This window comes from Fontibacter flavus, from assembly GCF_042432905.1.
GTDB lineage: Bacteria > Bacteroidota > Bacteroidia > Cytophagales > Cyclobacteriaceae > Fontibacter > Fontibacter flavus.
The window spans coordinates 1-57,671 of sequence record NZ_JBHLWI010000033.1; the positions used below are offsets into that span (position 1 = coordinate 1).

Consider the following 57,671-nt stretch of genomic DNA (forward strand, 5'->3'; position numbering starts at 1 on the left):
GACAATTGCCAGTCTGATTTTTAAAAACTACCTTAGACATTGTTGTATTTTGTTCAACTCTAAAATAATAATTTTAGAGAAGATCAACAATAAAAAAAGGGTGTCTCGACTTTTCGGACACCCCCTCTTAGATTATGCTTTTTCTTCTTCAGAACTGTTTTCTGATTCCTGCTCCTGCAATACCTCAGGCACATATTTTTTGATGATGGCATACCAGCTGACCAATTTTTTGATATCAGAAGGATAAACTTTTTCTTCATCATAATCTGGCAGGACATGCTTCAGGAAGGCCCTGAGCTCGTCTGCATCGGCATCTGCTTCGAGTCCAAGATCTCCATTGAATTCCTTATCAATGTTTTTCATGATTTCTTCCAAAGGTGAAGCACCTTCTTCAGTCATGGTATACATGGAGATTTCACCCAAGATGGACACACGGTGATTCGCACCTACTACCAATTTGGCTTTTTTCTCATCCAAAGATTCCAAGATTACCCCGCCTCTTGTCGGTTTTAACACTTTATACAATCCTGGTTTTCCTGAAATTGTTGCTATGTCGTTGAATTTCATTTTCTGATTTTGTTATTGCGCCTGCAAATATAGAACATCCATTAAAAAGCCCAAGGTTTACTTCAGGCTATCATAATATTCCTGAACCTCTGCTTCTATAAAATTGATCAATTCTTCCTTACCATCAGTAGTTTGTGCAGATGTAATGAAGTATTGGGGATCTTCGCCAAATATTTCCCTTGCGGCTTCTAAAAACTTCGCCACATTGGCAAATGTTTTTGATTTGCCCTGTTTGTCTGATTTTGTGAAAACCAAAATAAAAGGGATTTCATGCTGACCGCACCAAGTGATGAATTCCAGGTCGATTTTCTGAGGATCAAGACGGCTATCGATGAGCACACAGAGCGCCACCAAATTGTCCCTGTTGGTCAGGTAGTCGCTGATCATCTTCTCCCAAGTGTTTTTGATACTCTTACTTACTTTGGCAAAGCCATAACCCGGCAGATCGACCATGAACCAATTGTCATCGATCATGAAATGGTTGATCAACTGTGTTTTACCTGGTTTGCCTGATGTTTTGGCCAGGTTCTTATTTCCAGTCAGCATATTGACCAAGGAGCTTTTCCCCACATTGGACCTTCCGATAAAGGCAAATTCGGGCTTGGTCGGGGCAGGACATTTTTTATAATCCGTGTTGCTGATTAAAAAACTGGCTTTCTTGATCATGTTCTCTTTTTTTTTGCAAAGGTAATTCTTTTAGGCTAAATCTGCCTTTTGTCTTTGGATATGTGCCTCAATAAAATTTTATGATTCAGGCATTAATGCCCAACATTTTTCATATGCTCGGGTTTACTTAGTAATATTGCACAAAATTAACGTCCATGTCAGTAGTACCATACAAAGAAAAACAGGAAGGTAAGAAGGAGCAGGTTGCGGAAATGTTCAACAACATCAGTAAGAAATATGATTTTTTGAACCACCTGTTGAGTTTAGGAATTGATATCACCTGGAGAAAAAAGGCAGTCAAATTATTAAAAAAAGATCAGCCTAAGCTTATCCTGGATATTGCTACTGGTACGGGAGATTTTGCCATTGAAGCATTGGCGCTTAATCCGGACAAGATCATTGGTGTGGATATTTCCGAAGGGATGCTGGAGGAAGGCCGCAAAAAAATGAAAAAACGCAAATTGGACCATATAATCGATTTGCAATTGGGCGATTCTGAGAAGTTGCTTTTTGAAGATAATAAGTTCGATGCTGTCATCGTTTCTTTTGGTGTAAGAAACTTCGAAAATCTGGAAAAAGGTTTGGCGGATATGTACAGGGTATTGAAACCGGGAGGGAAAACTGTCATTGTGGAGTTTTCCAAACCTAAAAAATTCCCTATGAAACAAGGATATAATTTTTATTTCAAATATATTTTACCTCAAATCGGTAAAATAGTATCCAAAGACAATTCTGCATACACCTATTTACCGGAATCTGTACAGGCATTTCCTGATGGGGAAAACTTTCTTGCGATTTTGGAAAAAGTAGGTTTTAAAAAGACACAATGCAATCCTTTAACATTTGGTATCAGCTCCATATACATTGGCGAAAAATAAGTCTCGTCTTTTTGTGCTTTATATTATGTCAGACTTCCGTTTTTTCACAAGCGAGGTTTAACGAAATCAGCAAGGCAGGCCAGGATGACAAATTGTTGTCCTATGGATTTTTCCTGGCAGCGCATACCAATTATTTTAGGCTGAAGTATTCAGATGCTTTTATGGATAATACCGGCAATGCTGCCAATGTGGAAAGTATTGTGCCAGTGTATACACCAGGTTTTTCCTTGGGATTTTTGGGAATTCTCAGGCTTCATGATCAGCTGAACCTGATGTTTACGCCCAAAATCGGTTTTTATGAATTTAAAACTGATGTGAACTACTTCAATACACCGACCTCCAATTCGGGAGAAATTAACTCCGCAGTACGAACAGAGACTTATATTTCTGAGGCTACCATGGTGGAATTCCCACTCTTGTTCAAATATAAGGCCCAGAGATTCAATAACAGCAGGATGTTTTTTACCGCTGGGGGCAGCATGATGTTCAGGACCAAAGAACAGGAAGAAGCAGATATCGAAGCATTGGTCACTACAGGAAGGGACTTTACCTTGGATGTAGGGATTGGCTTTGATATGTATTTCAAATATTTCAAGTTTTCACCGGAAGTCCGTTTTTCTCACGGGATGATGAACCTGTATAGGCCTGAGACAAGCAATGCTGGTTTCAGGGACCTGATCTCTGACATCAGAAGAAAGTCTATTACCTTGTATCTTCACTTCCAGTAATCATAAAAAAGCCAATCCTTTAGGACTGGCTTTTCTAATTTTTGCAGGGTAGCTCCTTAAGGTTTTACCCATGATCATGATTATTTGTAAATCAGGTCGAATCTGTCAAGATTCATCACTTTGACCCATGCTGCTGCAAAGTCCTTTACAAACTTTTCATTGTTATCTTCCTGAGCATATACTTCAGCCAAAGCTCTCAGTTCAGACTGTGAACCAAAGATCAGATCTGCACGGGTAGCGGTATATTTCACTGCACCGGTTTTTCTGTCTCTTCCTTCGAATTTCTCCTTGGTGTCGTCAGCAGCTTTCCATTCAGTGCTCATGTCCAATAAGTTCTTGAAGAAATCATTGGTCAACATGTCTTTTTTGTCTGTGAATACTCCATGCTTAGAACCATCGTAGTTGGTGTTCAACACTCTCATACCACCTACCAATACGGTCATTTCAGGAGCAGTCAAGGTCAGCAACTGTGCTTTGTCCACCAACAATTCTTCTGTAGAAACCGTGTATCTTGTTTTCAGGTAGTTACGGAAGCCGTCTGCCATTGGCTCAAGCAAGGCGAAAGATTCCACATCTGTTTGTTCCTGAAGGGCATCCATACGGCCTGGAGTGAAAGGTACAGTGATGTTCACCCCGGCATTGTTAGCCGCTTTTTCAACTGCGGCAGTACCGCCTAAGACAATCAGGTCAGCCATGGATACTTTTTTGGTGTTGGATTTGGCATTGAAATCCTTTTGGATTTTTTCGTAAACCGCCAATACCTTGTTCAATTGTGCAGGATTGTTCACCTCCCAGTTTCTTTGAGGAGCCAACATGATTCTGGCACCATTGGCACCACCTCTTCTGTCAGAACCTCTGTAAGTAGAGGCAGAAGCCCAAGCTGTAGATACCATTTCAGAAAGAGAAAGACCGGAATTCAAAATTTGCGTTGTCAAAGCTGCAATATCCTGCGCATTCACCAAGGCATGGTTCACTGCAGGAATAGGATCCTGCCAGATCAGATCTTCTGTTGGTGCCTCAGGACCGATATAAGTAGATCTTGGTCCCATATCCCTGTGCGTCAACTTGAACCAAGCTTTCGCAAAGGCCTTGTTGAATTCTTCAGGGTTTTCGTAGAATCTCCTGGAGATTTTTTCATAAACAGGATCCATTCTCATAGAAAGGTCTGTTGTCAACATGGTAGGCTTATGCTTCACGTTTGGATCAAAAGCATCAGGATACAATACCTTTGGATCTTTGGCTACCCACTGATGGGCACCTGCAGGGCTCTTGGTCAGTTCCCACTCGTTTTCAAACAAGCTTTTGAAATAGCCTTGGCTCCACTCATTTGGGGTCAAGGTCCAAATTACTTCAAGTCCAGAAGTGATGGCATCAGCGCCTTTTCCGGATTTGTAGGAGCTTTTCCAACCGAAACCTTGCTCTTCAATCGGTGCAGCTTCAGGCTCTGGGCCTACATGGCTGGCAGGACCGGCACCGTGGGTTTTACCCAATGTGTGGCCACCAGCGATCAAAGCGACAGTTTCTTCGTCATTCATACCCATTCTTCCGAATGTTTCTCTGATATCTTTAGCTGCCAAAAGTGGATCAGGGTTACCGTTAGGTCCTTCCGGATTCACATAGATCAAGCCCATCTGCACAGCAGCAAGCGGGTTTTCCAAGTCTCTGTCACCGGAATAACGCTTGGCATCACTCAGCCATTCTCCTTCAGAACCCCAGTACACGTCAATTTCTGGCTCCCATACATCTTCTCTGCCTCCGGCAAAACCGTAAGTTTCGAATCCAGCAGCTTCCAAAGCTACGTTACCTGCCAAGATCATCAAGTCAGCCCAAGAGATTTTGTTGCCATACTTCTGCTTGATCGGCCATAGCAACCTTCTCGCTTTGTCCAGGTTGGCATTGTCAGGCCAGCTGTTCAATGGTGCAAAACGCTGCTGTCCTGCACGGGAACCTCCACGGCCATCACCTGTACGGTAAGTACCGGCACTGTGCCATGCCATACGGATCATCAGACCACCGTAATAACCGTGGTCAGCAGGCCACCAGTCCTGGGAATCGGACATCAAAGTCTTTAGGTCTTCTTTCAGGGCATTGTAGTCCAGGCTGTTGAATTCCTTGATGTAGTCGAAATCAGCAGCCATTGGGTTGGACAGGTTGGAGTTTTGTCTCAGGATGCCGAGGTTTAGCTGATTAGGCCACCATTCCGTGTTGCTGGAAGTCTTGGCTGCGCTTGGGCTTTTCATTGTCGCACCGGAGTAGCCATCTACCGGTTTGCCCTCGTAGTTTTTCTCCTGTGCAGTGGCCATTAAGGTACTTGCGGTCAAAAGCCAGGATAAGAGGATTATTTTTTTCATATAGTAAAAGATTATGTTAATTGATTGAAGCGTACATTTTAGAAAACAAAATTACGGCTTAAGGTTTGATAAATAAAATTGATGATGTCAATATCCTCATTGAAAAAATCAATGACTATTACAAAGTATTCTACAAGATGGCTGTAAGAATCAGTAAGTCATGTGTTTGTTAATTTTGGTAAAAATCATGTTGTCACACATTCCTGATGAAAATCATCTAAGAATGGGCAATAAGTATGGAAAAATAGGGTGTGATGCCATCCAAATTAGACAGGGCTGTTTGCAGGTTTTTCCAATTTTTCACCTTATTCTGTCAATACCCAAAATTCATTTTCATCCAATACAAATGCAAGGATACCTTTTTTCTTATTGTAGAAAATACTCCTGTTATCTCCCGATGTGCCTATGTAAACATCCTCAAATTTTCTTCCGAAAAGTGTAGTATCGCCAAGGGCAACACTTTGGTTCCAAAATTGATTTTTATGAAAATCAGAAACCCTATTTTGTCTTTCTGATGTGATGATTTCTATTCTGCCATTGAAATTACCTTTCAAAGAACTGTCCACCAGCAAAAAATCGTAAACAGCGATGTCATCTAAATCAGCTGCATCTTCAAACTGGGTTACCAAGTCAATATAAAAGATTTGAATTCCCGAAGAATCAAAAAAAGCAATCTGTTCTCTTTGTGTATCATAATAGAGATGTTGTTTATCGAAAAAACCTTCATCACAAGGTGTTCTCACAATCATTTTGGATTGGAGTAATTCTCTTCCTTTCATGGATGTCAGCCTATGTTGGACTCCATGATTATCTTCAAAAACCAAAATTTCTGTACCTGAGTAGGGGATGGATTGTCTTGAGGCTTCCGCTAATTGAATTTCCCCTAAAAGCACGTCTTTGTCACATTTCCCGCATGAATAGAGGAGCAGCATGGATAAAAAAATGGTCGCTTTGAGTTTCATGGGTTTGGATTTTATGTGGTGGAGGACCTAACTTTACTCCTAATATTATGTTTTTTTGATGTCATCAAATCTACACTTTTCAATTTAACTAAAAAAGCCATGCTGTTTCCAACATGGCCTCTTCCTTTATCCATTCTTTTTAATCAGCTGCCCTGAGGAACCAGCTTGATTAGCAGTCCGGTAGCTTCGGTAACTGCATAAATGTAGCCATCAGGACTTTGGGAAACCTGACGAACTCTGCCGATATCTTTCAGTAAAGTCTCTTCGCCTACTGCGGTAGTGCCATCCATTTCCACTCTTGCCACTTGCTGTCCAGCCAAGCCTGCTACCAAAATATTGCCCTTCCAAGCAGGATACCTGTCAGAAGTCACCAAGGTCATGCCGCAGGTAGCGATAGAAGGTACCCAGTAGGTTACCGGCTGCTCCATGCCTTCTTTTTCTGTCAGTTCGGTCAGGATCGTGCCATCATAGTTGATGCCGTAAGAGATTACCGGCCAACCGTAGTTTTTGCCTTTCTCGATCAGGTTGAGCTCATCTCCTCCCTTAGGACCATGTTCCACGGCCCATAGCCTGTTGTTTGCCTTGTCATAGATCATGCCCTGAGGGTTTCTGTTGCCATAAGTCCAAATAGAAGGATTGGCACCTGGCGTATTTACAAACGGATTGTCCTCAGGAATGCTGCCATCATCTTTGATTCTGTGGATTTTGCCATGGTCATTATCAAGTTCCTGGGCATTATCAGGTCTGGAACCTTTGTCTCCATTGGAGAAATACAGGTAACCGTCATTGTCAAATACGATTCTTGAACCGAAGTGTCTGCCGCCTTTCCACTCAGGACCACATACGAAGATTTCTTCTACACTGTGCATATTGTTGCCATCCAGTTTGGCTCTGGAAATGACCAGCACATCACCTTCTCCTTCAGGTCTGGCATAAGAAAGGTAAATCCAGCCATTGCTGGCGTAATTGGGATGGATTGTGATATCCAATAGGCCGGCCTGATTGATTTCATGTACTTCAGGTACGCCTGTGAGTTTTTCACCGGTGAATTTGTCATCCTTGAAGACAAGAATCTCACCTTTTCTTTCGGTCACTAGCATGCGGCCATCCGGTAGCCAGGTCATGCCCCAAGGACTTTCAAAATCAGTAAAAAGGGTGTCGATTTTAAAGGTCATTTTATCAGAAACCGTAGCAAAAGGACTTGGCTCTGAATATGTTTCATTGACTTCTTTTTCTGCACAGGAAGCCAAACCAAGGGCAATACTTCCTGTCAAAATAAAAGATAGTTTTTTCAGATTTTTCATATGGTTTGAATTGGTTTTCCTGCAAATTTAATCATTTCAACGAGTAATTGTTTTGGGCTTTTGACAAAAGGTCTTTTTTTGAAGTAAAAAGCCTTTTAAAACCCCATAGTGCTGTATATCTTTAGAAAATTCAAAAAATAAGAAGATGAACCAGATTTGGATAATGACTTCGGCCTTTGACCAGTTGGACCTGGATCAGACCATCGAAAAAGCACAAGAAGCAGGGGTACAGGGATTGGATGTTTGTGTGTTTAGAAAAGATGGAACAAGGGATGATTTTGTGGCTACCCATATGGATTATGAGCATTTTACACCTGATACTGCCAAAGCGATATTAGATAAATTCAACGCAGCCCATTTGCGCCTGTCTATTGGGGCTTTTGAAAATCTAATTGGTGGAGATCCTGTTCATAGGGTGAAAAACCAAAACCATCTACTTAAATTGATCAGAATGGCCCATCTCCTGGGAGGGGATGAAAATGATGTGAAGGTGGGGACATTTGTGGGCTATAACCATGAGTTGGGCAACCAGGAAAACGGATTTGAGAAAAATCTAGAGGAGTACCAGAGGATATTTACACCCATTATCAAATATGCGGAAGACCTCGGTGTCTCTGTGCTCTATGAAAATTGCCCCATGGAGGGTTGGCGCTCTTCTGGTTATGGCACTACCTTTAATAACCTGACGGGGGTGTTGGCGGCAAGGAAGATCATGTACGAACTGATTCCGAGCCCCAACCATGGAGAAATCTATGATCCTTCCCATGATATCTGGCAGAATACCGATCCTGTTTCGGTGATCGAGCACACAGATATGAGCAGGTTGAAAAGGATACATGTGAAGTCTACGCGCAATTTACCGGATCCTTTTTGGGGCAATATGTACCCGATGCAGCGGGTGAAGCCAGAATGGGCAGCTAAGGCGGGTATTCCTTACAGCACCAATGAATGGGACAGGCATCATTATGAAGCGACATTGCCGGGTTTTGGGTTGGGAGACAGCATGGATTGGAGGAAATTTGTGGAAGTTTTGCATCAAAAGGGATTCACCGGGCCTTTTGAAATTGAAAATGAGGCCAAACTATCCAAGCAAACTGGTAAAATGGGGGCAATCATGCAGGGTATCAAGGCGGCAGTGCAGAACCTTGCGCCGATGTTGTATCCGCTTACAGAGGAAGGTTTTGTTTATCCCGAAGCGGAAGTTCAGCCACTCAAGGACCTCAACCGAAAGGATATCCCGGTGGTGACGATGGAGGAGTTGGGGGGAAGTGGGAAGTGAAAAGTTAGGAAAAAGATCCAAGGCAATATTAAAATGAGCCAAGGGAAATGGAGAATGAAGAGTGAGAAATTGGACTTCCCTTTAAGGCCTGAAGGGCCGTTCCGTATCAGCCTGGGGTGAAACCCCGGGTTAAAGATCGGGTATCCACCATGCGAGGTCTGAAGGACCGATCGGTAATTGAATAAAAACAAAAATAAAATAAACGTAACGTGCGCAATAAAAACCGTATTAAAGGAAGTATGAAACAACTGGTAACTGTTTCCATATTATAGCATGATGACCATTGCCCTTATTTTCTAAAGGCCTTAACCAAATAAACAACAATTGTCCCAAAGAGGGCAATCAAAAAGATAGGCATGAAGGCCTTTCCCAAACCAACCTGAATCCCCATTGCATTTTGTATAGTGCCATAGGAAGTATACAGGAAAGTATACACAATGATCACATTCAAAGTCCTGATCATCCGGGTGGCTATTCGGTACTGCCTTTCTGCATTTTCAGTCGTGATTTCAGTAGGATAGTTGAAAATGTGCGGGACTTTATTGATAAAAAACAGCCCCGTATAGGTGATTAATCCTATTATAGGCATCATCCAAAGCATACCTTTTCCTCCATATGCCGTGACTTGTCCAGTTGCATCATAATGCTTTGGGATACGGTCCGGGAGTTCCGGGTAATAGTAGATAGGAATTACCAATAGGAGGACCATTGCCAAAAAGCCCAGGCCCTCCAAAATCTTATCCCAAGCGGTCCATTCCAGTTTGATGATAGGTCTTGCTGCCATTTTTCTCTTACATTTCCCAACCCGATCTTACAGGTTCCTTGATAAATTGGTCTGCCTCAGGGAGACCTTTGGCTTTCATGTTGTCATAATCCCACTCTATCAATTTGCCTCCCAATCTCAAAGAAAGCACTCCCAATAATGTAATTTCTGTTAATCTTGACCCGTATTCAAAATTGGAGGAAGCCTGGTCATTGTTTCGGATGGCATCGATCCACTCCTGAAAATGGCCTGGTGATCTTTTTATTGTTGGTTTTGGTGGTTTTACACTGTTTCTGAAGGACTCGGGGAAAACCTGAGGTTTACGGTTGCCCCCATCATTGATGATGACTCCTTTTGATCCTACAAACATGGAGGCTCTTGAAGGATACACAAAGCCCTGAGGCAGGTCAGGGTGGAGGTCTGGTTTCAGGCCACCGGAATACCAGGTGATTTTCATGGGCTTTTGTTGTCCTTTTGCAGAAAAGTTGAAATAGCCTATTTCTCCATAAGGTGCAATTTTACTGTCAGAATAACCTGCAGGTAACACCTGAACCGTATCCGGGCTTTTGAGGTCAAAAGCCCAAGTGACGGAATCCATATCATGGCAGCCAAAATCGCCCAATGCCCCACAGCCATAATCCCAAAAATCTCTCCAGGTGACAGGAACATAGTCCTTGTGGAAAGGTACCATTTCCCTTGGACCGATCCACTGATCCCAGTCAAAGCCAATTGGCATGGTACTCTGTCCTTGGGGCAAACCCTTCAGGCCAGGTAGCCAACGCCCTGCCGGAACCCAGGCATGGTATTCCTTTACTTCTCCTATTACGCCGGCCCTGAGGTATTCTACCGTTTCTCTGATGCCGTCAGCAGCATGCCCGGAGTTGCCCATCTGGGTAATCAAGCCGGTTTCTTTGGAGACTTTGGCCACCTCACGGGCTTCCCAGATATTGTGTGTCAGGGGTTTTTCACAATACACATGCTTGCCCATTTTCAGGGCCATCAAGGCTATGTAGGCATGTGTATGATCCGGGGTGGAAATTACAATACCGTCCAGATCAGCAGCATTTTCCATCATTTTTCGGAAGTCGTCGTATTGGGCGACCCGTTTAGTATCTCCTTTGGCGGCATTATGGGTGTCAATCATGGCCGATGTCGGCCCTCTTCCAGCTTCCGAGCGGTAATAAAAATCTGCCAGGTTCCAGTAATAAGCAGGATCTGCCACTGCGGTGATATTGACATTTTCCACCCTTAAAAAGGCTTCTGCATTTTGCTTTCCTTTTCCTCCCGCACCGATAATACCTAAGTTGACCTTGTCACTGGGGGCTGTATATCCGGGACCGCCGATGACATGTCTAGGTACTATCATCATCCCTGCGCCGCTAAGGGCAGCAGCTTTGACAAAATCTCTTCTGGAAAGGGGTGATTTTTTGTTCTTCATGGTCAATAGGGTTTAAGGTTGGTGATTGGATAAGTTATTGATTTTGCATTTATCTAAAATCATTATTTTGATAAAAGCGACCTCAATCAATATCCATGGTTTTTAGGCCATTTTAGCAATCAATTCCTTCATCAATTTAAAGGCTACCATTGCTGTCATGCCATGATGGTCCCGTAATGGATTGTATTCTACCAAATCAGCTCCTATTATTGGCAATTTGATAGCAATCAGGATATCAAGTAATTGTCTGGTACTCATCCCACCAGGTTCATAATGGGAAATTCCAGGAGCAAAGGCGGGATCCAAGACATCTATATCCAAAGAAATATAAAGAGGACCCTCCAAAACAGAAATAAAATCCATGGTGAAATCTTTCATTTCGACGATATTGACTTTGTACCTAGCCGCCTGTTCCCGCTGATGTTGGGTCAGGGTTCGGATACCCACCTGAGTTAATGATTTCAGCAAGCCCTTTTCCAACAACCGAGCAAAAGGAGAAGCATGGGAATAGGGATTGTCTTCGAAATTCTCATACAAATCCCCGTGGGCATCGAGCTGCAAGACATGCAAAGGCCCATGTTTCAGTGCATGGGCTTCAATTACCGGATAAGCGATGGAATGGTCACCTCCCAGGCTCAACAGTTTGCTGCCATCGGCTATGGCTTTGCTAACGGCTGCTTTGATCTGTTCATAGGCCTTTTGGGAATTTTGACTGCCAAAAGAAAGATCACCCAGATCCAGATAATCCCTTCCAGCTATAATTTCTACACCCTCTTCCGTGTAGTTATTGGCAGAGCCTTCGGTTGCCATCAGACGGATTCTGGGAGGAGCTAAATACGGTCCTCTAAGGAAGGAACCGTTAGCATCAAAGGGGATTCCTAAGACTTTGATCATGGATTGATTTTTACGGGTTTCAATTCCTCAAAGAAAATATCGTCGTTGGGTACATTAAAGTCCATTCCGACAACCTGCAATTTATTGTTGAGTAGGAATTGGAGTGTTCCGAAGTTAAACCAGGCATGCTTCTCGTCCCAGATGATTTCATAGGTGTCATAATGCCAATGTTTCAAGCTGGCAGAAAGTCTTGGAGCGTCTTCAAAGTAAAGTCGCAAAGTTCCTTTTTCTTCTTTGACTTCGATTTTGCCATAGATGTCTGAGCGATAAGTACCTGCAAATTGGGAAGGAGAGAGGGATGTCTTGGTGTTGAGGACTCTGGCCTTTTTGATGTTTGCGATACGGGTGTCATTGGCTTGGTTGGCCAAACTCCTTTTGAGCATATCTCCAGACCAATCTTTACTTCCTGTTCCTAAAAATTGGTCAAAAGCATAATAGGTAGCCGCCATGATGGGGCTTTGGTGGCCGTTGGTCAGCACCACTACGCCCAACTTTTCTTCAGGAATCATGGTCACTGCGGTAATCATGCCATCGTAGCCTCCTGTATGGCCTACCATCAACTTCCCATGGAAATCTCCCAGATTCCAACCCAGTCCATAACCACTGAAATGCCTGCCCGGATCGTTTGGCTGGGTATGGTCCACCACATTGACATTATGCATGGTCCACATCAGGTTGCGGTTGCCTCTGGAGATCAGCGTGTCCTTTCCGATGATGCCATGGTTCATATTGAAAATCATCCATTTGGCTACATCGCTCACGGAAGAAATCAACCCGCCAGTAGCACCAATGGTGTCCCAATCCTCAAAAGCAATAGGGAAGTTTTTTCCTTCTTCGCGTCCATGGGCAGTGACATAATTCCCCTTTTTATCCAGGTCTTTGGCAGTGGTGATGGTCCTGTCCATACCTAAAGGGTTGAGGATGCGCTCCTTTACATTTTCTCCCCATGTTTTGCCCGTAATTTTCCTGATGATTTCCCCAGCAGTCACATACATCAGGTTGGAATAACCATAACCTCCCCTGAAGTCGAAAGCTTGTGGAACTTTCCCTGTCCTTTTGATAAAATCCTCGGCGGAACCTTCATTTTTGTACCAGATAACGTCTCCACTAAAGGTTCCCAGGCCCACCCTATGACTGAGCAGGTCGCGGATGGTGACATGCGCACTGATCCAAGGATCATCGAAAAGTGAAAAATATGGTAGATAATCTTTTACCCGATCATTCCAATGGAGTTTTCCCTCCTGTACCAGCATAGCAAGGACCGCAGATGTAAAAGCCTTAGAATTGGAAGCAATGGCGTAGAGGGTATGTTCATCGGGTTTTTCATTTTTACCAACCGTCTTGTTGCCGTAGTTGCCGATGAAAACCAATTGTCCATCCTTAACAATGCCTATACTGGCTCCCGGAACATCCCAGTCTTTGACCATCTGTTCAAAATAAGTATCAAGTTTTTGGAAATCGGGGTTGGTTTGGGCCTGAAGGGAGTGGCTTGCCAACAGGAAAAAGATCCAAATGAAGTGGATATGTTTTTTCATTGATTGAGCGGGGATAGTTGCTGGCTCAATTTAGAAAGGACTTGGGACTGAGGCAATAGGTATTTAAACTTATTCCATGGATTGGAATTTTGATTTTAAATCCATTCTCTCGTGCAGAATTCTAACGATCAGAATATTATTGTCTTCAATAATCTTAATCCCGCTCTAATCATCTCGCTGGCAGCATGTTTCTGATTCCTGCGATTTTCCAGTTTTCCTCCTCCTTGACGACCAAAAAAGTACTCCACATCCTTCTTGTTGGAGCCTCATTGTCACCAATAATTTCATAGCGGGCATCTACAATAGCGCAAGTTTCATTTAATAAGCGAGCTTTCTCTACCTTAAGTTGGCGTTGCCCAGGATTATTGGTGGAGCTTCTTTGCATGCCGGACATGGCTTCCTTGATCCCGATTCTCCATTCCCCTGATGAAACCAATTGATCAACCTCTTTTGTCAAAATTGATTTGAGCAATAAAGTGTCCTGGTTTTCTCTAGCTTTGGAATAATCGGCAATCAGAGCTAAGATTTTTTCTTGGTCATGAGCTGAAGGTTTGTGTTGGGCAAATAAAATGGAGGTATTTAGAATTAAGAAAAGGAAAATTAGGGCAGGGACTTTTTTCATGGCGTGGTGTATTTGGACAAAAGAATTTGCAGACTGTCACATCTTTTTTTATGGAATAGTTTTATTCCAATATGAATAAATATAATCAATTCTTTGAATTCACAGAACTGACTTCAAAAACATGAAAAAAGCACATGATCTGAAATAATAGTTCATGCAAAGACGCTAAGCCACAAAGTCTGTAAAGTAATTGGGATAAGCTGTGCCTTTGCGGCGCTGTACCTCTGCGAGAAAAAAATCACTCCACGTCCACAAAGAAAAACCTATTTTTACCGTTACTAGCATTCAAAAGCGTCAAAACCTAAACTTAAAAGCAAGGCTAGGACTCAGCATTTGAAAGGCTGCATTTCGGGTATTGAGGGTGACTGTCCCTTGATTGTCATAGCTCGCATCCCGGCTGGTAAGGAAATCCATGGTGCCTGTTTGCATATAATTCACCCTCAATTCCAGGAATGTATCTCCTCCTTTTTCCAAGGGTATCATCAAGCCGCCTCCCAATTGATACATATGAGCCCAATCATATACCTCAGTTCCTGACACAAATGGTTCTGTCAGTCTGTTTTCCCTGACCTTAGATCGGGTGTAGGTATGAATGGCCCCCAATTGTCCTTCAACAAAAGGTCGAACGCCTATCCCGAAATCCGGCATGACACGTACTACTCCTGACAGATGAATGGCATTGTTATTTCTTCGGATTCTGAATCGCTGATCGGTACCGTTGATCACTTCTCTACTCCTATGAACTGCTGTGCCATAAAGCATGTATCCGAATTCCCCTCCTACGTAAATGGGAGTATTTGCAAGCTGATGGAGAACTCCAAGGTTGAGAGAGGGAAACCATTGATTGTCCACTTCCGAGCGGAAATCAGCGGTAGGCAGGCCAGCATTGACTCGTATTCCCCCTAGCGTTTCCTGCGCTTGGACTGAAAAAGAAAGACTAAGCAAAAGCAAGAAGAAAGAAAGTATTGTCTTCATAAGCGCAAATTTTCAGAATAAGTTATTGTCTTTTTGAACGAAAAATTAAGAACGGGGTTACGGTTTTGGGGATAGTTCACGCAGACCTGCCTGGCGGAAGACAGGGGCGCAAAGACACTAAGAAAAATTTAGGTTGATGAATTCAAAACTTACAAATTGGGTTAGTTCCCTTAGGTGAGACTCGCAAAAAAAGGCTACACCAGTGGTCAAAACATTTTTTCAAAATTAAGAGAAGCTACCGACCATCTGCGCCTTCGCTCCTTTGCGAGAAACCATAAACCTAAGCCTTCTCCTTCTCCACCAGCATTCCCGTGATTTCGTTCATAGCCTTTACCTTGCACTCAAAATCACCTTTGAGGGTAGCACGATAGGCATTCAGGTTTTCCAAAAGCTCATCAATTTCCTCTGGAAGGATTTCTTCAAAAAGCTCCCTCAAACGCTTGGCGGTAGTTGGGGATTTGCCATTGGTGCTGATTGCGATCTTTAGATTTCCCTTGGTCACTATGCCTCCCAAATAAAAATCACATAAAGCAGGGGTATCGGCTACATTGACCAGAATGAAGCGCTCCTTGGCCTCATCATGGATCTGCTTATTGACTTCTGGAAAATTGGTGGCAGCGATAACAATATGTTTTCCTCCAAGATACTTCTCATGGTAAGCATCTTCAATTAAAGTGACATGGGCCGCCGAATTGGCAAGCTCCAAAAACTTTTCATTGAATTCCTTGGATACTACGGTAACATGAGCCTCAGGGCTACTTTTGAGTAAAAAGGAGAGTTTCTCCGTACCCACAAAACCACCTCCGACCAGGAGGACGTTGAGTTGGTGGACTTTGAGGAAGATGGGATATAAGTGGTTCATGGTTTTAGATGGTTAGAGGCGAGAAATGAGAGGCGAGAAGCGAGAGTTTAGACGCTAGATTTAAGACTTGATGGAGATTATAAAGACAATCCGTTTATTATTGAAATAATGTGGAAATAAGGTTGAAATAAAATTGAAATAATTTTTTTTAGGACAAATGCTTCCTATTGCTGGGAATAATTCTTATTTCTAGATTATTTCACGAAGGTTATTTCAATCTTATTTCACGAAGTATATTTCGCGAAGCTTATTTCAAATTTATTTCCACTTGTTCATAAACCTCCTTCAATCGATAACTCTCCTTCACCACTTCACCTACAATAATTATCGCCGGGGCGGCAATACCTGCCTGATGGGATTTGGAGGTAATGTCTAGGATGGTGCCTGCGACAAACTGCTCCTCCTTGGTGGTGCCATTTTGGATAATGGCTACGGGAATATCAGATTTGCCTGCTGCTTTATAAGCTTTTACAATCTCGGGCAGTTTTTTGGTCCCCATCAAGATGACGATGGTAGCGGTGGATTGAGCAGCTATGGCGATATCTCGAGAGAGTTCCCCATAACTTGTGGTCGCTGTGATGACCCAGAAACTTTCGGAAACACCTCGCTTGGTCACAGGAATTCCTATGGAAGCTGGAACTGCCACCGCGGAAGTAATGCCCGCTACTACTTCGGTGGGAATACCGAAGGCCTCGATATAGTCAATCTCCTCCGAACCCCGGCCGAATACAAAAGGATCACCTCCCTTGAGACGGACTACATGCCCATGCTTCAGTGCATACTCTACGCAAAGTCTATTGGTCTCATCCTGAGGACAGGAGTGTTTGCCTACCCGCTTGCCGACAAAGATCTTGATGGCCTTTTCCGGGGCATGTTTGAGTAGGGATTTGTCAATTAAAGCGTCGTACAAGACCACATCGGCTTTGTTCAAGGCCAAGACTGCTTTCAAGGTAATCAATTCGGGATCGCCTGGACCTGCTCCTACGAGTGTAACTTTTGGTTTGATAAGCTGATTCATGCGAGTACCTCCTTTTCTCTGTATGAACTGATGGCTTCAAAAACTTTTCCTGCATCCTCAAAATAGGATCGGGCAAAAGCTTCCGAAGGTTCGTGTTGATTGATTTGATAAATGATGTCCTTGAGCGTCCCTTCGATGGCTATCTTTCCTGTTTCCACAAAGGTCTCATCAAACAAATTCACAATATTCGCATAGGAATTGGTGCTTTTGCTTTCGGACAATAAGATGGCTTTGGCGGCATTGACCAGGGCGGCATAAGTATGGTAAATGCTGTCAGACCAACGTTTTTCCACAAAGGCTTCTTTGGATAAATCCAACTTCTCCCGAGCTTCTAACAACAAGGTAGCAACCAAGTCGATTACCACTCCCGCACACTCTCCTACACCCACAGCCACTTTGTAAGCATCTTCATTGCCCCAATCCACCTGATCTTCTTCGGTAAGGGTATCCGTATCGGTCAAGCTTTTGAGGATATCGTAGAAGTACATTTGTCCTTTGCGGTCATAGTAGTGAAGAAAATCCTCACCTTCCTCTTGATGTTGTGCAAAGTCATCCAATAAAATCCTCAAGGCCTGAGGTCCTCTTTTGCTTGGAATCTTGATCACTTTATCTGCAAAGCGTCCATTGCCATCTCCCAAATTTCCTCCGCCCAACAAAACCTGTAGGGCAGGAAATACGGTTTTTCCAGCTTTTAAAGACATGCCCTGGAAACCGATATGCGCCATGTTGTGCTGCCCACAAGCATTCATACAACCGGAAATCTTGATGGTCAAATCCTGGGACCTCATGTATTGCGGATATTCTTGCGCAATGACTTTCTCCAATTCCCTGGCGATCCCTGTACTGCTGGCAATTCCCAGATTGCAGGTATCTGTTCCCGGACAAGCGGTGATATCTCCCAAAGAATTGTAGCCATAATCTGCTAATCCTATTTTTTTCAGCTCCTGATAGAAGTAAGGAACTAGCTCCTCCTTTACATCCCGAATCAGGAAATTTTGTCTGAGTGTAAAACGGATTTCATTATTGGCATACTGCTGTGCTAGATCTGCTATAAACCTCGCCTGCGCAGTTGTAAAATCCCCTAATAACACTTTCACTCCAATAGCCACATATCCAGCTTGTTTTTGAGGGATTACATTGGTCAATTTCCATTGCTCGTATGCCAAATCCAGGGGTTCGGTAAGCGCTACAAATTCCGGGTTGGGAAGGCTTTTACTTGCCTCGTAATCATCGACATCAATGGGACAGGTTTTATAAGGCAAGGCTTTTTTCTCTTCCTCTACCAATTGCAGAAAAGCTTCTATTCCGATCTCATTGATCAAGAATTTCATCCTTGCCTTCAAACGTCTGGAACGTTCCCCGTGCCGGTCAAAAATTCTCAACACTCCTTCAATAAATGGAATCAGTTCATCAATAGCGAGGAAATCCGTAATCAGGTCTGCATGCCGAGGCTGAGAACCGAGACCACCCCCAAGTAATACTTTAAAACCCCTGATTTCTTTTCCATCTACCACTTTCACTTTTGGAATAAAGCCCAGGTCATGCAGGTAGGAAAGTGAAGTATCTTCATCGGAGGAAGAGAAAGACATCTTAAACTTCCTGCCCATTTCCTGACAGATGGGATTTCTGAGAAAATATCGGAATACTTCATCTGCATAGGGCGTCACATCAAAAGGTTCGTTAGGGTCGATTCCCGCCACTTCTGAAGCGGTCACGTTTCGGACTGTATTGCCGCAAGCTTCCCTTAAGGTCACATCATCTTTTTCCAGTTCGGCCCAGAGTTGGGGAGTTTCGTCCAAACTCACATAATGGATCTGAATGTCCTGACGGGTAGTAATATGGAGTTTACCGGTAGAGTACTTATCCGACACCTCACAGATGCGTTTTAGCTGATTGCCCGTAACACGGCCATAGGGCAGTTTGATACGAATCATCTGCACTCCAGGTTGTCGCTGTCCATACACCCCGCGGGCCAATCGTAGGCTGCGGAATTTTTCCTCATCTATTTTCCCCTCCCGAAACAGCCGGATCTTCCGTTCCAGTTCTACGATGTCTTTTTCGACAAAGGGGTTTTCAATCTCGGTTCTAAAGCTTTCCATTGTTAGGTTTGTCTATAGGTTTAGTAGAGTATTATGTTGTACCAAGTACCAAGTACGAAGTACCAAGATTAGTTCTATTCACGATTTTGGTAAATATGTAGTATTTATGGGTTTGAATTTTATTGTTTATGAGGTTCAAATACTTAGTACATGGTACTTTGTACTTGGTACACTAGACAATAAACCCCACACTCACCGTATCATGAGTGCCTTCATCAATCAAGATAAAGCTGCCATTGGAACGGTTGACTTGGTAGGGATCAAAATGAATCGCTTTGCTGAGTTTGAAACTCACCTTGCCAATATCATTTAATTTCAAGGCCTCAGCCCTTTCCTCCCCGCTGAAATCGGTCTGGATTTTGGATTGGATAGACTCCACTCTGGCCAATACCCGATTGACACCATGCTGTAAGGTATATTTCTCACCAATTCTCAATGGCTTGTGATTTACCTGACAGATGGTGGCGGTAATGCTTTTCTCAGAGCTGGGCAATTCAGACGATTTGACGATCATGTCCCCTCGACTGATATCTACCTCATCTTCCAAAGTGAGGGTAATGGAAGCTCCAGGAACAGCCAGGTCCAACTCCTGATCGAAGAATTGAATTGATTTGATTTTGGACTCGGTAAAGGAAGGAAGGATTGTCACCTTATCCCCAACCTGAAGGCTGCTTCCATACAACTTTCCAGAGAAGCCTCTGAAGTCATGGAAAGCATCAGTTTTGGGACGGATCACATACTGTACCGGGAATCTTGCAAAAGCCTGCTCCTGCAAATCTTCCGGCTCCAGAACTTCCAAATGGTCCAACAAGGTGTTCCCCAAATACCAAGGCATTTCGGCGGACTTCTTGGCAATGTTTTCCCCTTTGAGGGCAGAAATGGGGATGAAGGTAATCTGCTCGGTTTTAAAGTTGCTTTTCTCAACCAAAGCATCGAAATCAGCTTTGATTTTCAGAAATACATCTTCATCATAACCCACCAAATCCATCTTGTTGATGGCAACCACTACGTGGCTCAAGCGGAGTAAATTACTGATGAAGAAATGTCTATAGGTTTGCTCTATGACTCCTTTTCTGGCATCAATCAAGATGATGGCCACTTGGGAAGTGGAGGCGCCTGTAACCATGTTGCGGGTGTATTCCACGTGTCCGGGCGTATCTGCCACGATAAAGTTGGTCTTATCTGTATTGAAATAGATATGAGCCACATCAATCGTGATGCCTTGTTCCCTTTCGGCTACCAATCCATCTGTGGCCAAAGAAAAGTCAAGGTAATCAAAGCCTCTTTGACGGCTGGTCTTTTCGATTGCCTCCAATTTGTCGGTGGTCAAGGAACCCGTATCGTACAATAATCTTCCGATCAAGGTACTTTTTCCATCATCCACGGATCCTGCGGTAGCTATTTTTATAAGTTTTCTATTTTCCATGCTCGTTGTTTTTTTCTCGAAAAGGCGCAAAGGCGCTAGGGTTTGAATTTTGTAGAAATACGATTATTTTCGAAGTGAAATAAAGTGGAAATAATTAGAAACAAGGTTGAAATAAAGGGTATGAAATTCTATGGATTCGTTAGTATTTAGAGAACTGATTCGTTTTTTTTTGGAAAACCTTTTTGTTAATCAAACCCATATTATTTCGCCGAAGGCATATTTCATTAGTATTTCGCGAAGCATATTTCTCTAGCTATCACTTATAATCTTCTCTCCATGCCTTACACTCTCGCTTCTAGAAATACCCGACCTTCTTTCGCTTTTCCATCGCTGCTTCTGATCTTTTATCATCTATCCTGGCGCCGCGTTCTGACAGGGTAGACTGACGGATTTCTTCTACAACGGTTTCCAGCGTGTCGGCTTCGGAGAGCACTGCTGCTGTACATGTCATGTCTCCAACAGTACGGAAGCGTACCATTTTCTCTACTACCTCCTCATGAGGTTCCCTGTATACATGTTCATTTGCAGTCCAGATCAGGCCATCACGAAAGAACACTTCGCGCTTGTGTGCGAAGTAGATGGATGGGATTTTGATGTTCTCGGTTTTGATGTATTCCCAAACATCCAATTCAGTCCAATTGGAAATAGGGAAAACCCTCACATTTTGTCCCTGCTCTATGCGTCCATTCAGCATATCAAAGAGTTCGGGGCGTTGGTTTTTTTCATCCCATTGTCCAAAATCATCCCGGACAGAGAATACCCGCTCTTTTGCTCTTGCTTTTTCTTCATCCCTCCTGGCACCTCCTATGCAGGCATCGAACTTGAATTCTTCGATAGCATCCAAAAGGGTGGTAGTCTGCAAGGTATTACGGCTGGCATAGCGTCCTTTTTCCTCACGTACCTTTCCTTGATCGATAGAGTCCTGTACATTCCTAACGATCAGCTCCAATCCCAATTCTTTCACCAATTCATCCCTAAACTGTATCGTCTCAGGAAAATTGTGGCCTGTATCTATATGCAACAATGGAAAAGGAATCCTGGCAGGATAAAAAGCCTTTTGGGCCAAGCGTACCAAGGTGATGGAATCCTTCCCTCCAGAGAAAAGCAATACCGGTCGCTCAAACTGCGCCGCTACTTCCCGAAGGATGTGAATGGATTCGGATTCTTTAGGATTGAAATATATGGTTGACATGCGTATGTTTTATTTTAGTTTTTAATTTATAAAGAGAAACAAGAATCAAGAGGCAAGACATGGATTGATGTAGAAATTCGATTGCTCTATTATTGATAAATAGCGAAATATGTGAGTTTATCTGTCAATCCTATATAAGCCTTCCGAAATCCGGAATACTCTTGGTTCTTGTTTCTAGCTACTTGTCTCTAAATTCTCATTTCCCATGCAATCCACATTCCTTCTTCGATTCCTCCCACCACCAACGGCCCGCTCTTGGGTCTTCTCCTGGAGAAATTGCTCTGGTGCATGGTGCACACCCAATACTGATAAAACTTTTGTCGTGAAGAGGATTGTAAGGGATTTTATTTTCTTGGATAAAGCCAAGCATCTGCTCATAAGTCCAGTCCAAAAGTGGATTGTATTTGATGATTTGATTGGCTTGATCCCATTCTATTTTGCGCATCTGAGAGCGGTTGGGGCTTTGTTCGGCACGCAAGCCGGTAACCCAAATGCTGTTTCCCGCCAAGGCACGCTTCAAGGGTTCAACCTTTCTGACAAAGCAGCATTGTTTCCTATTTTCAACTGACTCATAAAAACCATTGATCCCAGTCTTGTGGACCAGGTTTTCTAATGATGGCCTTTCTGGATAAAAAACTTTGATCTTTAACCCGTATTTGTTTTCAGTTCTGGCCAATAAATCCAATGTTTCAGGGAAAAGCCTTCCCGTGTCCAAGGAGAAAATCTGGATAGGCAAATTCTTTTCTGCTATGAAATGCGTGATGACCTGGTCTTCCTGTCCCAAAGAAGAAGAAAAGACTACTTTTCCCTGAAAAAGATCGGACAATAAAGCAAGTCCATCAACTGGACTGAGCTGATCGATCTTATCACTTAAATTATGCAAATTCCTTTTTAGGCTCATCTTTATCAATTTTTGTGGCTGACTCCCAAGCACGTTCGTGGAGGTAATACAGGGCAATTTTGGTCACTACTTCTATGGATCCTATTGAAACAGCCATGACGAGTTGGCCGGTAACCAAAAATGAGATCACCATTGTGTCCAGGGTTCCGACAACTCTCCATGAGATGGATTTCATCAGACTTTTTACATTGCTGTCTTTACCTTGTTTGGTAATAAACCATCGCTTGATTGGCTGGTCTAGGATCATAGATTATAATTTAAACTTAAAAGCAAAACTATACAAAACCTATTAAAATAATAGGGTAAATAGGGAAAAAATTTTACTCTTGATCTAAAATATCTGATAATGTCTTGTTTTCCAACACTTTAAGCATTTCGTCTCTAACTTGGATCATGACTTTGTTCAAGCCACATTTTGTTTCATCCTTGCATTCCACGCAGGGTTCGTAATAGTTTAAACTCACACAGGGGAGTAGGGCAATAGGGCCTTCCAACAAGCGAATAACCTTGCTAAGTGGTACATCTTTGGGGTCTTTGATGAGGTAGTAACCGCCACCTTTGCCCTTTTTGCTGCCCAGAATGCCTGCCTTTTTCAGTTCCAGAAGGATATTTTCCAAGAATTTATGAGAGATGCCATATTCTTCAGAGATATCCTGAATCAGGACAGTTTTTTGATCGCGGTGTTTGCCGAGATAGGTCAGCGCATGCAGGGCATATTTGGTTTTTTTGGATAGCATATATGCAAAAATAGGTTTTTTATTTATTCTTCAAAGGGGCGGAATTTTCCATTATCCAATTTTAATTTACCCTATCTTTGCGGCATGAATTACCTATCAGTAGAAAATCTAAGCAAGTCTTTTGGCGAGCGTAAACTTTTTCAGAACATCTCTTTCGGCATAGATCAGGGGCAGAAGATAGCCTTGGTCGGCATTAATGGAGCGGGAAAATCCACATTGATGAAGATCATCATGGGGATTGAAGTGGCAGATTCCGGCAATATTGCCATCAATCAGCAGATCAAAGTTTCTTATGTCCACCAAAATCCTGTTTTTGCTGGGGATTTAACCATTTTTCAGACCATTTTTGAAGGGAGTAAAAATGAAACGCTTCAGGTGATCGAGGATTACCACAAAGCCATGCTGGATTCTGAAATGGGAAAAGATAATGGAGATGTGCTGCAAAAGCTTTTCGAAAAAATGGACGCATTGCAGGCTTGGGATTATGAGTTTCAGATTAAGGAAGTCTTGGGCAAATTAGGACTTAACGATACGGAGCTGCCGGTAGGTAACCTGAGCGGTGGACAGAGAAAAAGGGTAGCATTGGCAAAAGCCATCTTGGAGAAACCGGATCTGTTGTTGCTGGATGAGCCTACCAACCATCTGGATCTAGAGACCATCGAATGGTTGGAAGATTACCTTTCGAAGGCTAACCTTGCCCTGTTTATGGTGACCCACGACCGGTATTTTTTGGAGAAAGTGACCAATCAGATTCTGGAACTTGACAATGGCAATATTTACCGTTACATGGGTAATTATGGTTATTTCCTAGAGAAGAAGGCTGAAAGAAGAGAAATTGAAGCTACTGAGCAGGAGAAAGCCAAAAGCCTTTATAAAAAAGAACTGGAATGGATTCGCAGGCAGCCCAAAGCAAGGGGTACAAAGGCCAAGTACAGGGTAGATGCTTTTGAGGAAACCAAGGAAAAAGCCTTTCAAAAAAGAGAAGAGCGTGAGATTGAGCTGACTGTAACCACACAAAGGTTGGGCAATAAAATCATCGAGATTGAAAAGATCAACAAGTCTTTTGATGATAAAAAAATAGTCAAAGACTTCAGCTATACCTTCAAGAAAGGGGATAAAATAGGTATCGTTGGCCCCAACGGCGCTGGAAAGACCACTTTCCTCAATATGATCACTGGACTCATTGAGCCTGACAATGGGAAAATCAATATGGGTCAGACCACTGCCATCGGTTATTACAGGCAGGAAGAAGACAGGTTTGACGAAGAAAAAAGACTGATCGACATTGTCAAGGAGGTGGCCGAGGTGGTGACTGTGGCCGGAGGAAGTACCATTACCGTGTCCCAATTTTTGAATAAATTTGGTTTTCCCCCAAAACAGCAGCATACACCAATAGCGAAGTTGAGTGGAGGAGAGAGGCGAAGGCTACAGCTGTTGATGGTGCTGATCAAAAGTCCCAACTTCCTGATTTTGGATGAGCCTACCAATGACCTGGATATTGTGACCCTGAATACCCTGGAAGAATTTCTGGATACCTTCCCTGGCTGTTTGATCATTGTATCCCATGACAGGTATTTTATGGACAGGTTGGTGGAGCATCTATTTGTTTTTGAAGGAGAGGGGATTATCAAGGATTTCCCTGGCAACTATACTGATTTTAGAGAGTGGGAAAAGGAGCAGAGATCCATTGAAAAGGAGAGCAAGCAGGAAAAGCCTGCGAAAGTGGAAAAAGAGAAAAGTGCAGGAAATGGACCTGCCAAAGTAAAAGCCAGCTTTAAAGAGAAAAAGGAATTTGAGGAGATCAATGCTACAATCGAAAAGCTCACCGTGGAAAAAGAGGAGTTGGTAGCTAGGATTTCAGAAGGAACCGAGGATCATCAGGCACTTTTGGATTGGTCCATTAGGATACAGGAGCTAGATGGTTTATTGGAAGAGCTGGAAATGCGCTGGTTGGAGCTGAGCGAACTGGATGGGATTGAATAATTGGTTTCTGTAAAGGAGAATATTTTTTATGTCACACAGAGATGCACGGAGAAGACACAGAGGTTCACGGAGTATGGTATAGTGGCTAAAGTTCATGGGGTTAAGTAAGGAGCTTAGGAAGTCCTGGTTAAATGGTTCCCTTTAAAAATCCATGTCTTCATCATATTCCTCTCTGTCTCCATTGCGGCCATTTCGGTCTTTGAAACCGCCGAAACGGTAAGTAAAAGCTATCGTTCCGATTCTAGTTTCCCTATTAAATGCCCGGTTGAAAACAAACCTGCTGTCCTCTGTTTTGATTCGGAATACCTGTGTATTGAATATATCGGATACGTTCAGGCTTACCGTTCCCCTTTTGTTCATGACGTCTTTTTTGACACCGATGTTCAATCCCCAAATTGGTTCAATTTCCCCCTGAGGCAAGACAATAGGCCCACGGTAATTTCCCTGAAGCTGCACACTGAACAGGTTTGGAATAGCCATACTGGAAAGCAGGTTAAGCGTCCAGCTGAAGTTTGAATTGTTGAATCCTTCTCCCAGGTTATCACCGAAAATCTCTGAATAGAAAAGATTCCCGGTCAGGGCCAGGTCCATCCAATCTGTGACCTGGAATTGATTGACCAATTCGAGTCCTGTACTTTTTCTGATGTTGGCATTTTCCCTGCTCTGAATCGTTACATTATTGTCCAGAAGTGTGATGATTCTTGTTTGGACATTGGTGGAATAGCGATGATAGAGTGTTGCATTGAGGAGATAGCTGGACCATCCTTTCATGTAGCCCACTTCATAACTGTCGGTGAATTCCGGTTGCAGCAAGGGGTTTCCTCTTGAAAAATTCAACTGATCCCTAAGGTTAAGAATTGGGGAAAGGGACCATATTCCAGGCCTTGAGATCCTTCTACTGTAATTTGCGGATAATTCTTCTTCCTGACCTAGGGAATAAGTAGTGTAAACGCTCGGGAATAGGTTGAAATAGTTATTTACAAACCTTTCATTGGTGCTTTCCAGTATCCCTAAGGTTTCAGTGTATTCGGCTCTTAACCCGAGCTGATATCCGAAATTGTTGACTTTGTTCTTGAATGTCACATAAGAAGCATAGACATCTTCATTAAATGAGTAAGCGTCATTGAGGCTGTCTACAGCTGTGGGAATAAAATTGGAATTTTGGTCACCTTGAGCAAAAATCTGTGCCCTGTCCCAATACCCAAAGGTGCCTTTAAGGCCCGCTTCAAGCTTGCCGTTATTTCCGAATGGCTTTTCATAATCTAACTGGAAGATAGAGAAATTACTGGTTCTCGGTGCTTCATTCAATTGTGTCAGTCCTTTTTCAGGAACAAATTCATCGTTGGCATTGAAAAATGATTGGCTGGTTTCCTCGATCTGATCTCTGGTATCATAGGCATAGGAGATGGAGGTATAAAGTCTTTGACCAAGAGAATCCAGGTTCCAGGTAAGGTTGACTCCAGTTTCATAATTGGCCCTTTTACTTTTTTCAACTCTGTCTCTGACAAAAAGAGAATCAGTTGAATTAGGAAGGTTGAAATTCAGCTGATTGGTAATTTCATCCTCTGTTGACTTGCCTAAATTGGCCTGTCCATAAAAACCCAAAACCATATTGTCCTTGATGTTGTAATCAAAGCCACCTCTGATCAAAGAGGATTGTCTTCTGTCAATTTCATAATCATCCTGTTCCAGGAACCTTGATATACCTGGTATAAAGTTTTCCCTAAAGCCTTCACCTTCCCTGAATCTGCGTCTGTCCTGATAATTATAAGAGAAGAAATAATTGATTTTTTCAGTGGCATAATTGAGGTTAAGACCTGCCTGGTATTTATCCCTTGTCCCTACGGATACATTTGCCTGCCCGTTGAATCCCAGGTTTTGATTTTTCTTCAAAATGATGTTGATGATACCGCCCACACCTGCAGCATCATAACGGGAAGAAGGATTGGTGATCAATTCTACGGATTTGATGCTATTGGCAGGAAACTGTGCCAGAATATTGTCTGTGTCTGTAGAAGAAAGGTTGGAAGGTCTACCGTTGATATAGATCAATACCTCGCCGCTCCCTCTCATGGAGATACCTCCTTCTTCATCTACTTGGATGGAGGGTAATGTGGCCAATAGTTCTGAAGCTGTAGCTCCTTCCGCAACGATGCTGTTTTCAACATTGTATGTCCTTTTGTCTATATCACTTTCAAAAATGGATGAAACACCCTCTACAACTACCTCCTGCAGGTTTGTGGCATCTGTACTTATTCTGATATTTCCTACATTGAGAACTTCTTTGTCTCCAACATTTATTTTTCTGAAATAGCTGTCATATCCGATAAATCCAACCCGTAAAAGATACTCGCCCTTCTCTGATTCAAATGAAAAAGTACCATCCAAATCACTCATGCCACCTGCTATGAGCGCAGAATCAGAAGGTGTCAGCAAGGCAATATTGGCAAACTCCATCGGTTGATTATTGTCTCGATCTGTCACTCGTCCTTTGATGGTGTAAGTTTGGGCCATTGTAGAACTTGCCCAAATTAAACTCAATGACAATAATAAATTAGATAAAACAGATTTCATTTTGGTGTTTTTTTGATAGTTGGTGTAAATGATGTTGACAATAATTAATTTTGAAAACATCTCATATTTTATGATTTAGGTAATTGTTAATTTTAAAACATACCCATATGGTTGTTGTTTTATTTTGTTTTAACTAAAAAATGAGATTAAACTCCTAAAGGTTAAATTTTATTTTGTATTGGATAAATACTAATTACCTATATTAATAACGCACCTCAGGCAAACAAGTTTTCAAAAATCGTGTATATACATAAGATGCGTATATTCGGTATAGTCTGTAGATGGCTTGGATAAACGGGGAAAAATGAAGTCAAAAAAAAATGTATTGAAAAGCTTTTGGTGATGGGTAAAAAAAAAGTGGGGTGTTTTACCCCACTAAGTTTTCTAAGGTTTGTTGGATCAGCCTGTCGACTATACCATAGGCATTTTCGGTAAACTCATGCGTAATCCTATTGGCAATGATGGCATTAAGGCTCATGACTTCATGGCCCAATAACCTACCCATCGCATAGTATCCTGATGTTTCCATTTCAAAATTCGTGAGTTGGAAGCCATCAATATCCATGCTGCCCAATTTCTCAATGATATCAGGAATGGCTGGTTTCAGTCTTACTTCCCTTCCCTGAGGACCAAAAAATCCCGGGCAGGTCACGGTATTGCCATGCAACATGCCTTTACCTACTTGCTCAAGAAGTTTTTTAGAACCTTCAATACAATAAGGCTGGAAACTTAATCCGAGATTTTTCTGAATTTCCAAACCGATTTTTTCTTCTATTGCAGAATAATCGGTTTTGTAAAATGCCATCAAGGTATCCAGTCCAATTCCATAGGCAGAGGCCAGTAATGACCCGGCGGGGATTTCTTTACGCATACTGCCTGAAGTCCCTATTCGGATAATATTCAGGCTGGTATGCTCTTCTTTTGGAAGTCGGGTTTTGAGGTCTATATTGACCAAGGCATCGAGTTCGGTCATAAAAATCTCGATATTGTCTGTACCCATTCCTGTACTGATGGCCGTAATCCTTTTTCCCTTATAGGTACCTGTATGGGTAACAAACTCTCTCTTGGATAGGGTGAATTCAATCGTGTCAAAATACTGGGACACTTTCTTTACCCGGTCAGGGTCTCCCACCGCAATAACAGTTGAAGCCAGGTGTTCTGGCTTCAAGTTGAGATGATAAATACTTCCGTCAGGATTAATGATCAGCTCCGACTCTGGAATCCTTTTGCTCATGAATCGTTTGTTTAATTTTTTCTTTATCCTGTCTTCTGAAAAGTCCTTTGTACGGATTGTAACCATTGGTGTTTTTCTGGTAATATCCCGTGCCGTCATATGGGCGTTTTTCAGGGTTTTCCTTGCATTCCACTGAACATGCACCTTCCATCTCCCAGCCACATTTTTCACAGATCGGAAGATGGGCGTTGCAGGTTGGGTTGGCACAATTGACCATTCTGTCGCATTCAGTGCCACAGACATGACAGGTAGAGATGACGGTAGGATTGACTTTGTTGACATCCACCGCTATTCTGTTGTCAAAAACGTAACATTTTCCCTCGAAGTCTTCACCACCGGCTTCCATGCCATATTTGATGATGCCCCCATGGAGTTGGTACACATCCTGGAATCCCTGTTCTAAAAGAAAGGCAGATGCTTTTTCACACTTGATACCACCTGTGCAATAGGTCAGAACTTTCTTGCCTTTCAGATGCTCCAGTTCTTTGACTTTTTCCGGAAAGTCCCTGAAGTTGTCTATGTCCAAAGTGATGGCATTCTTAAACCTGCCCAATTCATGCTCGTAATTGGACCTCACATCCAAGATGACCACATCTTCCTCATCTTTGAGTTTTCTGAAATCTTCAGGTTCGAGGTGTTTTCCAGTTTTGACATTTGGGTCGATATGCCTCAGGCTGCTGTGGACGATTTCCGATTTGACCCTAACATGGATTTTTGCAAAAGTATGCTGATCATGCGCATCAACCTTGAATTCAGTTTTGGCAAATCTAGGGTCAGCATGCACATAAGCCATGTACTTTTCGCAATCTTCCTTAAGACCCGAAACTGTCCCATTGAGACCTTCTGGGGAGATGATGATTCTTCCCCTGATCTTGTTTTCAATACAGAATAGATGGTGTTCTTCTCTGTAAGCCTCAGGATCATCAATCTGGGCATAGCAATAATAAAGCAGTACGTTGTAATCTTTGTTTTCCATAACTTAGGCCCTGTTTCCGACAGGGTGTTTTGGTTTATTAATTGAATTGATTTTTTTATTTCTTGATAGGCGCCGCAGGGTTGCCAAAAACGGTTTCCCCGTCTTTCACATCCGAGATCACGATCGAGCCTGCACCTACCCTGGCATTTTTTCCGATAGTAACACCAGAAACAATGACCACGCCGGATCCGATGAAGGCGCCTTCTTTCACAACCACACCCGCATTGATAATAGAGCCAGCTCCGACCTGTACAAAGTCCCCTATCTCTGCTAGGTGATCAATGATCGCTGCGCTGTGCAGGATACAATGATTTCCAAGTTTTGCACCTGCGCCAATGTTTGCCTGGGCATTGATAAAATTTCCATGTCCTAAGGTCGCATCGGTGGAAATGTATGAAGTTTTGTGTATGGCATTGATCGGCTGTACCTTTCTTTTTTCATTCAGCATTTGGACTAAAAACTGACGGTATTTATTGTCATCAACTGCCACAAATGCTTCGCATTTTTTACCGATAAGTTTGAGAAAGCCATCATCTTCCGGATTGCCCAGCACTGGGACCACGTTGATTTCTGTTCCATGCAGCTTTTCATCCTCGTCCAAAAAGCCATACACGATAACCTGATTGCTATTGAAGATCTCCAACGCGGGGTGGGCTATCCCCTTTGCTCCCAAAATAATGACTGGTTTGTCCATGTTTTTGTAATAATTGGATGGCAAAAGTACAGCAATTCAGCCTTTAAAGCAAAAATCATTTCTTTTGAGGCTTGAGCATGTTCTGTCCAATTTTACAATCCAGACACTTTTTCTCCTTACAATATTGGTGGTAAAGTCCCAACATCCCCTGACTGTCAAACGCAGTGAGAGCATTCCAGTCATGGCATGCAAACTTCCGTATGATGAAGTTGTCCTCTGCGGGGACTTCCTGGAGTAAATCCAGACATTTCTCCTTCCAGTCAGCATCTTGAATATATTGACCATAACCATACCATAGTGGTGTGACAAAATTGATCATCAATAAATTCAGGGTGTTTTTACTCAATTTTTTAGGTAAAGGCTTAGAAGTTGGTACTCCCAGTTTGTAATGGTTTTGCCAATATTGCCCGGTGCTGATTCCAAAAACTTTCTCAAAATTCCCCAGTTTATGGGTAGACGAAACGGTGGAAGCAAAAAGATTGGGATGCTGATTGAGCACTGCACAGAGCTGTGCTATCCTGAGAAAAGGAAAGTTATGTGGTCTCACCCCCATCATCTTCCAGTCCTGGTTCTGTACTTTGGGGCTGAGTTGGTATTTTTTTCGGTAGAATAAATATTCGTTTCTCAGCAAGTTACTGTATTCATCCACAGGGTCTTCTGGAATCAATCCAGCCTGCCCGAACAAAATAGCCTCAATGGCCAGTGGTTGGTTGCTGTGTTTTTGGAGTAATCGGTAAGGGACACTCTCTGCCAATCGGAGCATTGGCTCAGCATTGGTTTTGAATCCGAAACACTTGAAAAGCCAACGGAAAGTTGTTTCTTCCCAGTCATTTTTGGTGTCAGCCAGGATCTCCAAAAAGGCAGCAGATTTTGTTTCCAGCCTTTCCAACAGAGCTTTTTCAAGCATGGAAAATTTGATGATAGGGGCTATTTCCTTCAGGTTTGGTCCACATAGGATTTCTTCCCGGCTATTGGCCAGCCGTTCATAATTTCTGATGACATCCAGCCAGATTTTTCCTTTGAGTTCCAAGGTCGGAATAGGGCTGCCATCCTCATGAAGAATAGGCAGGTCTGCATCATAGACCACATGGAGGATGACGGAATTATAGCGCTCATCCTTGCTGTGTTCGTGCTGAATCCAATCGGAGGCTTTGCGGTGAACTTCTACATGACCAATGTAGTCTAACATGCCGATTTTGACTTGGGCTTCAATAAAGTCAGGACCCTCGTAGAAATTGTGATATCCTATTTTCTTGATTTCTAGACCAAGTCCGTCGGTGGTCTGTAAATTGTTTTTATCAAAATACTGGTATTTCCATACCGACTGAAGAAAATTTTCCTGAAAATCCATATCCAAAAATGTGTTTAAAAATTAAGTCAACAGTTTTCTAAATAATCATTTAATTTAACGTGAAAATTTAGATTCATGAAATACTTATACCTTATTTTCTTCTTTTTTGTTGGTGTTTCGCATGGCCAACAGTCCACGGTAGACAGTTTACTTTTAGAATCAAAAAACAATCACCCTGATTCTATCCTATCCAGGGTATTTAATAATCTTTTTTTGGAGTATGCTTTTAAGGACAATGGTCTTGCATTTGAATATTTGGATACCGCAATATTTTATGCCAAGAATTCTATGGATCAAAGGAGTTTGGGCAGATATTACAATAACAGGGGAGTCATTCTGCAGCATACCGGTAGACCTAATGTAGCCATGCAAAGTTATTTGGAAGCCTTGCCTTTTGCGGAGTCTGCCCAAGATAGTTCTACCTTGCTCAGAATCTACGGTAATATGGCGGGAATCTACATGGGAAGGCAGGAGAACAACAAGGCCAAAAATTATTTTCAAAAGATAATCGATTTGGTAGACCAAGAGAAAGATCCCCATACTTATCTGAAAACCCTCAATAATTTGGGGCTTATTTTCAAAAGAGATGGAGAAATAGAAGAGGCTTTGAATTCCCTTGATCAGGGATTGAAGATTGCCAGATCATTGGAAAGCGAGGCTGATATTGCTAATATCCAGAATAATTTTGGGCTAATATATCTTGATATGGGTGATTACCCTAATGCAAAAATCTGCTTTGATGAAGCGCTGACTCTTAACCGGAAAATTGGGAATACCTATCAGGAAATCATGAACAGACTCAATTTGGGCAATTTGTATTTTGGTCAAAAAGATTACCCCAAAGTAATTCGGGAGAGTGAGGTGGCACTTGGTCTTGCCACGGATCATAATTATGTGGAAGAACAGGCCTTGGCCAATAAGCTTTTGTATGAGGTCTATAAAGAGTTAGGCCAAATTCCAAAAGCGTTCTCTTTTTTAGAGGCATATGCCCAGCTCAATGAAGAATACCTCAAGGATACTTACAGTAAGGAAGTAGCGGAACTGCAGGAAGAATTCGAGTCGGTAAAAAATGAACAGGAGATTGTGGAGTTAAAACAAAGGGAGGAAACTCAGGCAGCAATCCTGGCGAAAAAAAATGTTCAGGTGACACTTGGGGCAGTACTATTTTTGGTCATGTCGGCCTTGTTGGCTTTGGTGTATTACTTATTTACACTGAAAAAGAAATCCGCTCGTGAATTGGAAGCAAAGAACCAGCGTATTGAAACCCTGATCAGGGAGTTGCATCATCGTGTCAAGAACAACCTACAGATTGTCACAAGTTTGTTAAATCTGCAGTATAATAGGATAGAAGATGAGGAAACCAAGCAGGCTATTAGAGAAGGACAAAGTAGACTAGAGGCCATGTCCCTCATTCATAAAAACCTGTATCTGGAAGAAGATTTATCTGGACTGGACATCAAAGAATACATGGATTTTCTGACCAAAAGTCTTGCTGTGAGTTATGGATACCCAGTAGAGGTTGTCAACAATAAAATTGAATTGGATAATCCTTTTCTTGGACTCGACGTGGCAGTTCCATTGGGTTTAATAGTCAATGAGTTGGCTTCAAACGCTTTCAAGTATGCCTTTGAGCAGAAAGAATATGCAAAACTTATCCTTGAAATGAAGGAAAAAGATAGTAAAATAGTATTCCGGTTGAAAGACAATGGAAAGGGTCTTCCTGAAAACTTTAAACCTGAAAGAAGTCCTTCTTTTGGACTTAAACTGGTTACATCTTTGATCAAACAATTAAACTCCAAACTAGAGTCAAGCTCAGAACAAGGTACTGAGTTTGTCTTCGAATTTGTAAGGAAATAGCAGCATGTCCCAATCGAAAATATTAATTGTAGAAGATGAGATCATTGTAACCATGGACTTGGAAGAGACCTTGGCAAGACTGGGATTTGAAGTAATTGGTGCAGCAAATACACCTGAGGAAGCGAGAGATTTTTTTGCTGTACAAGTTCCAGATGTGATCGTCTGTGACATCAATTTGAATGCTGATATTGACGGGATAGCGCTGATGAAGGAATTAATGAGGAAGGGTGATTTCAAAGTGATTTTTCTTACTGCCTTCCATGATGACCAAACTATAGCAAAAACCTTGGAGATTGAGGGAAGTTTTTATTTGGTGAAACCGTTTAATGCTAACCAGTTAAAGGCAAGCTTGCAGATTGTACTTTCCAAAAACCAGGGAAATCAGACTGAAGCGCCTGATTTTTTATCTTCACGGGAACTGGAAATTATCGGGTTGTTGGCGGACGGAAAGTCATCCTATGAAATAGCCGATGCCCTGAACATCAGCTACCATACCATCACCACACACACCAAAAATATCCGAAAGAAACTGGATGTGCATACCAACCTGGATGTGGTCGCCAAGGCTTTAAAAAATAAATGGATCTAACAAAAAGCTTGTCAGACCCATATTTGTCAAATCGGATTGTTTCTTAAAGTGAAAGATACTTGTCCAATAAAACCGCCATTTCTTCCTGTAATTTTTTGGCTTCTTTACCAGCTGCCTCGGCAAAATCTTCTCCATTACTCGCATAAATTATTCCTCTTGATGAATTGACCAGTAATCCGCATTCTGAGTTCATGCCATATTTTGCTACATCTTTAAGGCTGCCTCCCTGTGCACCTACGCCAGGAACCAGGAAAAAATGCTCGGGAACAATTTTTCTCACTTCTGCAATTTTTTCTCCCCTTGTAGCGCCCACCACATACATCATATTTTCAGGTGTTCCCCATTTACTGCTTTTTTCCAAAACTTCCTGAAACAGTGGCTTGCCTTCTGCTGACCTGGTCAATTGAAAATCCATACTGCCTTCGTTGGAGGTCAAGGCCAATAAGATGACCCACTTGTCTTTAAACTCCAAAAAGGGTTTCACACTATCAATTCCCATGTAAGGGGCCACTGTAATGGAATCAAAATCCATGGTTTCAAAAAATGCTTTGGCATAAAGCGAAGAGGTATTGCCGATATCACCTCGTTTTGCATCAGCTATGGTGAAGATACTTTTGGGAATATACTCCAGGGTTTTTTGCAAACTCTCCCATCCTTTTGTACCTAATGCTTCATAGAAGGCAATATTCGGTTTGTAAGCTACTGTATATTCCTGAGTAGCGTCAATGATCTGTTTGTTAAATTCATAAATTGGATCTGCTTCCTTCAATAAGTGGGCAGGGATTTTGGCAGGGTCAGTATCCAATCCGACACATAAAAATGATTTCTTTTGCTTGATCTGTTCGAATAGCGTTTTACGGTTCATCTTTTGGAGTTTTGCCCAAAATTAGGGATAAAAAATAATCCTGAATCAAATTCAGGATTAAAATCAGCGAAGATCAATGATCTCAATTTTGCCGTATTTCTGTGGATTGAAGTTGAAATAGTTATCCGGTAGGTCAATTTCTGTATCAACAGATTTGAAACGGTATTTGAATACGCCTCCCTGATCGTCGAAAATCTGCCAGCCAAGTAAGTTTTTTTTGACTTTATCTATGGTGAGCAAGACCTTTTTGAAAGGAGCATTGGCATTTTCGGCTAATAGTTCGATCTCCTGGATGACAACTTTGTTTTCAGTTTTTTCTCCAAGTAATTTATAGTTATACCCTTTCTTGTAAATGTTGTAGACAGAAGAAGGTGTCAGTTCATCCCCCATTTCACTGGCATTATTGATGGTGACTTCTTTATAGTTGCCGTCTTCTATAAAAGTCCAGACAGTTTTTCCATTGTTGAAGATTTCCTGTTCCGGCAATTTGATATGGTATTTTTCTCCTTTGATGGCGATCTCTCCATTTTGGTTTTGGCTTCTTCCATCTGATAAATCAGTGTAGGAGAATTCGAAACTTGCTTTCACCCCCTTTAGAGAGGCGTATTTCTGACTGACACCATCCAGAATGCTTTTTGCCTTTGGATCTTTCTGCCCAAAAACAAAAGTGGAGGATATTCCGATCAGGAATAAAAGGAATAGAATTTTTTTAAACATGATAATTGTTACTTTACGCTTGTGGACCTATGGCCACTTTAATCAGAGGTTGTTCAATAACCGTTCCAAACTTGCTTCATCCTGCACTAAAACCTCACGTGCTTTACTTCCTTCAAATGGCCCAACAATTCCAGCAGCTTCGAGTTGGTCAACAATTCTTCCGGCACGGTTATAGCCAAGTTTCAGTTTTCTTTGGATAAGTGAGGTGCTGCCCTGCTGATGAAGGACGATCAGCCTAGCCGCATCATCAAATAATGGGTCTCTGTCAGCAAGATCAATGTCACCAATCCCACTGTCACTTTCCTCACCTTCAAACTCAGGGAGTAAATAAGCATCTGGATAACCTTTTTGTTCACCGATCCAGTCACAGATGGCATCAACTTCTGGCGTGTCCAGGAATGCGCACTGTAGACGTGTGACGTCTGAGCCATGGGAAAGCAGCATATCTCCCATGCCGATCAGTTGTTCGGCACCTCCAGAATCCAAAATGGTTCGGCTGTCAATTTTAGAGGTAACACGGAAAGAAAGTCTGGCAGGGAAATTGGCCTTAATGATACCGGTGATGACATTTACCGAAGGTCTTTGGGTGGCCACCACCAAGTGGATACCAATAGCCCTTGCCAACTGTGCCAACCTTGCAATCGGTGCCTCAATTTCTTTCCCGGCTGTCATCATCAGATCTGCCAACTCATCAATTACCAATACGATGTAAGGCATGAATTTATGGCCTTTTTCGGGATTCAGTCTACGTGCGATAAACTTGGCATTGTATTCTTTCAGGTTTCTACACCCGGCGTCTTTCAAGAGGTCATAACGGTTGTCCATCTCAATACACAGGGAGTTCAAGGTGTAGATAACCTTCTTGGTATCGGTAATGATAGCTTCTTCCGAACCTGGGAGTTTGGCTAGGAAATGACGCTCTATTTTATTGAAGAGGGTCAATTCCACCTTCTTAGGATCGACGAGCACGAATTTTAGTTGGGCAGGATGTTTTTTATAGACCAGGGAGGCGAGGATCATATTCAGCCCCACTGACTTTCCTTGTCCCGTTGCTCCCGCCATCAATAGGTGGGGCATTTTTGCCAAGTCTATGACAAATACCTCATTGGAGATGGTTTTGCCAAGCGCGACAGGAAGATCCTTATCACTCTTCATGAATTTTTCGGTTCCGATTACCGATTTGGCAGGTACGAGTTCACGGTTTTTGTTTGGAACCTCAATACCAATGGTGCCTTTGCCTGGCATGGGTGCAATGATTCGGATACCCAATGCTGCCAGATTGAGTGCAATATCGTCTTCCAGGTTTTTGATTTTGGAAATTTTCACTCCCGGATCAGGGACAATTTCATATAGCGTAACCGTAGGGCCGATAGTCGCCTTGATTTCCTGAATTCCGATCTTGAAGTTGACCAGGGTCTCTACGATTTTGTTTTTATTTTCCTCCAGTTCCTGACGGGTTACCGTCACTTTTTGGAAATCATATTCATTCAGTAAATCCAAAGTCGGATACTGATAATGCGGAAGATCCAACTTCGGATCATAGGGATCCAGGTTTTCAACCTCTTCCGCAGTCTTTTCTTCTCCGGCACTTTTTGTAACCGAGAAATTATTCTCCTTGGTCTCGGGAGTGGAAAGGATGGGTTCTTCCGGTAAATCTGTTTCTCCTTCTATGTTGAATACAGGAGAAGGTACCGGGACTTTGGCAGGTTTGTCATCAGCATTCATGGTCCAAGTGCTGCCATCATCCATAATTTCTTCTTCGACAAACTCATCCACTTCATCCATTTCATCTAGAATATCAGAGGCTTCAGAATTGTTGGTGTATTGGTCTGACTTCCCTTCCTCTTCCAAATTTTTACCCGTTGAAGAAAACCAGTTGATCTGATCAATATTGAAGAAAAAGATCAGGAAAATGAATAAAGAACCACCAATTAAAATAAAGGTGCCCCAACCCAGAAAATTACTGGCCAAAGTTCCCAGTTCAATACCAAAGCCCCCGCTTAAATCTCCCAGAAGGTGATAGCCATCTGCTTTATGAACCAAATACCCTGTCAATAGACAAAGCCAAAACGTAAAGAAAATGGCGAAGATAGCATACCTTGAAAGGGACATCAAAGACTTTTTAAAGGTCATCTTGACGCCTAATAGAAATAGGAAAGGAGGGAATAGGAATGCGGCAATTCCGAACCATTTGTGAATAAAGATATGTGAAATCTTAGCGCCTAAAAGGCCTAGCCAATTTCTGGCTTCTTCAGCAGTGCTCCTTACATCCTGATCCAATTGGGATACAACAAGATCCTGATCGGCTTTTCCCTCGAAAAGGTAGCTGATAAATGCAAAAATCATGAAAAGCCCCAATGACATCAAGGTAATTCCAATGGTAAGGGGAATCCTTTTATCATTTGCAAAGGAAAATGAAAAACGCTTACCGCTTCCTTCTTTTCCCTTGGGTTTGGGTTCATTTTTCTTTCTAAAAGTATTTGATCTGCTGTTGTCTGAAGCCATTTTGCTGTTCAGGGTGTATCTAAAGTTCGGTAATGGGTTTCGAAATATACTGATTTACTTTTATTGCCGGGACAAATATTCAGCCAATCCTTTTTTGATTTTCTTCACCATGGAAGGACCTTCATAAATCATGCCTGTATATACTTGCACAAGCGATGCGCCAGCCTCAAGTTTGTCAATAGCATCTTGGGCAGTGAAAATTCCTCCTACTCCTATGATAGGGAAGGCATTGTTTGATCTCTTTGCCAGGTACCGGATTACTTCGGTACTTCTTTTGGCGAGCACTTTTCCACTTACTCCGCCTGCGCCTATAGCTGCAACTTTTTCCTGAGGAGTCGTTAATTCTGTCCTGCCTATGGTCGTGTTGGTAGCGATGACCCCGTCGATTTTGGTTTCAAGGACAATTTCCACAATGTCATCCAATTGTCCTACAGTGAGATCTGGAGCAATCTTCAAAAGGATAGGTTTTGGTTTTCTTTTGAGGTCATTGGCTTTCTTGATCTCTGTCAATAACTTTTTCAAAGGTTCTTTTTCCTGCAAATCCCGTAGATTAGGCGTGTTAGGTGAACTTACATTTACCACAAAATAATCAACATAAGGATGTAAGGCTTCCAGGCAGTATAGATAATCCTCTACTGCATCTTCATTTGCTGTCACTTTGTTTTTGCCAATGTTTCCGCCGACTATTACGCTGGAGTTTCGATTTTTGAGTCTTTTTACTGCTTCATCCACCCCGCCGTTGTTAAATCCCATTCTATTGATCAATGCCTCGTCTTCAGGAAGTCTGAAAAGGCGAGGTAGTGGATTGCCTTCCTGTGGTTTAGGTGTCAATGTGCCAATCTCAATAAACCCAAATCCCAACATAGCCATCTCTTCGATCAACTTGGCATCTTTATCAAATCCTGCAGCCAAACCAACAGGATTGCTGAACTTTAAGCCAAAAACTGTTCTTTCCAAGGCAGCATTGTCATAGGAAAACATGCTTTTGATAATTGGATTGACTACAGGGAGATTGAAAAGGCGCTTGATCCAGTTGAAAGTAAAGTGATGGGCATCTTCTGGATTTTTCTGAAACAGGATTGGTTTGATGATGGATTTGTACACTGGGGTCGGAGTTTTATCTGCGCGCTAAATTAACGGATTTAAAAATCTTTTGCGAAGCAAATACCAAATTCGAACACAAAACATGTAGGTAGTTCTTCTAATGGGTGAGTTTTTGAGTTTTATTGCTTCAGATTTTTTGCCCCAAATCAGCTAAACCTGCTTGTTACTTTTGCGTATTGATTCATTAATTCACGTTACTGTTTAATTATCAATGCGATGAGAAAGATCTTTTTTACTTTGTTCATGCTCTTGATGTTTTCTTTTGGGTCATTTGGTCAAGGGTGGATTGGTGGAGCCTATTTCAATATGGGAATGCCAATTGGAAATTTTAAGGAAGCCAATCATTAGCTTGTTTTTCCATCTGTCAGCTTGCAGGGGCTTTACAAGATTCCCAAAAGGCCATTCTTTGTGGGAGGAGAATTTGGTTACGTTATATATCGGACAGCCATGAACAGGAATAACACCATTATCAATGGTGCAGAACAGCGCTTCAGAATTAGAAATAATAAAAATATGCTGAGCCTTTCAGGGGTATTGAGGTTCATGCCAGAGACTTTGTTTTGGATGAAGCCTTTTATAGAAGATCAATTGGGAGGTATGCATACCTATACGAGGTCTAAAGTTAGGGAAAATAGACTGGCAGAACCGCTATCTTCAGGTACAGAGTTTTATGATTGGGCGGGGATTTTTCAGCTTGGAGGGTGTGTGTTACTTGCGCTGAATAAAGAAAAAGATACTTTCCTTGAGTTAAGATTCCATTACCTTCAAACTGGAAATATGGATTTTTTGACCAAAGAAGATGCGAAGTATAATGAACTTGGTCAGGTCACATTTAGTCCGCAAAATGCTGAATTTCAACTGCTTCAGCCAAAAGTCGCGCTCAAAATTGCATTTTGATTATTTTCTTGGGTGAAATTCATTTAAAACTTGTCTCAGGTAATCCCTGTCTAAATGTGTATATATTTCCGTGGTAGTGATGCTTTCATGTCCTAACATTTCCTGCACAGCCCTTAGGTCGGCACCGCCTTCCACCAGGTGCGTAGCAAAGCTATGCCGGAAAGTATGTGGGCTAACATTTTTTTCTAGTCCTATTGCGGCTACTTGCTTTTTGATGATCAGAAATACCATTACCCGACTTAACTTTTTGCCCGTTCGGTTCAGAAACACATATTGTTCATGACCTTTTGCTGGTTGGATATGTTTTCTAAATTCTTCGATGTAGATGTTGATGTACTTTAAAGCATCCTTGCCAATCGGAACAAGTCTTTCTTTATTTCCTTTGCCGATCACCCTGAGGAAACCAACATCTGCATAGATATTTCCAATTTTCAGGTCAATAAGTTCCGAAACACGAAGACCTGAACTGTATAATGTTTCCAACATGGCCCTGTTGCGGTGGCCTTCAGGTTCCCCTAAGGGAATACTTTCCAGGATTTTCTCTATTTCAGGATAGCTCAGGGTGTCCGGTAATTTTCTGCCCAATTTGGGACTTTCCAAAAGTTGGGAAGGATCTTCCGTTATCCGGTCTTCATACATCAGAAACCTATAAAAAGCTTTGATACCTGAAATGATACGTGCTTGGGTGTATTCTGATATTTCCAATTCTGCCAAGCTATTGACAAAATACCGCAAATGCTGCAAGGTGACCTGAGTTGGTGAGGTTTCCGGGAAGTTTTTCTCCATATACCTGCTCAGTTTTTCCATATCCTGTTGGTAAGCCAATATGGAATTTTCACTTAAAGATCTTTCGATCTTTAAATAGTGTTGAAATTGACGAAGTAAAGGTGTCCAACTGCTCATTTTATTATTTTTTGTTTTCCTTTACTTTCAAAGGATTGGATAAAAATGATTTACTCTTCTAGCCTCTGATTGTGATTTGTTCCAAATTGGGTCATTCCTGTCCAAAATTAAAGCTTTCTATCAGAATATTGCTGATATATCCCTATTCAAAACAAAACCTTCCTTAACTTTATGTCCTGAAACCACTAACCATCTCAAAATTGAAAATCATTATCATCAATGGACCCAACCTCAATTTGCTGGGGAAAAGGGAACCTGAAATTTATGGCAGCACCTCTTTTGAGGATTTTTTCGTCCAACTTCAATCAAAGTTTCCGGAAATTGAACTCAGCTATTTCCAAAGCAATGTAGAAGGAGAGCTGATCAATAAAATCCATGAGGTGGGATTCAGCTATGATGCCATTCTGCTGAATGCAGGTGGTTATACGCATACCTCTGTGGCCATTTCCGACGCTATAGCCGGAGTCAAAACTCCTGTTTTGGAAGTTCATATCTCCAATATTTACAAAAGAGAGGAATTCAGGCACAAAAGTATCATTTCCAAAGAATGTGTAGGAATGATTTCCGGATTAGGCCTAAAAGGCTATGAATTAGGTTTATTGTATTTTCTCAACCGCTAAGCATTATGATAACATTTGCTCCAGGACCTTCCAAAGTATATGACAGCCTTCCCCAATATATGCAGGAGGCTTATGAAAAAGGAATTTTAAGCGCTAACCATAGGTCGGCAGTATTCATGGACCTTTACAAGGAAACTGAGACGCTGATCAAGGAAAAACTTCATGTTCCTCAGGATTTCAAATTACTGTTTACTTCCTCTGCTACTGAAAACTGGGAAATTATCAGTCAGTCGATAGTGGAATCTGCCAGTTTTCATATTTTTTCAGGATCTTTTGGGAAAAAGTGGTTTGAATATGCCAAATATATTGAGCCGAAAAGCCAGTCCCTCAAGATCAGTGCAGATGATACGATTCAAGTTGAAGGCCTACAGATAGGGGAGGAGTTTGACCTGATTGCCATTACCCAAAACGAAACTTCCAATGCTACGCAGGTAAGGAATGATACTATTGGGGAAATAAGGGCAAAATTTCCTGAAAAAATGATTGCCGTGGATACCACCTCCTCCATGGGTGGGATAGAACTGGAGTTTTCGAATGCGGATATTTGGTATGCTTCTGTACAAAAATGTTTTGGTCTTCCGGCTGGTCTGGGAATACTTATACTTTCACCAAGGGCAATTGCCAAAACCAAAAACAAGGGTGAAAGAGGTAGGTATAATAGTCTAAACTTCATACTGGAGAATGCGGATAATTATCAGACACATTATACACCTAATGTGTTTGGAATTTACCTTCTGAACAGGGTTTTGAGAGATATGCCGGAAATTCAGCATGTGGATTCCAAAATTAAACAGAGAATGAGAAGGCTTGAAGATTCGATAGCCCATACACCCAAACTGATGATGCTGGTTCAAAATATGGATGCCAGAAGCAGTACTGTTTTGGCAATCTCAGGAAAAGAAGAGTTTATCGCTGAGATCAAAAAAGCAGCAGAAAAGGAAGGCATGCAATTGGGGAGTGGTTATGGGCCTTTGAAGCCTACCAGTTTCAGGATTGCAAATTTCCCTGCAATCAATGATTCTGAGTTTGAAAAGCTTATTGGGTTCTTAAAACAATATTGATCATGTTCAGCATAAAGGAAATATTCTCCGTTACACTTATCTTGTTTTCTGTCATCGATATTTTGGGATCAATTCCCATCATCATCAATTTGAGAAAAAAAGTGGGTCAAATCCAATCTGAAAAAGCGACAATAGCGGCAGGAGTACTGATGTTGTTGTTTCTTTTTGTAGGGAAATCCATTCTTGGTCTCTTTGGTATTGGAGTGGAAGATTTTGCCATTGCAGGGGCACTGATCATTTTTGCCTTAGGTGCGGAAATGATCCTGGGTATTGAATTGTTCAAGCCTGATCCTGAAGCTTCTACTACAAGTGCCTCCATTGTACCTATAGCTTTTCCCTTGATTGCCGGAGCGGGAACTTTGACGACAATCCTTACTTTGAAAGCAGAGTACACCCAGATGAATATTGCAGTGGGTATTGTGATCAACCTGTTGATTGTATATGTGGTCCTGAAAAGTACCAATTGGCTGGAACGTAAGTTGGGTAAAACAGGCCTGGATGTTCTGAGGAGAATATTTGGAATTATTCTGCTTTCCATAGCCATTAAAATTTTCAAGAGTGCCCTTTTCACAGGGGAAATGATTTAGATCTAGTGCAGCCTCCTGGAAAGATAATCCCAGGAGGTTTTTTAGGCTGTTGACAAAGTTTGTTCTTTCTTTGCAGCATGATTACAATTTATACAGATGGTGCATCCAAAGGCAACCCTGGTCCTGGAGGCTATGGTGTGGTGTTGAAATTCAATCATCACCGCAAAGAACTCTCAGGAGGTTTCCGTTTGACGACCAATAACCGGATGGAGCTTCTTGCGGTAATCAAAGGGCTTCAGGAGCTTAAGGTCAGGGATATACCGGTGACTATTTTTTCTGACAGCAAGTATGTGGTGGATGCCATAGAGAAAGGATGGTTGTGGGGCTGGCAAAAAAAAGGTTTCAAGGACAAAAAGAATCCGGATTTATGGAGGATGTATATTCCCCTTCATGTCCGGTATAAGCCCAAATTTGTGTGGGTTAAAGGTCATGCCGGTAATCCTGAAAATGAGCGCTGTGACCAACTGGCTGTTGCTGCTGCAGAGAGGTTAAACCTGCCAGCAGATGAGGGTTATGAAAACATCGGTCCTGATCACATGACCGGGTTCAATGGTTGATGATTCGTTTTTTTTCTATAAATGTCCAAGACTTATTTTCAATTCAAGCAGTTTGGTGTCCGGCAGGAAAGAGCTGCGATGAAAATCAGTACAGATGGCGTGCTATTGGGCGCTACTGCTGGTAAGGGTTTTCCTAAAAATGTGCTGGAAATCGGAGTAGGTACAGGCGTGGTAACCTTAATGATGGCCCAAAGATTTGCAACGGCCCAGTTTACCGGTGTTGAAATTGATCAGGATGCATGGCTGGAGGCTTCTGAGAATGCGGATCAAAGCCCTTGGTCTGATCGGATTGACTTTGTACATCAGCGTTTCCAGGACTTTTTTCCTGTATGCCAACAAAAGTTTGACCTGATTGTCAGTAATCCGCCTTACTTTCAGGACCATCTCAAAACTAAAGATGTCAAGAGAAACCTGGCTTTACATCTTACTGGTTTGTCTTTCTCTGAACTATTGGAAGGAGTAGTGAAATTGCTCGGCCAGAGAGGTGAGTTTTGTGTGATTTTGCCTGAAAGACAAATGGAGATTTTGGAAAAGGAAGCTGCTTCAATTGGTCTCTTTTCACAACACAAATTGATTGTAAAAGATAGGCCAGGAAAACCGGTATTGAGAGTAGTGGCCTCTTTTAGCTTTGGGAGTAAAAAAACTTCAAGTGAGGAAATTGTAATAAGAGTTGAGATTGGGAAATATTCTGAAGGTTATTCCCGCCTCTTAAGAGATTTTTTATTGATTTTTTAAAAGTTTGCAGAAAATTAATGCCGTGTTTTTTAGGTTTGTTTTTTTAAATCCAATATTACTGTATTTTTAACCCTTGCATTAAGTTGAAATTTCATGAATAAGAAGAATATTGTTGTCTTATCATTTTTAGCCCTGTTGCTTGGTATTTTTTCATCATGTGAGGAGGGCCAAGATATAGTTCCTTCAGTGGTCACCGAAGATGTTTTGTATGTGAGTGGAGAGCGTCTGAGGGTGTCAGGTAGGATTATTACCACCCAAAACATCAATGCCTCAGATCATGGTTTTTATATATCTGAAACAGAATCTTTCACTCAGCCTATTATCATTTCATTGGGAGAAAGGGAAAGACCGGGAAGGTTTATTGGGGAAACAAATGGGTTAAGCATTGAGAACCGTTATTTTGCCAAATCATTTATTAACCTACAAGGGGAAATACTTTTTGGGAATGTAATTGAAATACAGACTTTGTCTCCTGCTGTTTTTGACTTTTCGCCTAATAATGGCACACAAGGTACAGTAGTGACTATTTCAGGTAAAAACCTTACTTCAGACGCCCAGGTGTTTTTTGGAGATAACCCGGGACAGGTCGTTGGAATTAGTTTTGAATCATCCATGCAGGTCAGGGTGCCTGCCATTACCAATTCTGCCGTGGTGAATATCAGGGTGGTGAATCAAGGCAAGGAATTTACTTTTGCGGATCCATTTGAATATACTACGGGTAAATACACCCAAATCGCCCAGTTCCCTTCTCCTATCAGGGTTTTTGATGGCATAGCATTACAGGAAGGCAATGTGTTTTATGTCGGAATGGGCACGGATAGAGGGCAGGCAATGAATGCCAAGATGTGGAAATATCAGGTAGGTGATGCAAACTGGTCTGAAATTCCTTTGCCAAGCAGGGAATTATGGAGGGCTTTTTCGTCAAAGACCTTTTATGGAGCCGGTACCTTAGGTCCATTGAATGATGTGCCGGTCAGGGATTTTTACCAATTGAAAAATGGAGCATTTCAGGCATTACCGAATTTGCCATTTACAAAATCAAGAGCGCTGGCCTTCGAAATTGGTCAAAAGCTTTATGTAGTGGGAGGACTTGGTGATGAAGCATCCCGTGGCTTTGCTTTAGACATGAATTTAGGAGCATGGAACAGCATACCAAATGCTCCATTTGCAATCAATAATGCTGTTCTCAATTTTTCCTATCAAAACAAACATTATTTCATCGACCCTGAAACCAACATGATGCATGCTTTCAATACCTTTACCAATGTATGGGAAGAGGTTTCAAGGTATCCAGGTGACCTTGGTAATGGCACTGGTGTAGGCGTTGTGATTGGCAATAGGGCTTATTTGGGACTTGGAAACAGATCTGATCAAATGTGGGAGCTCAATATGGAGACTTTTAACTGGGTAAGGAAGAATGATTTTCCCGGATCAACCGTTTCGAGAAATTCCGGTGTGTTTGAGCATGGAGGTTTGATTTATATATTGAGAAGTGCTGAAGTTCAGCTATCCGGAGTGTCGGAGTTTTGGGTGTTTGATCCTAATGCATTCTAAAGAAAAGAATATGAACAGAAAATTACTATTTCTCTTTTTCATGCTGTTTACTTGGTCCACATTGGGTTATGGTCAGGATAGGACTGTGGTAGGAAGGGATATTGGAGAGCTCAAGAATATCAAGATTTCAGGAAGGATTACAGATCAGATTACCGGAGAAGCCTTAGTTGGAGCTACTGTTACTGTCCGGGAACTCGAAAAAACCGAAATCACCAATGCCAATGGAAATTTCAATCTGGTTTTGGACCGTGCCGAGTATGTCCTAGAGTTTAGGTATGTGGGATATGAAACCATTGTGTACCCTATAGTGGCAGTGGGTGAGGGGCGAATTAACATCACCATGATCCAGGAAGATTTTACTTTGGATGATGTGGTGATTTTTGGGAGAGATCCTGAGAAAAATATCCGTAGTACGGATATGGGTGCCATCAGTATCAATATGAATACCCTTAAGGAGCTTCCCCCCTTCTTGGGTGAGGTGGATATCATCCGATCTATTGCGACATTACCGGGAGTCAGTCAGGTCGGTGAAGCTTCTTCTGGTCTGAATGTCAGGGGAGGAGGGGCAGATCAAAACCTGATCATGTTTGCCGGAGCACCGATTTACAATCCTTCCCACTTATTTGGGTTGTTCACTGCATTCAATCCTGATTTGGTCAATGACTTTACCCTGTACAAAGCCATCATTCCTGCTAAATATGGAGGAAGAGGCTCCTCAATTTTAGATATTACGCCTAAATCAGGTAGTCTTACTAAATGGGGAGGAGACTTAATGGCGGGCTCTGTTTCCGGTAAAGCTTCCTTGAATGGGCCAATAGTGAAAGATGTGATATCTGCACAGGTGAGTTTTAGAGGATCTTATATCAACTGGCTCTTGAATTCTCTCAATAATCCGGAATTAAGAACCAGCCAAGCCAACTTCAATGATATCAATGGGATATTATATGGGGAGATCAACGATGACCATAACCTGACATACAGTTTTTACAGGAGTTATGATGATTTTGCGCTGGCGTCGGATACGACCATTTCTTGGACCAACCAAAGTCAATCAGTCAGGTATCAGGGTAAATTTGGGGAAAAAGCCTCTGTGGATTTGATAGGGTTCCACACCCTCTATGATTTTTCCATTTTTAACCAATCCGGCATCAATAATTTTGACCTCAAATCAGGGATCATTGATACAGGTATCAGGTTCAATTTCAATTATCAAGTAGGGGATAATAACCGTATCATGCTTGGGGCTGACACCAAAAAGATCACCATAAAACCAGGGGAGTTGATTCCCGATGCTGATTCAGGGGTATTGCCACAGAATGTTCAGGAGGAATATGCCAATGAATCAGGTTTTTACCTACAACATGAATGGGAGTTTGGTGAAAAATTTGGGTTTTCCTATGGAATAAGGTACGATATGTACCAGTATTACGGCCCAAGAACCGTCAGGTCATATGCCGAAAACCTGCCCATTAATTCAGGGAATGTGGTTGGTGAAAGGACCTATCAGGATGGAGAAACCATACAGACTTATGATGGCTGGGGCCCTAGGGTTTCAATGCGTTATTCTATAGACAGCAAAACTTCCATTAAAGCCGGGTATAATAAAATGTACCAATTTATCCACTTGATATCCAACACTGCGACCATTGCGCCAACAGATATCTGGAAACTCAGTGATCAGTTTTTGAAGCCTCAGGTGGTAGATCAGTATTCATTGGGGATTTACAAAAACTTCAAAGGCAATATTTTCGAAACATCTTTGGAAGTGTATTATAAGGATATTCAGAATGTGGTAGAATATAAAGATGGTGCGAAGCTTTTGTTGCAAAATAACCTGGAAACTGAAATTATCCCTGGACAAGGAAAGGCTTATGGTGTGGAGGCTTATGTTAAGAAAAACCTTGGAAGAATTACAGGATGGGCCAGCTACACTTATTCAAGGTCTTTGAGAAGGGTTATTACCCCGTTTGAGGAAGAAATCATCAATGATGGAGAATGGTATCCGGCAAATTTTGATAAGCCTCATGACCTCACCTTGATCGGGAATTATAAGTTGAGTTCACTTACTTCCCTTTCTGCCACATTCTCTTACAGTACAGGAAGACCAGTGTCTTTTCCTGAAGCAAAGTTTGATTTTGCAGGAAATTCATTGGCTTTCTTCAGGGATAGGAACCAACAGAGAATTCCTGATTTTCACCGGTTGGATCTTTCTTTTAATTTCAAATTCAAAGGGAAAGGGAAATTTTATGATGGAGATTGGACATTTGCAGTCATGAATGTTTATGGAAGGAAAAATCCATTTTCAATCTTTTTTGCCGATCAGGCAGGGTCTCCTCCTCAGGCTTATCGTTTAGCCATATTAGGAGTACCACTACCTACATTAAGTTACTCAGTTAAATTCTGATGAAGATGTTAAAGAGATTATTATATATACTATTACTGATCCCGATTTCCTGCATTGATCCATACAATGTTGATTTGGAATCAGGAGAACAATTATTAAGTGTAGAGGGATTTATTACGACCGATCCCGGTCCACATCTGATACGATTGACACGTACAGATACCTATGGTTCGGTCTTTGAAGGGTTGATCAGGCCTGTAAGACAGGCAGTCGTCAATGTGAGGGACAGTGAAGGTCTGGTTACATTCCTGACAGAAACTGAGCCAGGAGTTTATGCCACTCCTTCAGGATTTGCAGCAAAAATAGGATTGTCTTATTCTCTGCAGATCAGGTTGCAGGATGGATCCGAATACAGCTCTTTTCCTGAGAAAGTAAACCCTACGCCACCAATTGAATCTGTTTCATACAGGAGTGTTAGTTTGGCCACGGATAATAGATTGGAAGACAGGATTGGGGTACAGTTGATCGCACACTTCAATGATCCTGGGGACCAAAATAACTTCTACTATTGGAGAACCAATCCGGGGGCTTATAAAGTAGTGGCAAATCCTGAACTATATACAAACCCGCCAACTCATCCTACCAACCCTAGGGGGGCTGCCCCAAAAGCATGTTGTGATATATGTTATTTGATTGAGCAAAGTAGGTTGCAGAATTTTGCGATTGCCTCAGATGAGGATTTTAATGGATTGTCCACTTCGGCAGCAGTCACTTTTATTGAGGATAATGGCCTGAGGTTTAAGGATACTTATAGGGCAGAAGTCTTACAGATGGGTGTTTCCCAAAACGCTCATAGATTCTTGAGATTGGTGGATCAGCAGCTGAAAATCACAGGAAGTGTCTTTGATCAACCACCTGCAAATATCAGGGGGAACATGATCAGCTTGAACAATCCGGATGAAGTTGTATTGGGTTATTTTATTGCCGCGTCTGTGGATACCAAGACTGTCTATATCAAAAGACAGGAATTGGAGTTCACGGCAGTGCCAAGGATCATCCCAGATGATTGCCGGACTGTACCGAATACCACAGTTACACCTCCTTCGTTCTGGAATCCTGAAAACTGATTTTCAAATGAACTCTTCCTGTTCTTGGAAAATGATTCCCTCTTTTTCAAGGAGGTTTAGGATTGGCTCATAAAGATTTCTGATAACAGGGATCAGAAGGCCTTTTTCCTCGATTTTGCCATCTAAGAACAAATCAACCGCAATAGCTAAAGGCAGGCCTACTGTTTTGGCCATAGCGGTAGCTTCTTGATTTTCTCCTTTACAGATCAGGCTTGAAGTAATTCTTTTGGTTCCTTTGGGTGTTTTGACTTCGAAACAATGCTGCATCACAATCATATCTTTGTCTTCAGGAAGGAGTACCCATTTCTCCTCCAAAATAAGCTGTAGGATAGCTGCAGGACTACCTTTGGTCTTTGGTAGGGGAGAATCATCCAATAGTCCAAGCCATTGAATTTTCTCAAGGATTTCATTATTGACCCACGGAAGAATTTCCTGAAGTTTTTCTTCTACTTTTTGTGTTTCTGAGTAGGGTAGAAATGAGTTGAGGAATTCCCTTTTGGAAAATCCTTGCGGAAGGTCCATTTCAAAAGTATCGTCTGTAAGGCCTAGTTGGACAAACACATCCCAGCTTTGGCAGAATCCTGATCTTCTTAAAGTACCTCTTAGCAGTGTTGGGATTTGGTCCAAGCCATAAATTTTCCGATAACTCAATGAATCACGGTTGGCATAGCCATCAAAGTCACCGACTTCTTCAAAGCTGATCTTTTCCAGTCTTTTGAAAAGCATGTGATAAGGTATGTATTTGTATTTGCCATTGCGTATAAATCTTGAAACTCCCTGACCAGCTAGGACGACATTTCTTGGGTTCCAGGTGAATTTATATTTCCAGGGATTGTCTTCGCTTTCCGGTGCCAAAACACCTCCCGTATAGGATTTGAAGGAAGTGATTTCATTTCCCATAGCTTTTTCATGGTCAATGATTTTCATGGCAGACATATGGTCTATGCCTGGATCGAGACCGCATTCATTAAGGAATAAAAGACCTTTGGCATTGATTTCATCTTGAAGTTTTCTGAGGTCTTCAGATTCATAAGAAGCTGTAAAAAAATGTTTGCCCAGTTCAAGGCAATCTTTGGCAATGATAGGGTGTAAAAATGCCGGAAGCATGGAAATCACCACATCTGATTTTTGAACAAGGGTTTTTCTTGATTCAGCATCATCCAGGTTGATTTTTGCAGCGATGGCATGGTGATGGTTTTTTATTTTTTTATCTGCGACTTCTTTACTGATGTCTGCTACGATTATCGTTCTGGATTTGACCGTTGCGGTTTTCAACAAGTATTCTATGAGAAAAGTGGAGGACTTGCCTGCTCCTATGATCAGTATGGTCTGCATCTTGGTCTTCAAGGGTTTTATTGGTTTCCCAAATTGGTAAAAAAGAATCAAGGGTAAAAACAGAATAGGATAAATTCAAAAAAAAGAACAAATGCCGCTTTTTTTTCGTTAATTCAATCCGTTTTAAAGTCAATATGAGTAAAAAAATAGAGTTTAAAGTTTCCCTGAATGTCTATTCATCTGAAGAATGGAATAAAGAAGACAGACAGCTTATGGAAGCAGCCAGAAGGATTTTAGAAAAGGCACATGCGCCATATTCAGACTTTTTAGTAGGGGCGGCACTCCTTTTGGAGAATGGGGAGGTTTTTGTAGCCAATAACCAGGAAAATGTCTCATTTCCTGTAGGTGTATGTGCAGAAAGGGCTGTCCTAAGTTATGCCATGGCCAATAATCCTGAAGTAAAGCCTGTTAAACTTGCTATAGCCGCCAAAAGGAGGAAGGATTCAGGTGCGGCTACAGTGACACCTTGTGGGCTTTGCCGGCAGACGATTAATGAGTATGAAATTAAATTTGGAACCAGCATAAAGGTCATGATGCTGGCCCCTGATGGCAGTATGTTGGTTGCAGATGGGATTGAACAATTACTTCCTTTTAGATTTAATGATTTGAACGGCTAATGAAATCTTCCATAAAATTTGAATATTCGGCACATTATAGAACTTCTCATATTGTAAACCGAAAGGAAAAAGAAATATTTATTGCATTGCATGGTTATGGTCAGTTGTCTGAGTTTTTTCTTAGGAAACTCCACCCTATCTTTTTTGAAGACAGGTTGATCATCGTGCCTGAAGCCACCAATTATGCCTATCATCAAGGATTTTCAGGAAGAGTAGGGGCGAATTGGATGACCAAGCATGAAAGAGAAACGGCAATACTCAACAACAACAATTATTTAAACGCACTGTTACAGTCTTTTTTGCTCAAATATCCCAACAAGCCAAAAATCAAAGTAATGGGTTTCTCTCAAGGAGCAGCTACTGCTACACGATGGGTAAGTCAATTGGCTGTACCTGTGGATACACTGATCCTGTGGGGCGGTGGTTTTGCCCATGACCTTGACCTTGGAAAAGCATCCGAAAATCTTCAGGGAACCAAATGTTATATAGCATTAGGTGATCAAGATGAGTTTGTTACTGAAGAGTCTATTCAAAAGCAGGACGAGCTGATCAAGGCAATGGGACTTGATGTTGAGAAGCTTTCTTATCCGGGAGGCCATGACCTGGAAACACAGCTATTGGCTCAGATACTTGAAGGTCAAAAACTTGATGACCGATACCTGTTAAAAAATGTTTGATTTTAACAGGTAGTTCACTAATTTTCTCAAAATTTTATCATAAAGTCATAATGCTTACCCTATCTGAAAAAGAAGTAGAGAAAATCGCAGGTCAACTGCTGAAGGGGATGATTTGTTTTTACCAGTTGGATAACAAAAAAATATATCATTTACCCGATGATGAAGATTATTTCAATTATGACCTTACCCCAGAGGAAGAGGATATTTTGGATGAAATCGATGAAAATCCGGATAATTATGCGGAATTCGTAAAAATGGAGCCTTCACAAGAACATCAGATGATGGAGACATTTGCAGACAGGATTGTGAAAGAAAGGAACTTTCAGGATGAACTTTTCAATGCTTTGAGTAAGCCTAAGGCAGCCACAGCCTTTAAGTTTTTGATAGATAGTTCAGGAAAGTATAAGGACAGATGGGTGGAATACCGTCTTGACAAATACAAAGACTGGGTAAAAGAGCAAATAGATAGCTTTAATTACGCAGAAGAGTAAGAAAAAAGGGCCACTTCTTTAAAGAATTGGCCCTTTTTTAATTGTGTATCTGGTTAGCTCAGATTCAACAAACATTTACAAAACTTAATCAACCAGTTTTTAGCCATTTCCAAATGGTTTTATAATTGACTTTGGATCCTGTAATCATGATGCCAATGCGATAGATTTTTCCGGCCACCCATGTGCTGAAAAGAAAGCCCAAAATCAGGAGCGACATGGAAAGGATAAGGTCGAATAGAGGAATGCCATAACTGGCCCTTCCCATCATGGCAATAGGTGAGGTGAATGGAATGACAGAAAGCCAAAAGGAGACATTGCTATTAGGATCGTTCAGTACAAAAATAAAAAGCCCCATGTAGGCAATCAGTAAAGGAATGGTAATCGGTAGCATAAATTGCTGTGCTTCTGAAGGAGCATCCACTGCTGCACCAATAGCAGCGAAAAATGCCCCATAAAGCAAATATCCTCCAAGGAAATAAAATATAAATGTCAGGGTGAGTTTGATAAAGTTGATACTGCCAAGAACCATTAAAATCTCCTGAAGCCCAGGTTCGTCTTCAAAATTTTGACTGAATTCAGGGTTGGCAAGTTCCATTGCCTGCTGTTGAGGCATCTGCATGCCAAAATAGCCCATCACTACAAAAGAAACTGAGCTGATCAAAATGATCCAGATGAGAAATTGGGTCAGGCCAACCGCACCAATACCAATGATCTTACCCATCATCAGTTGGAAGGGTTTTAAAGAAGAAACAAGGATTTCTATAATTCTGCTGGACTTTTCTTCAATCACGCCTTGCATGATCTGATTGCCATAGACAAAAATGAAAATGTAAATCAGGATTCCAGATAAGAAGCCTATCGCATAATTTACGGTACTGTCAGAAATGGTTTCGTTGCCTTTGATGTCCAGATTGACTGTTTGGATATTGACCTTAGTCCTGTAGGCAGCAATGACTTCAGGGTCCAAACCTGCCTGATAAAGTCTTTGCTCTTCTATCCTTCTTTTAAGGCTTGCCTCCAAATAGGATATCAAATTCATACTTGGGCTCTTTTCTGCATAATAGACAATGCCATTGGGTTTGGACAAGTCTATTTTTGGAATAAAAAGGAATCCGTGTCTTTCCTGTGATTGAATTAATTTCTTTCCCTCTTCGAATGAACTGTTGGAAAAAGAAAAGGCATATTCGTCTGAACTTTCGATGAAGAACATATTATTCTCATCGACTACTTCAATGATTTTAAGCGCAGATTCCTCTGGCTCATCAAGGGCAATCCACAAAAATAATCCCATAATGGCTGGGAAGATAAGGGGTGTCAGGATGGTAGCGAGGAGAAATGATTTTTTCTGAACTCTAGACAAGTATTCCCGTTTGATGACAAGCCAAATTTTATCCATTGTTATAGTTTTTTACCTGTTGGATAAATATTTCTTCCATGGTTGGAAGCACTTCACTGAAGCCTTTTATCAGTCCAAATTGCATGGCTTCTTCCAAAAGTTCATTTGTGGATTTGCCGTTTAAGGGCACCCTGAATGTATCGTTGTCGTAAGATGAAATTCTATTCCAATTCTTAGGAATCTGTGTCGAAGTAAGATGAATGTTTATTTCATACTCATTTGGCTTGAATTGAGATTTGACCTCATTCAGACTTCCTTCAAGTATTTTTTCAGATTGATGAAACATGGCGATCTGTTCGCATAAAAGTTCTACAGATTCCATCCTGTGGGTAGAGAGCAAAAAGGTGATGCCTTTGTTTTTCAATTCGATGATCTGATCTTTGATGATTTCCGCGTTAACCGGATCAAAACCGGAAAAGGGTTCGTCCAAAATCAGTAATTCAGGTTCATGGATTACGGTGGAAATAAACTGGATTTTTTGGGCCATTCCCTTGGAAAGATCATCGATTCTCTTGTCTTTCCAAAGGCTGATTTCCATCTTCTTCAGCCAGAAATCAACCCGTTCTTTAGCCATTTCAGCGGTTAGCCCTTTAAGTCTTGCAAAATAGATGAGCTGATCCCAAACCTTCATTTTTTTATAAAGTCCCCTTTCTTCGGGCAGGTAACCTATATTGGCAATATGCTTCCTCACCAAAGGTTCCCCTTTGAAATATACTGAGCCAGAATCGCTGTCTATAATCTGGTTGATGATTCTGATCAGCGTGGTTTTTCCGGCACCATTAGGTCCCAGCAATCCAAATATTACTCCTTTGGGAATCTGAAGATTGATGTTTGTTAAAGCTTTGGTCGGGCCAAATGATTTGTTGAGGTTTTGTATTTCCAGGATATCCAATTTGAATGATGTTTGGCTAAAAATAATAAAAAACCTTTTGTTTTTGCCTATTTAATGTTGACAGAACCTACAGAAACATCAATGGTAAGGCTCATTAAATTGGGAGCATTTTCTTTGTACGATTTACTGACATAAGTCTTATTTCCGATGTCCTTCAGGTTTTTGGGTACATTGGTTCGACACATGGCGGTCGATTTGATTTTGAGGATAAAGGGCTGGGTTTCATCTGGAAGCTGTAAGTCAACCTTACCTGCACCAACTGTGGCGTGTATTTCACAAGCTTCCGGCATTCTGTCAGAAAAAGAAAGATTTAAAGCACCGTAGTTTGTTTCAAAAATCATTCTCTTGGCATTGCTGAGATTAAGGTTATAGGCCTCTAGGTTTCCCATATTGATGCTGACCATCATGGTGTCCATTTTTACCGAATTAGCCATTTTTTTACTGTAATCAATACTGATATCAGCACTGGCCGATTTGATAATGGCATTGGAAATAGGCAGGTGAGAAAAGTCAAAAATGGCTTTACCTATTCCAAAATTAAAATGGAGATTATATAAGTAGTTGGAATTGAGCCCCACATTCCAGGTGTGGTCAAAACTATCATTGGAACTTGAGAAAAGTTTATAGGATAGGCTTTTTCCAAGATTTTCAGATTCAACATTTCGGTGTATCAGGTTGGATAGAAGAATCCCATCCTTTATATTATAAGAAAAGGAAGGTAAGATGTTGACTTTGGAAAGTTCACAATCAATGCTAAGAGGATATTCCCCTTGCTTTCTTCTAATTTCAGATACACCTTTATATACATTATAATCCAGGTATACAAGGTTGTATCCACGCCTTTCTTCTACTTTAAATTCCTTAGTGATTTGGGCATGCGATTCGAAGAACAGTCCAAGCACAACACCAAATAACAAGTAAACTCTACTCAACATACGGATAGGTAACGGCAATATCTTCAAAAGGTTCTTAAAGGTATAAAAAAAGCCGGATTTTCATCCGGCTTCAGGTATTTAGAAGAATTCTTTCATTTTATCGAAGAAACTTTTTTCAGAACTGTCAGGGGCTGGTTTGAAATTCTCCGAATTTCTTAGCGCCTCTAAAGTTTGTTTCTCGTCTTTAGAGAGGTGTTTTGGAGTCCAGACATTCACATGGATCAATTGGTCGCCTTTAGCATAACCATTGATGTCTCTTATTCCTTTTCCTTTTAATCGGAGGATTTTTCCACTCTGGGTACCTGGGTCCAGTTTGATTTTGACTTTGCCATCTATGGTTGGAACTTCAATGTTTGCTCCCAATGCAGCGTCAATAAAACTCACATATAAGTCATACACAACATTGTTGCCATCCCTCTGCAAGGTATCGTCTTCAATTTCCTCAATGACGATGAGCAAATCCCCAGGAATGCCTCCTGCTGTTTCGTTCCCTTTACCGGACATGCTCAATTGCATGCCATCAGCCACACCCGCAGGAATATTGATGGTGATAACTTCTTCCTTAAGTATTAAGCCTCTAGCATCTGCTTCAGCAGGTTTTTTGTCTACTGTCTGACCATTACCCCCACATACATGACATGTGCTGGCAGATACCATCTGGCCAAGCATCGTGTTGACGACTTTTTTGATCTGACCTGAACCTTGACAGGTTGAACAGGTTTTGAAGGTTACGCCATCTGCTAAAACCTGACGTTTTACCTTGATTTTTTTCTCTACACCATTGGCAATTTCCTTCAAATTGAGTTTTAGCTTGACTCTCAGGTTAGTACCTTTCTTGGTTCTTCTGCCGCCACGTCCTCCGCCAAAGAAGGATTCGAATCCACCTCCTCCAAAGATGTCACCAAACTGGGAGAAGATGTCATCCATGTTCATCCCGCCGCCGCCGAATCCGCCATTACCGCTGACTCCCTGATGTCCAAACTGGTCATAGCGCTGACGTTTTTCGGTATTGCTGAGGACTTCATAAGCTTCTGCAGCCTCTTTGAATTTTTCCTCAGCTTCAGGATTGTCAGGGTTTTTGTCCGGGTGGTATTGTATAGCAAGTTTCCTGTACGCTTTTTTGATCTCCTCCGGAGTTGCGTTTTTGGAAACCCCTAACACTTCATAATAATCTCTTTTTGCCATAATCTGATCTTAAGCTCCTGTTACAACCTTGGCATACCTGATGACCTTTTCTCCCATGGTATAACCTTTTTCAACAACATCTATTACCTTCCCCTTTAACTCTTCAGATGGT

The 57,671-nt window shown here is 41.7% G+C and carries 54 protein-coding genes (1 of these 54 running past the window's edge); 19 read left to right on the forward strand and 35 right to left on the reverse strand.

Annotated elements, in window-relative coordinates; all coding sequences use genetic code 11:
• Positions 1–132: 132 nt before the first annotated feature.
• Both ACFFIP_RS11920 and yihA read right to left on the reverse strand, forming a co-directional pair.
• Entirely contained in the window at positions 133–567 is a 435-nt protein-coding gene (locus ACFFIP_RS11920; RefSeq protein WP_382387878.1) for a DUF5606 family protein, read from the reverse strand.
• Positions 568–624: 57 nt separating this feature from the next.
• Positions 625–1,233: a ribosome biogenesis GTP-binding protein YihA/YsxC gene (yihA, locus tag ACFFIP_RS11925; RefSeq protein ID WP_382387879.1), complete on the reverse strand. Its 609-nt coding sequence runs from the start codon at positions 1,231–1,233 to the stop codon at positions 625–627.
• A 155-nt stretch (positions 1,234–1,388) separates the two neighbouring features.
• Here yihA and ubiE point away from each other — a divergent pair, with 155 nt between their 5' ends.
• Positions 1,389–2,111 carry a bifunctional demethylmenaquinone methyltransferase/2-methoxy-6-polyprenyl-1,4-benzoquinol methylase UbiE gene (gene ubiE, locus ACFFIP_RS11930; protein WP_382387880.1) on the forward strand — a complete coding sequence of 241 codons (723 nt, stop codon included), beginning with the start codon at positions 1,389–1,391 and terminating at the stop codon, positions 2,109–2,111.
• An 11-nt stretch (positions 2,112–2,122) separates the two neighbouring features.
• Entirely contained in the window at positions 2,123–2,839 is a 717-nt protein-coding gene (porT, locus tag ACFFIP_RS11935) for a type IX secretion/gliding motility protein PorT/SprT (RefSeq protein ID WP_382387881.1), read from the forward strand.
• An 80-nt stretch (positions 2,840–2,919) separates the two neighbouring features.
• Here the strand turns inward: porT and katG are convergent, their stop codons facing one another.
• The 3 genes from katG to ACFFIP_RS11950 form a co-directional block, all read right to left on the reverse strand.
• Entirely contained in the window at positions 2,920–5,190 is a 2,271-nt protein-coding gene (gene katG, locus ACFFIP_RS11940) for a catalase/peroxidase HPI (RefSeq protein ID WP_382387882.1), read from the reverse strand.
• Between the two features lie 305 nt (positions 5,191–5,495).
• Entirely contained in the window at positions 5,496–6,152 is a 657-nt protein-coding gene (locus ACFFIP_RS11945; protein WP_382387883.1) for a hypothetical protein, read from the reverse strand.
• Positions 6,153–6,295: 143 nt separating this feature from the next.
• Positions 6,296–7,456, reverse strand: coding sequence for a PQQ-dependent sugar dehydrogenase (locus tag ACFFIP_RS11950; RefSeq protein WP_382387884.1), 1,161 nt, complete (start codon positions 7,454–7,456; stop codon positions 6,296–6,298).
• Between the two features lie 145 nt (positions 7,457–7,601).
• Between ACFFIP_RS11950 and ACFFIP_RS11955 the strand changes: the two genes are divergently transcribed.
• On the forward strand, positions 7,602–8,735 hold the full coding sequence (locus tag ACFFIP_RS11955; RefSeq protein ID WP_382387885.1) for a sugar phosphate isomerase/epimerase family protein: 1,134 nt from the start codon (positions 7,602–7,604) through the stop codon (positions 8,733–8,735).
• Between the two features lie 289 nt (positions 8,736–9,024).
• Here the strand turns inward: ACFFIP_RS11955 and ACFFIP_RS11960 are convergent, their stop codons facing one another.
• The 14 genes from ACFFIP_RS11960 to ACFFIP_RS12025 form a co-directional block, all read right to left on the reverse strand.
• Positions 9,025–9,519, reverse strand: coding sequence for a DUF1648 domain-containing protein (locus ACFFIP_RS11960; RefSeq protein WP_382387886.1), 495 nt, complete (start codon positions 9,517–9,519; stop codon positions 9,025–9,027).
• A 7-nt stretch (positions 9,520–9,526) separates the two neighbouring features.
• Positions 9,527–10,936 (reverse strand): Gfo/Idh/MocA family protein, encoded by a 1,410-nt coding sequence (locus ACFFIP_RS11965; RefSeq protein WP_382387887.1) that lies wholly within the window; start codon positions 10,934–10,936, stop codon positions 9,527–9,529.
• Between the two features lie 102 nt (positions 10,937–11,038).
• The gene (gene speB, locus ACFFIP_RS11970) at positions 11,039–11,830 is read right to left on the reverse strand and encodes an agmatinase (protein ID WP_382387888.1); all 792 of its coding nucleotides are present in this window, start codon (positions 11,828–11,830) and stop codon (positions 11,039–11,041) included.
• Complete coding sequence (locus ACFFIP_RS11975) at positions 11,827–13,365, reverse strand: serine hydrolase (RefSeq protein ID WP_382387889.1); 1,539 nt, start codon at positions 13,363–13,365, stop codon at positions 11,827–11,829. Before ACFFIP_RS11975 ends, speB begins: the two co-directional genes overlap by 4 nt.
• A gap of 169 nt (positions 13,366–13,534) precedes the next feature.
• Positions 13,535–13,987, reverse strand: coding sequence for a nuclear transport factor 2 family protein (locus ACFFIP_RS11980; RefSeq protein WP_382387890.1), 453 nt, complete (start codon positions 13,985–13,987; stop codon positions 13,535–13,537).
• Between the two features lie 294 nt (positions 13,988–14,281).
• Positions 14,282–14,962 carry a hypothetical protein gene (locus ACFFIP_RS11985; protein ID WP_382387891.1) on the reverse strand — a complete coding sequence of 227 codons (681 nt, stop codon included), beginning with the start codon at positions 14,960–14,962 and terminating at the stop codon, positions 14,282–14,284.
• 280 nt (positions 14,963–15,242) lie between these two features.
• Complete coding sequence (locus ACFFIP_RS11990; RefSeq protein WP_382387892.1) at positions 15,243–15,824, reverse strand: precorrin-2 dehydrogenase/sirohydrochlorin ferrochelatase family protein; 582 nt, start codon at positions 15,822–15,824, stop codon at positions 15,243–15,245.
• Between the two features lie 247 nt (positions 15,825–16,071).
• Positions 16,072–16,842: a uroporphyrinogen-III C-methyltransferase gene (cobA, locus tag ACFFIP_RS11995; RefSeq protein ID WP_382387893.1), complete on the reverse strand. Its 771-nt coding sequence runs from the start codon at positions 16,840–16,842 to the stop codon at positions 16,072–16,074.
• Positions 16,839–18,941 (reverse strand): ferredoxin-like domain-containing protein, encoded by a 2,103-nt coding sequence (locus ACFFIP_RS12000; protein ID WP_382387894.1) that lies wholly within the window; start codon positions 18,939–18,941, stop codon positions 16,839–16,841. Before ACFFIP_RS12000 ends, cobA begins: the two co-directional genes overlap by 4 nt.
• 172 nt (positions 18,942–19,113) lie before the next feature.
• Positions 19,114–20,367 (reverse strand): sulfate adenylyltransferase subunit 1, encoded by a 1,254-nt coding sequence (locus ACFFIP_RS12005; RefSeq protein WP_382387895.1) that lies wholly within the window; start codon positions 20,365–20,367, stop codon positions 19,114–19,116.
• A 295-nt stretch (positions 20,368–20,662) separates the two neighbouring features.
• Entirely contained in the window at positions 20,663–21,559 is an 897-nt protein-coding gene (gene cysD, locus ACFFIP_RS12010; RefSeq protein ID WP_106566795.1) for a sulfate adenylyltransferase subunit CysD, read from the reverse strand.
• A 196-nt stretch (positions 21,560–21,755) separates the two neighbouring features.
• Complete coding sequence (locus ACFFIP_RS12015; protein ID WP_382387896.1) at positions 21,756–22,460, reverse strand: phosphoadenylyl-sulfate reductase; 705 nt, start codon at positions 22,458–22,460, stop codon at positions 21,756–21,758.
• A complete protein-coding gene (locus ACFFIP_RS12020; RefSeq protein WP_382387897.1) occupies positions 22,435–22,707 on the reverse strand; it encodes a DUF2061 domain-containing protein in 273 nt (90 codons plus the stop codon). Before ACFFIP_RS12020 ends, ACFFIP_RS12015 begins: the two co-directional genes overlap by 26 nt.
• Before the next feature lie 73 nt (positions 22,708–22,780).
• Positions 22,781–23,197, reverse strand: coding sequence for an RrF2 family transcriptional regulator (locus tag ACFFIP_RS12025; RefSeq protein ID WP_382387898.1), 417 nt, complete (start codon positions 23,195–23,197; stop codon positions 22,781–22,783).
• Between the two features lie 84 nt (positions 23,198–23,281).
• On the opposite strand from ACFFIP_RS12025, the gene ACFFIP_RS12030 reads away from it, so the two are divergent.
• Complete coding sequence (locus ACFFIP_RS12030; protein WP_382387899.1) at positions 23,282–25,180, forward strand: ABC-F family ATP-binding cassette domain-containing protein; 1,899 nt, start codon at positions 23,282–23,284, stop codon at positions 25,178–25,180.
• A 141-nt stretch (positions 25,181–25,321) separates the two neighbouring features.
• On the opposite strand, the gene ACFFIP_RS12035 is transcribed toward ACFFIP_RS12030, so the two are convergent.
• The 5 genes from ACFFIP_RS12035 to ACFFIP_RS12055 all read right to left on the reverse strand — a co-directional run bounded on the left by ACFFIP_RS12035 (position 25,322) and on the right by ACFFIP_RS12055 (position 32,009).
• Positions 25,322–27,814 carry a TonB-dependent receptor gene (locus ACFFIP_RS12035; RefSeq protein ID WP_382387900.1) on the reverse strand — a complete coding sequence of 831 codons (2,493 nt, stop codon included), beginning with the start codon at positions 27,812–27,814 and terminating at the stop codon, positions 25,322–25,324.
• Positions 27,815–28,121: 307 nt separating this feature from the next.
• A complete protein-coding gene (locus ACFFIP_RS12040; RefSeq protein ID WP_382387901.1) occupies positions 28,122–28,988 on the reverse strand; it encodes a nucleoside phosphorylase in 867 nt (288 codons plus the stop codon).
• On the reverse strand, positions 28,951–29,964 hold the full coding sequence (trhO, locus tag ACFFIP_RS12045; protein WP_382387902.1) for an oxygen-dependent tRNA uridine(34) hydroxylase TrhO: 1,014 nt from the start codon (positions 29,962–29,964) through the stop codon (positions 28,951–28,953). Before trhO ends, ACFFIP_RS12040 begins: the two co-directional genes overlap by 38 nt.
• A gap of 55 nt (positions 29,965–30,019) precedes the next feature.
• Positions 30,020–30,658: an acetyltransferase gene (locus tag ACFFIP_RS12050; RefSeq protein WP_382387903.1), complete on the reverse strand. Its 639-nt coding sequence runs from the start codon at positions 30,656–30,658 to the stop codon at positions 30,020–30,022.
• A 55-nt stretch (positions 30,659–30,713) separates the two neighbouring features.
• Positions 30,714–32,009: a DUF2851 family protein gene (locus tag ACFFIP_RS12055; RefSeq protein WP_382387904.1), complete on the reverse strand. Its 1,296-nt coding sequence runs from the start codon at positions 32,007–32,009 to the stop codon at positions 30,714–30,716.
• A gap of 75 nt (positions 32,010–32,084) precedes the next feature.
• Here ACFFIP_RS12055 and ACFFIP_RS12060 point away from each other — a divergent pair, with 75 nt between their 5' ends.
• Positions 32,085–33,866 (forward strand): tetratricopeptide repeat-containing sensor histidine kinase, encoded by a 1,782-nt coding sequence (locus tag ACFFIP_RS12060; protein ID WP_382387905.1) that lies wholly within the window; start codon positions 32,085–32,087, stop codon positions 33,864–33,866.
• A gap of 4 nt (positions 33,867–33,870) precedes the next feature.
• Positions 33,871–34,455 (forward strand): DNA-binding response regulator, encoded by a 585-nt coding sequence (locus ACFFIP_RS12065; RefSeq protein ID WP_382387906.1) that lies wholly within the window; start codon positions 33,871–33,873, stop codon positions 34,453–34,455.
• Positions 34,456–34,498: 43 nt separating this feature from the next.
• Here the strand turns inward: ACFFIP_RS12065 and pyrF are convergent, their stop codons facing one another.
• The 4 genes from pyrF to ACFFIP_RS12085 form a co-directional block, all read right to left on the reverse strand.
• Positions 34,499–35,320, reverse strand: coding sequence for an orotidine-5'-phosphate decarboxylase (gene pyrF / locus ACFFIP_RS12070; protein WP_382387907.1), 822 nt, complete (start codon positions 35,318–35,320; stop codon positions 34,499–34,501).
• 63 nt (positions 35,321–35,383) lie between these two features.
• A complete protein-coding gene (lolA1, locus tag ACFFIP_RS12075) occupies positions 35,384–36,037 on the reverse strand; it encodes an outer membrane lipoprotein periplasmic chaperone LolA1 (RefSeq protein WP_382387908.1) in 654 nt (217 codons plus the stop codon).
• 42 nt (positions 36,038–36,079) lie between these two features.
• A complete protein-coding gene (locus ACFFIP_RS12080; RefSeq protein ID WP_382387909.1) occupies positions 36,080–38,542 on the reverse strand; it encodes an FtsK/SpoIIIE family DNA translocase in 2,463 nt (820 codons plus the stop codon).
• Between the two features lie 60 nt (positions 38,543–38,602).
• Positions 38,603–39,646 (reverse strand): quinone-dependent dihydroorotate dehydrogenase, encoded by a 1,044-nt coding sequence (locus ACFFIP_RS12085; RefSeq protein ID WP_382387910.1) that lies wholly within the window; start codon positions 39,644–39,646, stop codon positions 38,603–38,605.
• 216 nt (positions 39,647–39,862) lie between these two features.
• Here ACFFIP_RS12085 and ACFFIP_RS12090 point away from each other — a divergent pair, with 216 nt between their 5' ends.
• Together ACFFIP_RS12090 and ACFFIP_RS12095 are read left to right on the forward strand one after the other, a co-directional pair.
• Entirely contained in the window at positions 39,863–39,994 is a 132-nt protein-coding gene (locus ACFFIP_RS12090) for a hypothetical protein (RefSeq protein WP_382387911.1), read from the forward strand.
• A 99-nt stretch (positions 39,995–40,093) separates the two neighbouring features.
• Positions 40,094–40,543 carry a hypothetical protein gene (locus ACFFIP_RS12095; RefSeq protein WP_382387912.1) on the forward strand — a complete coding sequence of 150 codons (450 nt, stop codon included), beginning with the start codon at positions 40,094–40,096 and terminating at the stop codon, positions 40,541–40,543.
• On the opposite strand, the gene xerD is transcribed toward ACFFIP_RS12095, so the two are convergent.
• Positions 40,544–41,446 (reverse strand): site-specific tyrosine recombinase XerD, encoded by a 903-nt coding sequence (gene xerD / locus ACFFIP_RS12100; RefSeq protein ID WP_382387913.1) that lies wholly within the window; start codon positions 41,444–41,446, stop codon positions 40,544–40,546.
• 200 nt (positions 41,447–41,646) lie between these two features.
• Here xerD and aroQ point away from each other — a divergent pair, with 200 nt between their 5' ends.
• The 8 genes from aroQ to ACFFIP_RS12140 all read left to right on the forward strand — a co-directional run bounded on the left by aroQ (position 41,647) and on the right by ACFFIP_RS12140 (position 50,031).
• The gene (gene aroQ, locus ACFFIP_RS12105; RefSeq protein WP_382387914.1) at positions 41,647–42,066 is read left to right on the forward strand and encodes a type II 3-dehydroquinate dehydratase; all 420 of its coding nucleotides are present in this window, start codon (positions 41,647–41,649) and stop codon (positions 42,064–42,066) included.
• A gap of 5 nt (positions 42,067–42,071) precedes the next feature.
• Positions 42,072–43,127 carry an aminotransferase class V-fold PLP-dependent enzyme gene (locus ACFFIP_RS12110; protein WP_382387915.1) on the forward strand — a complete coding sequence of 352 codons (1,056 nt, stop codon included), beginning with the start codon at positions 42,072–42,074 and terminating at the stop codon, positions 43,125–43,127.
• A 2-nt stretch (positions 43,128–43,129) separates the two neighbouring features.
• On the forward strand, positions 43,130–43,714 hold the full coding sequence (locus ACFFIP_RS12115) for a MarC family protein (protein WP_382387916.1): 585 nt from the start codon (positions 43,130–43,132) through the stop codon (positions 43,712–43,714).
• A 77-nt stretch (positions 43,715–43,791) separates the two neighbouring features.
• Positions 43,792–44,271, forward strand: a complete 480-nt coding sequence (gene rnhA / locus ACFFIP_RS12120) for a ribonuclease HI (RefSeq protein WP_382387917.1) — start codon at positions 43,792–43,794, stop codon at positions 44,269–44,271.
• A 21-nt stretch (positions 44,272–44,292) separates the two neighbouring features.
• Positions 44,293–45,006, forward strand: a complete 714-nt coding sequence (locus ACFFIP_RS12125) for a tRNA1(Val) (adenine(37)-N6)-methyltransferase (protein WP_382387918.1) — start codon at positions 44,293–44,295, stop codon at positions 45,004–45,006.
• Positions 45,007–45,099: 93 nt separating this feature from the next.
• Positions 45,100–46,560, forward strand: a complete 1,461-nt coding sequence (locus tag ACFFIP_RS12130; protein WP_382387919.1) for an IPT/TIG domain-containing protein — start codon at positions 45,100–45,102, stop codon at positions 46,558–46,560.
• 10 nt (positions 46,561–46,570) lie between these two features.
• Positions 46,571–48,964, forward strand: a complete 2,394-nt coding sequence (locus tag ACFFIP_RS12135) for a TonB-dependent receptor (RefSeq protein WP_382387920.1) — start codon at positions 46,571–46,573, stop codon at positions 48,962–48,964.
• Positions 48,965–48,969: 5 nt separating this feature from the next.
• Entirely contained in the window at positions 48,970–50,031 is a 1,062-nt protein-coding gene (locus ACFFIP_RS12140; RefSeq protein ID WP_382387921.1) for a DUF4249 domain-containing protein, read from the forward strand.
• Positions 50,032–50,034: 3 nt separating this feature from the next.
• Here the strand turns inward: ACFFIP_RS12140 and ACFFIP_RS12145 are convergent, their stop codons facing one another.
• Entirely contained in the window at positions 50,035–51,366 is a 1,332-nt protein-coding gene (locus ACFFIP_RS12145) for a saccharopine dehydrogenase family protein (protein ID WP_382387922.1), read from the reverse strand.
• A gap of 134 nt (positions 51,367–51,500) precedes the next feature.
• Between ACFFIP_RS12145 and ACFFIP_RS12150 the strand changes: the two genes are divergently transcribed.
• From ACFFIP_RS12150 to ACFFIP_RS12160, 3 genes are read left to right on the forward strand one after another with little or no spacing between them, the layout of a single operon-like run.
• The gene (locus ACFFIP_RS12150) at positions 51,501–51,983 is read left to right on the forward strand and encodes a cytidine deaminase (protein WP_382387923.1); all 483 of its coding nucleotides are present in this window, start codon (positions 51,501–51,503) and stop codon (positions 51,981–51,983) included.
• A complete protein-coding gene (locus ACFFIP_RS12155; protein WP_382387924.1) occupies positions 51,983–52,660 on the forward strand; it encodes an alpha/beta hydrolase in 678 nt (225 codons plus the stop codon). Before ACFFIP_RS12150 ends, ACFFIP_RS12155 begins: the two co-directional genes overlap by 1 nt.
• A gap of 50 nt (positions 52,661–52,710) precedes the next feature.
• Positions 52,711–53,151 carry a UPF0158 family protein gene (locus tag ACFFIP_RS12160; protein ID WP_382387925.1) on the forward strand — a complete coding sequence of 147 codons (441 nt, stop codon included), beginning with the start codon at positions 52,711–52,713 and terminating at the stop codon, positions 53,149–53,151.
• 88 nt (positions 53,152–53,239) lie between these two features.
• Here ACFFIP_RS12160 and ACFFIP_RS12165 read toward each other — a convergent pair whose 3' ends face one another.
• The 5 genes from ACFFIP_RS12165 to ACFFIP_RS12185 form a co-directional block, all read right to left on the reverse strand.
• Positions 53,240–54,547, reverse strand: a complete 1,308-nt coding sequence (locus ACFFIP_RS12165) for an ABC transporter permease (RefSeq protein ID WP_382387926.1) — start codon at positions 54,545–54,547, stop codon at positions 53,240–53,242.
• Positions 54,540–55,439, reverse strand: coding sequence for an ABC transporter ATP-binding protein (locus ACFFIP_RS12170; RefSeq protein ID WP_382387927.1), 900 nt, complete (start codon positions 55,437–55,439; stop codon positions 54,540–54,542). Before ACFFIP_RS12170 ends, ACFFIP_RS12165 begins: the two co-directional genes overlap by 8 nt.
• A 47-nt stretch (positions 55,440–55,486) precedes the next feature.
• Positions 55,487–56,374 carry a hypothetical protein gene (locus ACFFIP_RS12175; RefSeq protein WP_382387928.1) on the reverse strand — a complete coding sequence of 296 codons (888 nt, stop codon included), beginning with the start codon at positions 56,372–56,374 and terminating at the stop codon, positions 55,487–55,489.
• A 78-nt stretch (positions 56,375–56,452) separates the two neighbouring features.
• On the reverse strand, positions 56,453–57,559 hold the full coding sequence (dnaJ, locus tag ACFFIP_RS12180) for a molecular chaperone DnaJ (RefSeq protein WP_382387929.1): 1,107 nt from the start codon (positions 57,557–57,559) through the stop codon (positions 56,453–56,455).
• Between the two features lie 9 nt (positions 57,560–57,568).
• Positions 57,569–57,671, reverse strand: partial view of a nucleotide exchange factor GrpE gene (locus ACFFIP_RS12185; protein ID WP_382387930.1) — the final stretch only. It continues 482 nt past the right edge of the window; only the last 103 of its 585 coding nucleotides appear in the window; its start codon lies off the right edge, out of view; it ends in the stop codon at positions 57,569–57,571.

Excerpts from the sequence above, each read along its gene's own strand:
- ACFFIP_RS11920 (WP_382387878.1), bottom strand. The coding sequence starts at position 567 with ATGAAATTCAACGACATAGCAACAATTTCAGGAAAACCAGGATTGTAT.
- yihA (WP_382387879.1), bottom strand. The coding sequence starts at position 1,233 with ATGATCAAGAAAGCCAGTTTTTTAATCAGCAACACGGATTATAAAAAA.
- ubiE (WP_382387880.1), top strand. The coding sequence starts at position 1,389 with ATGTCAGTAGTACCATACAAAGAAAAACAGGAAGGTAAGAAGGAGCAG.
- katG (WP_382387882.1), bottom strand. The coding sequence starts at position 5,190 with ATGAAAAAAATAATCCTCTTATCCTGGCTTTTGACCGCAAGTACCTTA.
- ACFFIP_RS11945 (WP_382387883.1), bottom strand. The coding sequence starts at position 6,152 with ATGAAACTCAAAGCGACCATTTTTTTATCCATGCTGCTCCTCTATTCA.
- ACFFIP_RS11950 (WP_382387884.1), bottom strand. The coding sequence starts at position 7,456 with ATGAAAAATCTGAAAAAACTATCTTTTATTTTGACAGGAAGTATTGCC.
- ACFFIP_RS11955 (WP_382387885.1), top strand. The coding sequence starts at position 7,602 with ATGAACCAGATTTGGATAATGACTTCGGCCTTTGACCAGTTGGACCTG.
- ACFFIP_RS11960 (WP_382387886.1), bottom strand. The coding sequence starts at position 9,519 with ATGGCAGCAAGACCTATCATCAAACTGGAATGGACCGCTTGGGATAAG.
- ACFFIP_RS11965 (WP_382387887.1), bottom strand. The coding sequence starts at position 10,936 with ATGAAGAACAAAAAATCACCCCTTTCCAGAAGAGATTTTGTCAAAGCT.
- speB (WP_382387888.1), bottom strand. The coding sequence starts at position 11,830 with ATGATCAAAGTCTTAGGAATCCCCTTTGATGCTAACGGTTCCTTCCTT.
- ACFFIP_RS11975 (WP_382387889.1), bottom strand. The coding sequence starts at position 13,365 with ATGAAAAAACATATCCACTTCATTTGGATCTTTTTCCTGTTGGCAAGC.
- ACFFIP_RS11980 (WP_382387890.1), bottom strand. The coding sequence starts at position 13,987 with ATGAAAAAAGTCCCTGCCCTAATTTTCCTTTTCTTAATTCTAAATACC.
- ACFFIP_RS11985 (WP_382387891.1), bottom strand. The coding sequence starts at position 14,962 with ATGAAGACAATACTTTCTTTCTTCTTGCTTTTGCTTAGTCTTTCTTTT.
- ACFFIP_RS11990 (WP_382387892.1), bottom strand. The coding sequence starts at position 15,824 with ATGAACCACTTATATCCCATCTTCCTCAAAGTCCACCAACTCAACGTC.
- cobA (WP_382387893.1), bottom strand. The coding sequence starts at position 16,842 with ATGAATCAGCTTATCAAACCAAAAGTTACACTCGTAGGAGCAGGTCCA.
- ACFFIP_RS12000 (WP_382387894.1), bottom strand. The coding sequence starts at position 18,941 with ATGGAAAGCTTTAGAACCGAGATTGAAAACCCCTTTGTCGAAAAAGAC.
- ACFFIP_RS12005 (WP_382387895.1), bottom strand. The coding sequence starts at position 20,367 with ATGGAAAATAGAAAACTTATAAAAATAGCTACCGCAGGATCCGTGGAT.
- cysD (WP_106566795.1), bottom strand. The coding sequence starts at position 21,559 with ATGTCAACCATATATTTCAATCCTAAAGAATCCGAATCCATTCACATC.
- ACFFIP_RS12015 (WP_382387896.1), bottom strand. The coding sequence starts at position 22,460 with ATGAGCCTAAAAAGGAATTTGCATAATTTAAGTGATAAGATCGATCAG.
- ACFFIP_RS12020 (WP_382387897.1), bottom strand. The coding sequence starts at position 22,707 with ATGATCCTAGACCAGCCAATCAAGCGATGGTTTATTACCAAACAAGGT.
- ACFFIP_RS12025 (WP_382387898.1), bottom strand. The coding sequence starts at position 23,197 with ATGCTATCCAAAAAAACCAAATATGCCCTGCATGCGCTGACCTATCTC.
- ACFFIP_RS12030 (WP_382387899.1), top strand. The coding sequence starts at position 23,282 with ATGAATTACCTATCAGTAGAAAATCTAAGCAAGTCTTTTGGCGAGCGT.
- ACFFIP_RS12035 (WP_382387900.1), bottom strand. The coding sequence starts at position 27,814 with ATGTTTTCAAAATTAATTATTGTCAACATCATTTACACCAACTATCAA.
- ACFFIP_RS12040 (WP_382387901.1), bottom strand. The coding sequence starts at position 28,988 with ATGAGCAAAAGGATTCCAGAGTCGGAGCTGATCATTAATCCTGACGGA.
- trhO (WP_382387902.1), bottom strand. The coding sequence starts at position 29,964 with ATGGAAAACAAAGATTACAACGTACTGCTTTATTATTGCTATGCCCAG.
- ACFFIP_RS12050 (WP_382387903.1), bottom strand. The coding sequence starts at position 30,658 with ATGGACAAACCAGTCATTATTTTGGGAGCAAAGGGGATAGCCCACCCC.
- ACFFIP_RS12055 (WP_382387904.1), bottom strand. The coding sequence starts at position 32,009 with ATGGATTTTCAGGAAAATTTTCTTCAGTCGGTATGGAAATACCAGTAT.
- ACFFIP_RS12060 (WP_382387905.1), top strand. The coding sequence starts at position 32,085 with ATGAAATACTTATACCTTATTTTCTTCTTTTTTGTTGGTGTTTCGCAT.
- ACFFIP_RS12065 (WP_382387906.1), top strand. The coding sequence starts at position 33,871 with ATGTCCCAATCGAAAATATTAATTGTAGAAGATGAGATCATTGTAACC.
- pyrF (WP_382387907.1), bottom strand. The coding sequence starts at position 35,320 with ATGAACCGTAAAACGCTATTCGAACAGATCAAGCAAAAGAAATCATTT.
- lolA1 (WP_382387908.1), bottom strand. The coding sequence starts at position 36,037 with ATGTTTAAAAAAATTCTATTCCTTTTATTCCTGATCGGAATATCCTCC.
- ACFFIP_RS12080 (WP_382387909.1), bottom strand. The coding sequence starts at position 38,542 with ATGGCTTCAGACAACAGCAGATCAAATACTTTTAGAAAGAAAAATGAA.
- ACFFIP_RS12090 (WP_382387911.1), top strand. The coding sequence starts at position 39,863 with ATGAGAAAGATCTTTTTTACTTTGTTCATGCTCTTGATGTTTTCTTTT.
- ACFFIP_RS12095 (WP_382387912.1), top strand. The coding sequence starts at position 40,094 with ATGAACAGGAATAACACCATTATCAATGGTGCAGAACAGCGCTTCAGA.
- xerD (WP_382387913.1), bottom strand. The coding sequence starts at position 41,446 with ATGAGCAGTTGGACACCTTTACTTCGTCAATTTCAACACTATTTAAAG.
- ACFFIP_RS12110 (WP_382387915.1), top strand. The coding sequence starts at position 42,072 with ATGATAACATTTGCTCCAGGACCTTCCAAAGTATATGACAGCCTTCCC.
- ACFFIP_RS12115 (WP_382387916.1), top strand. The coding sequence starts at position 43,130 with ATGTTCAGCATAAAGGAAATATTCTCCGTTACACTTATCTTGTTTTCT.
- rnhA (WP_382387917.1), top strand. The coding sequence starts at position 43,792 with ATGATTACAATTTATACAGATGGTGCATCCAAAGGCAACCCTGGTCCT.
- ACFFIP_RS12125 (WP_382387918.1), top strand. The coding sequence starts at position 44,293 with ATGTCCAAGACTTATTTTCAATTCAAGCAGTTTGGTGTCCGGCAGGAA.
- ACFFIP_RS12130 (WP_382387919.1), top strand. The coding sequence starts at position 45,100 with ATGAATAAGAAGAATATTGTTGTCTTATCATTTTTAGCCCTGTTGCTT.
- ACFFIP_RS12135 (WP_382387920.1), top strand. The coding sequence starts at position 46,571 with ATGAACAGAAAATTACTATTTCTCTTTTTCATGCTGTTTACTTGGTCC.
- ACFFIP_RS12140 (WP_382387921.1), top strand. The coding sequence starts at position 48,970 with ATGTTAAAGAGATTATTATATATACTATTACTGATCCCGATTTCCTGC.
- ACFFIP_RS12145 (WP_382387922.1), bottom strand. The coding sequence starts at position 51,366 with ATGCAGACCATACTGATCATAGGAGCAGGCAAGTCCTCCACTTTTCTC.
- ACFFIP_RS12150 (WP_382387923.1), top strand. The coding sequence starts at position 51,501 with ATGAGTAAAAAAATAGAGTTTAAAGTTTCCCTGAATGTCTATTCATCT.
- ACFFIP_RS12155 (WP_382387924.1), top strand. The coding sequence starts at position 51,983 with ATGAAATCTTCCATAAAATTTGAATATTCGGCACATTATAGAACTTCT.
- ACFFIP_RS12160 (WP_382387925.1), top strand. The coding sequence starts at position 52,711 with ATGCTTACCCTATCTGAAAAAGAAGTAGAGAAAATCGCAGGTCAACTG.
- ACFFIP_RS12165 (WP_382387926.1), bottom strand. The coding sequence starts at position 54,547 with ATGGATAAAATTTGGCTTGTCATCAAACGGGAATACTTGTCTAGAGTT.
- ACFFIP_RS12175 (WP_382387928.1), bottom strand. The coding sequence starts at position 56,374 with ATGTTGAGTAGAGTTTACTTGTTATTTGGTGTTGTGCTTGGACTGTTC.
- dnaJ (WP_382387929.1), bottom strand. The coding sequence starts at position 57,559 with ATGGCAAAAAGAGATTATTATGAAGTGTTAGGGGTTTCCAAAAACGCA.